Here is a 57,671-nt window from a genome sequence, read left to right as displayed (position 1 = left end):
GTTTGAATGTAGCGAAGTTTTATGTAGCAATGTCGCTGAATTAAAACTTGTTGTAGTAGATCTTTACGCCAAATAAATGACATTTGATGCATGATGATTGGTGCCGCGCGCTGGTTTGAGATATGAACTTAGTGAACCTACGACTCATGCAATTGCGCTGACTCCCGGTGACGCCGACTCATGAATACCAAAGACAATGCAATTACCGTGAGGATAATCCCAAGCATTTGAAACCCCTTGAAGCTAAACGTACCTCCCATTACGATAGCTATCAATAATGAAGAGATAATGGTTCCCAGATATCTGGATGTGTTAAATAATCCGGATGCTACACCGATTATTTCTTTTGGAGAACTTTGGAACAGGGCTGCTTGCATACCTACATTGTTCAAACCGTTGCTAATTCCGAATGCAGCTAAAGCCAAACACACGCTGATAACCGGTGAAGTTGGATTCAATGTCACGAGCCACACTGACCCTAATGTCATCAGAATTGCGGAAGCTAACAATGCGGGTCTGGGTCCTGACTTATCGATCCATTGTCCTGCAATTGGAGAAGTAATTAGCGAGCACAAGCCTAAGCTTAGCATGAGAATGCCTGTTTGGAACTCGCTGACATGACGTACCATTTGCAAGTAGGACGGAAGCCCGAAAAAGAGCGAGTAATATAGTACATTAACGAGTATGAATTCAACATTCACCCAAGTCATTGCAGGGTACTTGGCGAATGTACGTAAAGGAATAAAGGGTGATGTCGCTTTTAACTCATGTCGTACGAATATCCCCAGCGCAACGAGACCTATCAGCCCGACAATGACATTTGCTAATGAGATATGTCCAAATGATTTTGCTGAGAGTAATCCGACGAGCAGGGTAACCAAAGCCACTGTGAAGAGTAGAATCCCTGATGCATCAATCAATTCAAACCATTTACGAAAGGACATGTTGCGTGCTACGTATGTTGGCAGTTCATCCTTAGGAATATTCCTCCAAGCCAATACAAAGCTGGCCACCACAAACGGAATATTGATGATAAATATAGCAGGCCAATTCCACCAATGAATCAAGACCCCGCCAATAAAGGGGCCAATTGCTGCTGCTCCAGATAGGAATATGGACAAAACAGACAGCGCAGTTGCTTGTTTCTCTGTAATATGAATTCGAACAATAGCCATTCCAACCCCAACCATCATGCTTGTTCCGATGGATTGCACAATGCGGAACACGATGAGCCACCCGAAATTTGGTGATAATGGAGCCAATAATGATGCAATGAAGGCTACAACAAGCCCTGTAAGAAATATCTTTCTACGACCAAATAAATCGCTGGCTTTTCCCATGACAGGTTGAGCGATGCTACTTGCAATGTAGAAAGAAAAAATAATCCAGGAAACACCTGTAAAGTCAAGCTGGAACACATTTTGCAGACTTGGAATAGCAACAGAAACCATCGAAGAATTTAATGGGTTCAATAGTATCCCTAGACCAACTGAAATCATTAACCACCAGCTGCGAACGCTCATTTCTGGTCCCCCCATAGCGAATTAATGTCATCGTACTTGAAATCGATTATTTATTCCAACGCATTTGATGTTATAATCTCATTGACTTGGGGGAATGAATGGAGGATCATAATGGAACTTCTTCAACTGCAATATTTTCTGACGGTAGCTCGTTTGGAACATGTGACCGAAGCTGCACGAAGTCTGCACGTTACTCAATCGTCGCTGAGCAAAACGATTCAGCGCCTGGAGGAAGATCTGGGGGTTCCTCTATTCGATCGAACAGGGAGGAAACTGCGATTGAATGAGTTCGGAAGCAGATTCCTTCACCGTGCAGAGAGGGCTTTATTTGAATTGGAGCAGGGGAAGCAGGAGCTTAGTGATTTATCCAGCCCGGATCATGGCACTCTCGAATTGGCGGTGACCACCGCTAGCACATTACCCAATATCCTTCGAGAGTTTCGAAAAAAGCGACCCTATATTCAATTTCATGTGCAAATGCTGACCACGCAGGAAATGGTAACGCTTCTTCATAGAGGCGAGGTCGATTTTTGCTTGTCCTCACCTCCAATAGAGGGAGATGACATCGAATGCCAAATCGTGTTTATCGATCCAATCCTTGTAGCTGTTCCAAAGGGGCATCGGCTGGCAGATCGAAGCAGTGTAACGTTGACAGATCTAAGGGATGAATGGTTTGTCGGTGTAAAGAGAGGCTACGGTACTCGCGATTTAGTGGACTCTGTATGCAAATCGGAAGGATTTGTACCTAAATATGTGTATGAGGGGGATGAACCTGCAAGGCTTAGTACTCTTGTGGAAGCTGAAATTGGCATAGCCTTCATACCAAGCACGGCAAGGAATTCACGGGAACATCTTAAATATCTCCAAGTAGGAAATCACGAGCTGGTACGGGAGATTGCTTTATTATGGCACAGGAGTCGGTATATTTCGCGGGCTGCTCTGGAATTCCGTGAGGTAGTTGTAGAATATTTCGAAGCGATATCCAAACAGACAAATTAATCCCAAATATAAGCGAAATAAAAAACATTAACAGAAGCGGTAGCGTAGGACATGTTAACAAAACGTCCTAAGCGGCCGCTTATTCTTGTATTCAACTGCAAAATTTGTAATTTCGATTTGTACGCTGCCATACACACACGCATAGCTATTGAAGGAGTTTTGGTTTGTACTAACCCATCCTTCTCAGCTGGCGAAACTGCTCCGGCGTGATGCCTGTATGCTCTCGAAACCTCTTGATAAAATAGCTGCTTTGATGAAAGCCGGTTTCCAGTGCAATCTGCTTTACAGTGAGTGCCGTGGATACAAGGAAATGTTTGGCCAGCGTTATTCGGCATTGGAGCAAATATTGAGCTGGAGTACTACCCATGATCTGATGGAAGAGTCGGCTAAAATGAAAGGAGCTATAACCTGACGTCGCAGCCATTGTCTTCAAATCGAGCATGTTTCGACAATGCATACGAATATATTCCGCCGTATGACGAATCCTCTCATGGACGGTGCCGCCGGGAGAGGTGCCGAAAATTTGGTGGGAATGATGGACGACCTCCAGAAGGACTTCGTAAAGCAGGGAAGAGATCCGTACATCATAGTCGTGACGGTAAGTTTGGGCAAGTTGCAACATTTCTTCCATCAGCGGTTTCAAACGTTCTGGCCGGTGGAGCGAGAACAGATATGGTTCGTGCATGCTTCGACCTTGTAATAGCGAATCTACATCCTGCCCGTCAAAATGAATCCATCGGACATCCCAGGGATCCTCGGGTTTAGTTCGGTATTGCTGCGTCGTATGCTTGCCGAAAAGAAAGCCCATGCCAGGGGTAAGCTCGATTTCCTTCCCATCATGCACAATAACGCCTTTGCCTGCAAAAATGATATGTAAATTGTATTCTTTCAGTAATCCTGCATTCCTTCGCTCCCCATGATTGGGGAAGTTCTTGTAACGCCCTAACGATTCGGGAAACAGCATACCTTTATTTAGAATGGGCGAAGGAAGATAACAATCTATTTTAATCATGTATCCATCTCCTTGAGTAAGTTAGCAAAAAAGTAATTCAATTAGCAAAATCGAGTTATTCTAATCCTTTTATTCTTATATTACAATAGATGCGATTATCAGAGAATCACATTTTTGTACTATCATTTCTACTGAAGGAGAATTGGAGCATGCCGAAATCCTTATCTTTAGATCGCTTCCATTTGGGAGCTTGTTATTATCCTGAGCACTGGGACGAATCGTTGTGGTCGGACGATCTCATAAGAATGAAGGAACTGGGCTTCAGTATCATTCGGATTGGAGAATTTGCTTGGTCGATCTTCGAGCCGGAGGAAGGAAAGTTCGAATTCACGCTGTTTGACCGTTTCTTGGAGCAGGCAGACGCGAACGGGATTCAAGTGATCATGGGCACACCAACAGCTACGCCACCGGCATGGGTTACTTATAAGTATCCCGAGGTGCTGAACGTATCCATGGAAGGGGTCACGTTCCAACACGGTCAGCGTCGGCATTATAACTACAGCAGTCCCGTTTATTTGGAGCTTTGCGCACGTATTACAAGAGAGATGGCACAACATTACAAAGATCATCCGGCCATCATTGGGTGGCAAATTGATAATGAACTGAACTGCGAGATAAACGTCTTCTATGCCGAGGCAGATCATCAGGCTTTCCGGCGCTGGCTAGAGGCAAAATACGGTACGTTGGAGCAACTCAACAAGGCCTGGGGTGCTGTATTCTGGAATCAAACTTATGACAGCTGGAAGCAGGTCCATCTAACTCGTCCGACCGTATCCGGGTCAACGAATCCTCATCAGGTTTTGGACGAGAAGCGATTTATATCCGATAACACCATTTCGTTTGCCAAGCTACAAGTGGACATACTTCGGTCAGTAGCGCCTAATCAGTGGGTGACAACCAACGGTGTATTCGGGCATTTGGATAGCCATAGGATGACGGAACAACTACTTGATTTTTTCTCGTACGATTCTTACCCTCAATTCAGTACCATTTATCCGGACCAAGGGGAGAAGCCATTGCTGGATCGCAAGTGGGGGCTTTCTTTAAGTAACGTCAGAGGGATGTCACCAAATTTCTGCGTGATGGAGCAGCAATCCGGTCCAGGAGGATGGGTGAACAGGATGGAAATGCCAACTCCGCGCCCGGGGCAGATGCGATTGTGGACCTACCAAAGCATTGCTCACGGGGCAGACATGATTTTGTATTTCCGCTGGAGAACGGCAACGTTTGGTACGGAAATGTACTGGCATGGAATTAATGATTATCACAATCAGCCGAATCGTCGGGTCGCAGAAGCAGGCCGCGTCGGTAAGGAGCTGCAAAAGGTTGGAGGGCGGATTCTTGGCAAACGTTACGTGGCAGAGGTTGCTCTACTTCGTGACTATGATAACGAGTGGGATGGCGAGTTGGATAAATGGTATGGTCCCTTGACAAAGCAAAGTGAGCTCGGCTGGTACAAGGCACTGCAGTATGGACATATACCTTCGGATATGGTTACAATACGTCCGGGTATGGAATCAGAACAGCTGCGGGAACTGGCCAATTACAAGGTGCTGGTATACACGCATCCGGCGATCCTACGAGACAGTACGGCAGCTATGTTACAGAAATATGTAGAGGATGGGGGCATCCTGATCTTCGGCTGCCGCACCGGTTATAAGAATGAGTTCGGTCACTGCCGCATGCAGCCACTCCCAGGCCCTGCAGCCGCAATGAGCGGCGTTCATGTAGAGGACTTTACGATGATAAATGGGACGGCATCACCTGTATCGGTGCGATTTAAGGATCAAGTTCTTGATTTTTGGGCTCCAGGCTTCAACGATATATTGAATGTTCATGGTGATACGGTAGAAGTACTCGCAGAGTACGCATCAAGCTACTATGAAGGGAAACCGGCCTTGACCGTCAACCGTGTCGGCAAGGGACTGGTCTACTATTGGGGTGCAGCTTTTGACTTAGCGTTAGCGGCTGAGCTCCTAAGACAGCTGCCGGTGACATCTCCGATTGCCGGGTGGTGCAAAGCTCCTTCGACGGTAGAAGTCGCTATTCGTGCGGATGTACAAGAAGAGCTGGTATTTCTACTGAATTACAGCGGAGAAACGGCTCAGGTTAAACTGAGTGTTGAGACGGAGGAACTCCTTTCCGGTAGCAGGCTTACTGGTACCGTACCTTTGGAACCGTTTGGAGTATGGGTATTAAAGAAAGTTTAAAATGAAGAGAGCATCAGCCGCTGATCTTAATCCGATGATCAGTGGCTTTTTATTGCATAAAGCAAGGGAATAACGTGTTGCTTTTGTGTACAGGGTTCGGCCCAATAATCGCTGTCTTTCCTATAGGTTCTTGAACCAGAGAAATCGGACACGATCGGTATTTAATACAAAATTAATAATTTAATACAAGTTTATTGACTCATTCAAGGCATACAAGTAAACTTATTGTAATATAATCACAGTAAATTGAGATGGGTGATGCAATGCTTGAGCTTAGTTTTGATGATCCAGACAAGCTGGTAACGGTTACGCATGCTTTATCCACCCGTTCCCGAGTTGATATTCTCCGCCTCTTGATTTCTAAAAACCTTAATATTGTAGAAATAGCGGAAGCTCTTCAACTTCCGGTGTCTACGGTAGCCAACAATATCAAGGTTCTGGAGGCTGCTAGACTGATTAATACAGAGCTGCTGCCTGCCTCACGCGGCGCGATGAAGATGTGTAGCCGCAATTATGATGACATTCATATTGCACTAAATCTTGAAAAAGCAGTACCCAAAGGGGATGTACAGATCTACGAAGTGGACATGCCGATCGGTCATTATAGCGATTGTGAGGTTTCACCGACGTGCGGTATGGCCAATGCAGACGGGATGATCATACGCGAGGACGAACCGGCGAGTTTTTTCCACCCGAAGCATATCGGAGCCCAGATGATATGGTTCCGCAAGGGCTATGTCGAGTATTTAATGCCGCTCGAAATACCGGCAGGAGCGCGAATAGAATCGCTTGAGCTATCGATGGAAATGTGTTCTGAAGCACCAAACTATGACAACAATTGGCCTTCTGATATTTCCTTGTGGGTTAATGGCGTGGAGATTGGCATGTGGACGTGTCCCGGTGATTTTGGAGACAGGCGCGGCAAGCTGAATCCTACCTGGTGGTATGAGTGGTCTACCCAGTATGGGTTGCTCAAGACCTGGCGAGTAGATAAAGAGAAGACTGCGCTGGATATGGAGAAGGTTTCCTCGGTTACACTGGATCAGCTCAACCTGCAAAACAGCCACAAGTTGCGTTTGCGGATCGGAATTAAGCCAGATGCGGTGCATCAAGGTGGGCTCAACCTGTTCGGAAAGCAATTTGGAGATTATGATCAAAATATCAAAATGACTGTGAATTATGTCATGGATTGAGATATTGGTGAAATGGATAGGCTTTAGTTGCAGGTGCTTCTCTGTAGCTAAAGCCTTATTCAGTTTATTAGTTACATAAAATTAACTTGAAAGCGTTGACATTAAAAATGCATCGCTATATAATCCCCTAAAGATACAATAATAGTGTAACAAATTGATTTTATTGTTTTTATTTCGAAGCGGAAGCAAAGGATGACGATTGGACCTACAGATGATAGCAATACACTGTAAAGTCATCAGGCTAAGGTGACTAAATATATATCAAAGGATAGGTGGAAACTGTATGACTACAAACGCTTATATCAAAAATTATCCAAGGCCGCAATTTGTCCGCAAAGAGTGGCTGGATTTGAATGGGGAGTGGGATTTCGCCTTCGACGACGGCAAAGTGGGTGAAAGCGAGCAATGGTATCATCATTTTCCGAAGGAAACCAAAATCCTCGTACCTTTTACTTATGAAACCAAGGCAAGCGGGATCGGAGTCGAAACCTTCCATCCGGTGGTCTGGTACTGCAGGAGCGTGAAGGTCCCGCAGGAGGCAATAGCGAAAAGGACAATTCTACATTTTCAGGGTGTAGATTATAAAGCGAAATGCTGGGTGAACGGAATTATGGCTGGTGAGCATGAAGGAGGTTATGCTGCGTTTTCTTTCGACATCACACCCTATATCACTTACGACTCGGAGAATAGCATCGTGCTTAAAGTGGAGGATAGTCAGAGCTGCACGCAGCCCCGGGGAAAGCAGCGTTGGGTGGATCAAAACTTTGAATGCTTTTATGTACAGAGCACCGGAATCTGGAAAAGTGTGTGGATTGAATATGTGAATGAGGTAAGAATCAATGAGGTCAAGATAACACCGGATATCGACCGTCATATGATCCGCTTTGACTTTCAGCTCATGGGTATCGAGGGTAAAGATAATTTACGCCTAGAGACACGGATTACGCTGAAAGGACAGCATGTGAATAAGGTCAGCTTATCTGCCGACAGGCCCTGGATAACGGTAGAGGTCCATGTATTTCATGAAGCCGGTGGTCCATGGAAGCAGTGCTTGTGGTCACCGGAATCGCCAAACTTGTTCGATGTAGAGATTATTCTGTATGAGGATGAGAAACAGTGCGACAGGGTGTATTCTTATTTTGGCATGCGGAAAATATCGATTGAAAACGGACAGGTTCTATTGAATAATGGCCCTCTTTACCAGCGGCTGATTCTGGATCAGGGCTACTGGCCGGAAACACATCTGACTCCGCCGTCTGAAGAAGCTCTTATCGAAGATATCGATAAAATAGCCGCGATGGGATATAACGGGGTTCGTAAACATATGAAGTTGGAAGACCCTCGCTTTTTATATTGGTGTGATGTGAAAGGCATGCTCGTCTGGTCGGAAATGGCGTCGACCTTTGAGTTCAATGATCAGGCGGTTAGCCGCTTTACGAAGGAATGGCTGGAAATCGTGCCGCAGCAGTACAATCATCCAAGCATCATAACTTGGGTCCCGTTCAATGAATCGTGGGGCATATCGACCATTGGACATGATGTAAGGCAGCAGCAGTTCACGCAAACCATCTATCATCTGACGAAGACGATTGATCCGTATCGTCCGGTGATTACCAATGACGGATGGGAGCATACAGTCTCGGATATTTTAACCCTTCATGATTATGTGGAGACGGGCGAAGAGTTTTTGGAGCGATATCAGGACAAGGAAAGCATCGTAAACAACAGCATCTCCTTTAACAATTGGAAATATGCCTTTGCAGAAGGGTATGCCTACCGGCGACAGCCAATTATCATAAGCGAATTCGGCGGCATTGCCTTCCAGACGGACAAGGGCTGGGGATACGGAAACCAGGTGGATTCAGTCAAAGCTTTTATCGAACGTTTCCGTGCAATCACCGGAGCAATTAAAGCGACCCCCTATCTCTCGGGCTATTGCTATACACAGGTAACTGATGTACAGCAGGAAGTCAACGGATTGTTGACGGAAGACCGAGAACCGAAGGTTCCGCTTGAAGTGATTCGGGAGATAAATCTGGCTTGAAAAGATAATTAAATTTCTAGAACGGCTGCATGATGTTGTCCAGTCATTGCTGCATTCACCTGTCGTACAAGACTTTTGTTACACACAGCTGACGGAGTTGGAACAGGGAATCAACGTTCTGCTGACGCATGATAGATAACCGAAGATGCCGACCGAACAAATCAGAGCCATTATGGAAGGCCGCCTTTCCTCTTCGGTTGGAGAATAAGAGGAAGTATATGAATACGGCATCTTCAGCATTTAGAGCTAAATAAACAAAGTGTCACCGCTGTTAACCATAAAGTTTAACTTGGGATAGCAGTGTTGGAAAACAGGACAACTTTTCGCACACAGGATTTTTAGTAGAAAACTGGATTTAATTATTTTGGTTTTTTGTTCCCCACTCACATAACCCTTCCAAAACAGGTAATAGCGTTTCTGCTTTATCTGTGAGACTGTACTCGACTTTAGGGGGGACTTGTGGATATTCTTTTCGATTCACCAGACCATCCGCTTCCAATTCTTTTAGTTGTGAACTCAATGTTTTATAAGTAATAGCCCCTATCTGTCTTTTCAGATCATTAAAGCGAACTGTTCGGTTTTCGGCTAGGAGATAAATAATAACCATTTTCCATTTACCACCAATCAATGAAACTGTATAACCAAAAGGTGTATCTTGAATATTTTTAACTTTACCTTTAAATTCAGTCATACTCATGTTTACACTATCCTTTCGGGTAGTACCTATCAAAATAGTGCGTACTACGTTTTTATTTGTGTTCAGTTTATACTAACCTTACTTTTGAAGTAAAGGAGAGAAAAACATGACTAAAAAAACAATACGCCTGTTAATGCCACAATGGCAAGGGGGAAACAATCCTAATTACTCTTTTGGAGCCGAACTGCTTGCTTGGCTAGCTCCGGATAATGAACAACCCCTTATTCATGTTCCAGTTCAAGCTTATAAGGGTACTCCGCTTGAAAACGAAAACGGTATGAATGGGAGAAAACAGCTACTTGAACAGTTAGAGGCTGCTCAGCATATCATTGATGCTCATAAGCCAGATCGCATTGTAATGTTTGGTGGTGACTGCTTAGTGGAACAAGCACCATTTGCCTATTTGAACGAACGATACGGTGGGGAATTAGGTTTAATTTGGATCGATGCTCACAGTGATTTAGTTAGATATGTGGGCTATGATAATGGTCATACATTACCGCTCGGAAATCTTTTGGGAGAAGGAGATGAGGAGTTCGCAAAACATGTGAAAATCCCACTAAAACCTGAAAATGTCTTTATCGCGGGATTAGCGGCTCCTACAGAACAAGAAACAGAAGTCATTTCAGAAGCGTTTCAAAGACTAGATATAGCTCCTGTAGAATCAGACACAGAAATGATTCAAAGACTAGGAATTAAAACTGCAGGAACCAAAGAGTTAACGGATAGTACTGAATCTATAAGAGAATGGATTAAAGAAAGTGGCATTAAGCACCTAGCTATTCACCTTGATTTAGATGTGCTTGACCCAAAAGCATTTCGCTCTTTATTATTCGCCAACCCTGAAGCACCTTATAATTTTTCTCCTGCGGGAACAATGCAAATGCCTCAGCTACTTAATCTGATTAAAGAACTATCTGAAGAAACAGATGTAGTTGGATTAGGTATAACGGAGCATATGCCATGGGATTCTATTAACTTAAAGAATCTGCTTGGAGAGATACCTATTTTAAATAAGTAAGTTCATACACGGATTATAATAGAACAATGATCTGCTTAATCATAAAAATACACTCACGCACTTTATGTTTGCGAGGGTGTATTTTTATGATTAAGTGATGTTGACATTATATATTTGGGATTATGATATTTAATATCTTAGGATAATCGGTTATTATTTTTATATTATCTTTCTTAAAAGGCAATCAATCAAGGAGAAGTGGTCGTATGATTTCAGGAAAGATAGGGCGATTGAATATAAAATATAAATTAAAATGAGGGAGTTGACCTGTAGGGATATGGTCTTTTTATCAGTTTGTCTGTTTGTACTCCGCTTATACTTTTCGGAAGCTACACATTAGGCGAATATCCCCTATAATGGATTCTTAAAACTAAATTACAGGAGCGTCTTAGTATGTCAAAATACGTTGAAATCGGTTACCCAATATATGAAGGAATGCCTGTTTATCCAGGATTGCCAGAAGTGAAGTTAGAGCCTAGAGAACGTTTGGACAAAGGGGATGCCTGGAATGGAAGTGTGTTAAGTATGTATCTTCATGTCGGCACCCATGTCGATGCACCGTGGCATCATTTAAATAACGGTAAGGGAATAGATGCTGTTCCGATTGAAGAATTCATCTATCGAAAACCGCTATTAATTGATTGTCCTCTTGATCCGAACGGCTTTATTACCATTGAAAAGCTTCAGGAATATGAAGAGCTGCATGAAGCGGATATTCTCATCTTTAATACAAGCTATTGGAAACACCGAGATACGGATTTTGAGAAATACGCTAATAATTTCCCAGCCGTCTCTCCCAAAGCAGCGGAATTCATCCGTAAAAATTTGCCGAACTGCAAAGCTGTGGCCATTGATACCATGAGCATTGAAAATCTGGAAGAAGCCCAAAAAAACGGCTATTTTGTTCACCATGCCTTCTTAGACCATGAAAAATATGAAGAGCCGACAATGCTCATTTACGAAGACATAAACCCTGCACCATTAATTGGTAAAAAGCTCTTATCTGCTTTCACAGCACCACTTCGCATTAAAAATCACGATGCATCTATGGTTAACATCATTGTTGAAGTAGAAGAATAAAAGCTAACCAGGAACAATAAGTTGATGGAACACAGGTGCAGACTTCAGCACTGCAAGGAGAGACAACAACATATACGCATAAGAAGTCGCCATTTTGGCGGCTTTTTTGTTTTGCGAACATCTACGCTAAGCCTTCAGATGTAATCAACTTATTTTGATAGACGTTGGTTAGCCGCTATTTATTTGTTTTGCTTTTTATAACATGGCGTGTCAAATGTGCGGGCATACAGTCTTCTATATAGCACCATAATAACAATAATTTGAAAAAAAATATTTACATAAGAATGAAAAGGAAAATATTACTTTAAGCATATTCTTAGCTCTAATATTCTTTATGAAGTTGAATTCTAGTTGTTATAAGAATTATTTTTTTGCTCTTTTAGAACTATTTTAATCTATTCATTTGAGGTCGATATAATTGAGGTGCTTTTATTTGTAAAAGTCAAATTTTATAAGGAACTAGTATCAACTCGCTAGAATGAAAAATAATGTAGCTTTCAATCAGAAGTGTCATAGGGAGAAATATCAACAGTGAAATCAATTAATTGAATACGATGGTAAAAATCGACCAGCCGTTCCTTTAGAGAGGAGGTGGTACATAAAAATATTGGGGATTCTGTTAATTATGAAAACGAGAATTAAAAAATGGAGGTTTTGTTATGCACAAAAAATATGGAATGATTTACTTCTTACATACTCTGTTAATCGCTTCGACTTTCTCACAGACAGCATCTGCACATACGGTGAATCCTAATGGACAAGCCACAACCAAGGAAGTGATGAACTGGCTCGCTAATCTGTCATCGGAAAATCGCGTAGTGTCAGGAGCATTCGGCGGGTACACAAATGCGTCATTTTCTATGACCGAAGCTAATCGAATTGAAAATGCAACAGGACAGTCCCCTGCCGTGTATGGCTGTGATTATTCAAGAGGATGGATGGAGACTTCTAATATTGCCGATTCGATCGATTATAGTTGTAACACCGATTTAATCTCTCATTGGAAGAACGGAGGTATACCTCAGATCAGTATGCATCTGGCTAACCCTGCGTTTAACTCTGGAAATTATAAAACCCCAATCTCAAACAGTCAGTATGAAAGAATCCTAGACTCATCAACTGAAGAGGGCCAGCGATTAGACGCTATGTTAAGTAAAATTGCCGATGGCCTTCAGCAGTTAGAAGATGAGGGTGTTCCTGTTCTTTTCAGACCTCTTCACGAAATGAATGGAGAATGGTTCTGGTGGGGACTTACCGATTATAACCAAGAGGACAGCGAACGTATCACTTTATATAAACAGCTTTATAAAAAAGTCTATCATTATATGACCGAAACAAGAGGCCTGGACAACCTGATATGGGTATACGCACCAGACGCCAACCGAAACTTTAAGACAGACTTTTACCCTGGATCTTCATATGTTGATATTGTTGGATTAGACGCTTATTTCTCAGATCCTTATTCGATTCAAGGATATGACGAGTTAACAGCTCTTGATAAGCCTTTTGCTTTCACAGAAGTCGGTCCGCAGGCAACCAATGGTAGTATGGATTATTCTTTATTTATCAATGCCATTAAAGAAAAATATCCGAAAACCATTTATTTCTTAGCTTGGGATGAGGGATGGAGCCCCGCAGCTAATAAAGGTGCCTACAATCTTTATAATGATGGTTGGACACTGAATAAGGGGGAAATGTGGGAAGGCAGTTCACTTGCATCATTTGCTGAATAATTGATCATTAGTTCGTTAAACAGGACTATGAAGAATGCAAGTTCTTCATAGTCTCTTAAAAAACATGTCCTTTAGGAAGTTACAATAACAGCTAATGTATGAACATAATAATATTTTTTATATCACTTACATAAATATTTCTCGGAAACTAGCGGTTCAGCCGATAAGTATTCTTCTTACACACCTTCCAATCTTTCGGGCGCATCACCGATATTTCTGATTATTTGTGTTGTATTATATGTACTAAATCCTCTTTTCGGAAGGCAAAGGGCCGATTTCTAGTATGTTAAGGAGAAATCGGCTGTTTTTTTAAAATTGTTCCCAGCGCAGCGCTTGAGTTAGCTCCGTTTGCTCAATTAATGCAATCTCCAGTAAACCCAGAATACATGAAGCCATGCTCCCAGCTATTCCTTTGAAACGGTTTGGAACCCCTGAATTATTACAAAAATCCAACGAATTTAGTTTTATGAATGAACAGAGCTGAGAAATGACAACTTAAGAAAGTAGTATACATCACAATTTCCAAAGGAGGATATCTGTTATGGCTCACCAGAAGAAAAGGAAAGAAGCAGCCTGGAAGTCACGAAAGCAAGAACAGCATCCCCATGGTAAAGTCAAATCGCTCAAGGAGCTGTCCAGCGAATAGGAGTGAGGAGTATACTGCTTGGAAGAGAAGGACTGTCGGTGAAATTCACCGGCAGCCTTCTTTTTGCAATAATTTCGTTTACATAAAGAATTCCCTTAATGCTGCAACTGGATTTACTAACGACCATCTAGCTATTGCTTGTATGCTTTTCAGATTGCGACCTCATTAGGATGAAAACACCGATACAGCGTTCTACCATAGAGAGTATCTTCTTAAATTCGTTTTTCTGAAGGTTGCCTGTTCCGGATAAGAATTGAAGCATCTCCTGTCCAGGAGATGCTTCTTCTACGTTATGATTGGGTAGTCTGAGATAAGCTGATTTATCAGGATATGATTGAATTCAGGAGACCCTGCTTCACCTGACCCGACAGTGGCATAAGTGGCAGACGCAATTGCTCGGTGGCAATAATCTCTTGCTGGGTAAGCCACCACTTGATCGCGGCCGGGGCTGGCTCTGCAAATACATGCTGGATCACCGGTTCCAGTAGCATGAAACTGTCTCGCGACCCGTTCATGTCGCCAGCCACAAAACGTTGGTATATATCCACATACTTCTGGATATTGAGATGAGCGGATGCAAGCATACCGCCGGCAGCTCCCTGGCATAGCATGGCATGGAAATAGGCATCCTCTCCGCAGAGGACAGGCTTAGTCTCGTACTGGGTCAATTTTAAAAGCAGATCAAGACCGCCCGTGCTGTCCTTGAGCCCAATTACGCCATCCAGGTCCAGCACTTTGCGTATTGTATCTATTGTCATGCGACTGCCCGTGCGAACAGGAATCTCATATACAAGCACAGGCAGGCCTACACGAGATACAACACGGAAATGCTCCAAGATTCCTTCCTGCGTCGGCCGGTTGTAATACGGAGTGACCACCATGGCTGCATCCGCTCCTAATTCAGCCGCCATTTCCGTCCGATGCACCGTTGAATAAGTATCGTTCGTTCCCGTGCCAATGACGATCGGAACGGTTTTGTTCATGCTCTTCAGAACATCCTGCGTTACCTGTACCATTTGCTTTACTTCATCCCAGGATACGGTTGGCGACTCTCCTGTCGTACCGTTAACGACCAGACCCTGGATGTCATGGCCTGCAAGATAGGTAACATACTTCCGGTACGAATCGATGTCCAACTTATAGTCACGCGTAAAAGGTGTAATCAGCGGTATGAAAATCCCATGAATATGTTGTTCGTTCATCATCATCAGTTATCCCTTCCCGTTGAATTAAATCTAATGTAACATAGGAGACAGCATCAGAGTTATCTATAATAAACGATGATTCTAATCAAAATTTTCGATGGGGTGGCCAGATTGGATTTCATTTATCTTCAGACATTTCGGGAAGTTGCCATTCGTGAAAGCTTTACAAGAGCAGCTGAAGTGCTCGGTTACGCACAATCCAGCGTCACGACCCAGATACAAAAGCTGGAGAAAACGTATCAAGTCAAATTGTTCGAGCGCTACAGCAACAACAAGATTCGTCTTACCTCCGCCGGGGAAGAGCTATTCAAGCTTGCCGGACAAATGCTGGAGCTTTTTGAGCAATCGAAAGAAAAATTGGCAAAGCAGGGTGGGGGCTCCATGACGATCGGTACTATGGATTCCATCGCTTCGTATTTTCTACCGCCGTATATGCAGGCGACTCGCAAAGAATACCCCGATCTGAACATACGATTGCATACGGATCGCGAAGAGATGATTTTGCACCAGGTCAGGGAAGGGGAGGCCGATGTCGGGCTGATCCTCGCGGACGATTCAAGCAATCCGGCCTTGCAGTGGATTACGATTCGAGAAGAACCGCTTGTACTGATTGTCCATCCGAACCATCCGCTTATCGCTAAAGAGAGAATCGGCCTGGATGATCTGGTAGATGCGGAGTGGATTATGCCCGAGCATACGTGCAACTATAGACAACTGCTGGAGAGAGTGCTTCGAGCAAATGGAATCACCTATCGCGTGAGTCTGGAGCTGGGTAATCCGGAAGCGATCAAACGGAGCATCAAAACTGGAGAGGGTATATCCATTCTACCTCTAATGGCTGCGCTGGAGGAGATTGAACGGGAAGAGCTGAAGGTGTTGCCCTTTGAGCATGCTGAGCTCAAGCTGGAAATTCAGCTTGTTCTTCATCCCAAGAAGTGGGTGTCCAATGCATTAAGCTTTTTTATGGAGAGCATGAGAATGTAGATTTTCCTCCACATCAAAATTAATATACAGTACGAGCGCTTCCAAGTGGATACCAGAAGCGCTCACAGTTTAACGTGCCGAAGAGGATGAGAACTTAGAATGAAAAGAGAAAGCAAAGTTTATTCAAATCATCCACGTATTTTTTTGAAAAATAAGCAATTCATATTTGCATTCAAAACTTGACAGCAAGTAATTTTTTCACTAAATTAAATGCATGCGCATGTTTTTTTGATTTGGTAATGTGCTAAACCATTCGGTTACTTAATGTTTAATTGAACAAGATGTCAATGCAGAAGTTCAGTCATTGGTGAATTTCACCATAGACCATTTGGGCCGTGCAGATACATTAATTAATTGTGCAGGCTGCTGCGGAGAATATCAACTATGGCAGCATCCCTCGTGAGGATGTAGCCCGTGCCATTGTGGCAACTTTAGATGAGAAGAACCCATACAAGCGAGCTTTTGATCTGATTACTGGTGACGATTCAGTTGTCGATGCATTGCAAAAAATCTGAAGATGAGGACCAACGAGTAAATGGCGTAACTTACTTTGAAGTTTTGAAATCATGCCCAAAGTTGACAAATGAAACAAACATGTCAGTATATATGCGTGTGCATGCATTTGATTGATGTATTTCATAATATACCTCAGAGAGGAGTCTTTCTCACATGAAAGATTTATTTAGTCCCTATACAATTAAAGGTTTGGAATTGAAAAATCGCGTAGTTATGCCTCCAATGTGCCAATATTCGGTTGACAAAAAGGATGGGGTCGCCACAGATTGGCATTATATACACTACGTTAGCCGAGCGGTAGGCGGAGCTGGTTTTATCATGATTGAAATGACAGATGTAGAGCCGGATGGTCGTATCTCCGATTTTGATCTTGGTTTATGGTCAGATGAGCAGATTCCTGCTCTCAAACGGATTGTAGATGCTTGTCACAGCTACGGTGCCAAAGTGGGAATCCAGATCGCGCATGCCGGACGCAAGGCGGAAGACGCTGAAGTTCCTGTAGCGCCATCTGCCATTGCATTTGATGAAAATTCAAAACAACCTCGCGCGCTTACAACAGAAGAGGTTAAAGGACTAGTTGAGAAATTTCGTGCTGCTGTAGCTCGCGCTGTCAAGGCTGGATTCGACACCATTGAAATTCATGGTGCACATGGCTATTTGATTCATCAATTTCATTCGCCGCTTACGAACAAACGGGAAGATAGATACGGTAAAGACCTTACCCTTTTTGGTCGGGAGATCATTCAGGCAGCGAAGGGTGAAATGCCGGAAGATATGCCGCTCCTGATGCGTATTTCTGCCAAAGAATACGTAGAAGGTGGATATGGTATTAAGGAAAGCATTGCTTTTGCCAAGGAATATCAAAAGGCAGGAGTAGATATGTTTGATATTTCATCTGGCGGTGAGGGACCTATAGCTGCATGGGGTAGACCAGGAACTCACGCAGCGTATCAAGTCCCCTTGGCAAAAGAAATCAAAGAAGCTCTGGATATTTCGGTGATGGCCGTTGGAAGACTAGAAGATCCAATTTTGGCGAATGCAGTTATCGGAAATGAAGAGGCTGATCTGGTTGCTGTGGGTAGAGGGATGTTGAGAAATCCTTATTGGTCACTGGAAGCCGCTTCAAAATTGAAAAAAGAAACTGCAATCCCTACACAGTATACTACAGGGTTCTAAGACCGACTGTATGCATTACGGGTTGATCCTGCTTGAGTCAGCAAAATTCGGGACGGAAGATTGGACGATTTAATTTTGTAGAACTAAAGACACCAGGAGGTTCTTGGATAGTGCCTAACACAAGCGTATTGTTCGAAACTACAAAAATAGGAAATTTAGTGCTGAAAAATCGATTAGGTGTTGCACCTATGACACGCACGAGTGCTTCTCCAGAAGGCTTTGCAACGGATCAAATGGCACAATACTATGCTTCATTTGCACATGGCGGGTTTGGTTTGATTATTGTTGAGGGAACCTATACAGATGAACTGTTTAGTCAGTGTTATTTCAACCAGCCCGGGATGGCCACTGACGAACAGGCAAAATCGTGGGAAAAGGTGGTGGAAGCTGTTCATAAGGCTGGCGGAGCAATTATTGTTCAGTTAGAACACGCGGGTGCTTTATCTCAAGGTAACCGATTCGAATCAAATAAATTGGCTCCATCAGCAGTGCAACCACAAGGAGAGCAACTTGCGTTTTATGGCGGTGAAGGAGCTTTTCCGATGCCTGTGGAAGCAACGAAGAAAGATATTGAAAACGTAATTCAGGGATTTGTGAATGCTGCTGTTCGTGCCAAATCAGCTGGATTTGACGGCGTAGAAATTCACGGTGCAAATGGTTATTTACTGGATGAGTTTCTTACGGACTATACAAACCAGCGAACAGATGAATACGGAGGTTCGCTCAGCAATCGTGTTCGTTTGTTGGTTGAGGTATCAAGTGCAGTTCGGCAAACCTTAGGAGAAAACTTTATAGTTGGGATTCGAATCTCCCAAGGGAAAGTAAATGATTATGAGCATAAGTGGGCTGGTAAAGAAGAAGAGGCAAAGGTGATTTTCCAACAGTTAGGACAGTCGGGGCTTGATTATATCCATGTCACGGAATATGAGGCTTGGCAACCAGCCTTTCCAGACAGTAGTAGACAATCTCTTGCTGAACTTGCCAAGAAGTATGGAAACATTACAGTGATGGCTAATGGACACCTGGAAGACCCATCTAAAGCAAGTCAGATGGTCGAAAATTGTACAGCCGATATTATTACTTTGGGCAAAGGAGCTCTTGCTAATCATAATTGGCCTGTCAAAGTTAAAAATGATGAACCGCTAGCTATATTTGACCAGGAAAAGATTTTAAGACCGAATGCAACGATAAAGGACTTTGAATTGGTCGATTAAGAAAAAAAGACGTTCTTTAGACCTTCTGTAAAGTACTCTATCAAGGTACTCTACAAAAGGTCTAATTGAATGAACTCTGCGATCACGGAGAGCATGGAAGAAGGTCTGCAATTGTGGAGGGAGAAGTGTGTAAGATTGCCGAATATGCTTTGAATCTGTGGGCGGAATCCATGACCAGACGGTTCATCAAAGTACGGCATGTAGAGCCTGACCTGGCAAGTAATAATAAACATGTTCAGAGGAAGATACATAAGTAGAGATTCAATTTAAGATCTTACTAAATTAGCCATATCCCTATGAAATTCCATCTTTGCCCCGAAAGTTACGTTAGCTGGTTGTTGTGACTGATACGTTTCCTGATATGATAAACAACGAGCAGGATTAACGGGAAAGCGATGGCATGGGTAAAATCCCAATCTACCCAGTAGGCTGGGATCTCCTTGACGTAGAAAATAATATTTTTTGCAATCAGATGCGACAGTCCGTAAATCAGAAATGCAACTGGAAAGATCAATGGCCGATAGGATTTTAGCTTTAGTAGCTGAGCTGTCCCCAAAACAAATGCGTAAAAGAAAAGCGCTGTTTTGAAATAGGTGCTAATGATCCACGTGGTGGCCATTAAAGCCTCAATCCGCTGCAAAAGATTAGCAATGTTGATTCTCTGGGCAAGAATATAGGCAGCGTAAAATTCGTGTTCTGAGAAATATACCCCGAGTACTGTTAGGGAGAGAAACAAAATGAGGTTGAGTCCAACAGCCCCGATCAACAAAGAAATGAATATATTGCGGCTCGTATTGCTTTGTTTTTGGACATAGGGATACACCATGAAGAACACGCACATTTCTCCAAAGGGATAAAATACACCGAACATAATGGTGTGCAGCATGTCAGGAAATGATGTATTCAAAATAGGATGGATACGCTCTATCTGGACATCGGGGAACAGGAGAACGATTAGGCAGATCAGAAAAAACGCAAAGAAAGGAAAAAAAATCTGGGCTGCTCTGCCCAGCGTTTCAAGACCCAGCCGCAAGCCATACACCAACAGAAAAATCGCCATGAAGCGAATGACCCCGCCGGGTGTCCCTTCGTAAATCTGTGTGCACATGAAATCTTCGATTTCTCTGATATAGGTGGAGGCTGCAATCAGGAAAAAGAATAAATAACTCAACGCTACAGCTCCACCCACCCATTTTCCTAATACTTGTAATGAAAGCTCAATAATCGTTTTAGTTGGATCAATATTTGATGTAGATATCATCAGCTTTACGCATGCAAGTCCTAGCGGAATACTAATCAAGGCGGCAATCCACGCATCCTCGTGGGCTCCGGTTGCCATTGCTGCAGGATACACAAGTGCCATTTCACCGATTAGCGAGAAAAGTCCAAGTAACATCATTTGAGCCGTACTGATCCGGTCTTTTTCAAGATTCATGAGATTCCTCCAAATCTGCTGCAAACTGCCCCTCAAGTTTTCTTTTGTCATTCCCTTTAGTATGTGATTTTATAACATAATTATTAATTGATAGTAGAAAAGGAATGTTAAGGGGATAATTATCAAGTTCTTCTGTCATACTATTTGTAGTTTGCTCACGGAATGCGGAGGTTGTGACATGAAGGATACCATTACTGGCACATTATCACACCGCTTGGAGGACAATTTGGTGCAGTTGGTTCAACTGCTCGGGACAAGCACCGATTTGATCACTAAAAAGCTGGAATTGGATGAGTCTACGCATATCGCTTTGCTTTATATTGACGGTCTTGTGGATACACAGGTTCTGCATAACTCCATATTATTTTCGCTTCAGGAACGTTGTACTCCTGAGCAGATGAGAGATCTTGATGCTAATCAGAAGATTGAGCTTTTGCGAAAACGTATGCTGATTGCGGGGGATCTATCTGTCACGCATGACCTTGAGCAATTTGTTCATGAGCTGCTATCCGGTAATATCATGGTGCTGGTTGACGGAACATCCAGCGCCCTGCGGATCGGACTGCCTGGATGGGAGGATCGCAATGTAGGCGAACCCAGCTCACAATCCGTTGTACGTGGGCCGATGGAAGGGTTCACGGAAAATTTGCGGACGAATACGGCATTGCTTCGAAGGAAGATTAAAGACAGTCAATTGTGGCTGGAAACTTTCCAGATCGGTAAGGTGACTCAAACTAGCGTATCCATTATGTATCTCACCAATATCGCAAACCCTGAGCTGGTGCAGGAGGTGAAGCGCAGATTGGCCAAAATAGATACGGACAGTATCCTGGAGAGCGGATATATCGAGGAGTTTATTCAAGATACGACTGCTACGCCGTTCCCCACGATTTATAACAGCGACCGGCCGGATACGATCGCAGCGGGAATCTTGGAGGGCAAAGTGGCCATTCTTGTGGATGGAACACCATTTGTGCTGCTGGTGCCTACCTTTTTTGTCGCCTTTTTTCAATCCGCCGAAGATTATTATCAGCGGGCCGATATTGGCACCTTGCTGCGGTTTATCCGTTTTCTTTCCTTTTTCATTACATTGCTTGCCCCTTCTTTTTATGTGGCAGTTACAACTTATCATCAGGAGATGATCCCTACCAATCTGGTTATCAGCCTTGCCGCACAGAGGGAAAACGTTCCATTTCCCGCATTTGTGGAGGCGATACTCATGGAATTAACGTATGAGATTCTGCGGGAAGCGGGAGTGAGGATTCCGAAAAATATAGGGCAGGCGATATCCATTGTTGGAACACTTGTCATAGGTCAGGCGGCGGTTGCAGCGGGTTTTATCTCTTCAGCGATGGTTATCATTGTGTCCATTACGGCTATAGCCAGTTTTGTCATACCAGAGACGGGCATGTCGATCGCTGCAAGAATCATTCGCTTTGTTCTTATCGGACTAGCTGGCTTTATTGGACTATACGGAATACTATTCGGCGTCTTTTTGATCGTGCTGCATTTGGCGAGTCTGCGTTCTTTCGGTATGCCTTATATGAGTCCGATCGGACCATACCGTTCAAATGATCTGAAGGATTCCATCTTCCGCTTTCCCTGGTCGCTTTTAAAGACAAGGCCAGCAGATAGTATGATTCAAAACCTTGATCGCCAAAGCACAGACAAGCGAAAGGAGTCGGCAGATGAGTCCAAAAAACCGTAAAACTGTTTTCCGACTGCTGCTTGTCCTTTTGGTTCCCATGCTGCTCAGCGGGTGCTGGGAAAGACAGGAGTTAAATGAAATGGCCTTTGTGCTGGGAATGGGGCTAGACAAGGCTGAATCTGGCTATAAGGTTACACTGCAGGTGGTTATTCCTTCAGCAATTGCCTCGCAGGCGGCAGGAGGGACGGGAGGAGCAGGGGTGCCGGTGATTGTATCTAGCTTCACGGTACCCACGATTTATGAAGCTCAGCGCAAGTACAATCTCGTGAGTGCAAGAGCCAGCTATTACGGGCATATCCGTATACTGGTGATCGGAGAGGAGCTTGCTCGGGCCGGAATTCGCGAGACACTTGATATGCTAAAGCGGAGCCGCGAGCCACGTAATGATTTCTACGCCATGGTTGCCAAAGACACTACGGCCGAAGATGTCTTGAAGGTCCTTACCCCGCTAGAGAAATTGCCAGCAAGTAAATTATTTAATTCCCTGGACAAATCCTATAAGGCGTCGGCCAAAACAGTCGCTGTTCCTTTGAACCAATTCATTGAAGATTTACTGTACGAAGGGAAGAATCCGGTGTTGACCGGAGTAAAAATGTCTGGCAGTGTCAGCGAGGGCTCTAAGAAGAGCAATGTGGAAGATACCTCGCCCACAGCCAGATTACGCTACAGTAATGTAGCCGTATTTCGAAAGGATAAGATGATCGGGTGGTTAAACGATAACGAGACGATTGGCTACAATTATATCACCAATAACGTTGTCAAAACCTCGGGTCCTGTAAAAGGAGACGATGGACGGCCCATCGTCATTGAAGCACTTCATACAGACACCAAACGTAAAGTCAAGATTATTGACGGTGAACCACATATTTACATCCATGTAAAGGCCTTGTGTAATGTTGAAGAGGTAATGAGCAAAGATAATCTGGAAGCAGAGCGCGTGATTACAGGGCTGGAAAGGAAATCGGAAGAACGAATTATCTTGCGGATGAAAACTGCAGTTAAGCAAATTAATGAGCGCTATAATGTGGATATTATGGGCTTTGGACAGTTGATCTACCGTGCCAACCCCCAAGCTTGGGCTAGGCTAAAACAGAAAAAAGGGGACAATTACCTGAAATCGCTACCTATCCATTACAAAGCCAGCGTGTCGATTAACCGAATTGGCATTACAGACAAATCTTTTATTGAAGATATCAAGGAGTGAGCGCAATGGTGTTACTGCTTTTTCTGGCAACAGCAGCGGTTTGTGCGGTCATCGATGTGCCTTTGCTGACACGAGGAAGCAGGCGCCGTGACCTTCTGGTCTGGGGCTTGTTTTGGATCACTGGCATTGGTGTAGTGGTCTGCTCCTTGTACAAAATCAATGTGCCGAGCCCATTGCTTCTGATCATGATGATCTATAAACCGGTTAACAATCTGTTTACATCCTGGTTTTATTAGTTGTAAGGAAATTCACCTTTTGTACCTCGGAAAGCGCTCCGTTCCTAATAGTTTGATCTTGTTGATATCATGGGTCACAGTTGAGTGGCGGGAGATGGTTGCTTGAACAGCGAAATGCTGCTATCAGAAATGCTTTTAAAAATAGTAGTAGTATCTTTGATTTTAATGGTAGAAGTAAATGTTGGTAATAGCAGCAGCAGTCTAAGACTTTATTTTTCAAGTCCTAGTGAGCTGCTGCTTTACTTTTAGAAGCAGTTTCTTACATATCCCCGATAAGCGAGAAAAGCCCAAGTAATATTATTTGAGCCGTACTGATGCGGTCTTTTTCAAGATTCATGAAATTTCTCCATATCTGCTGAAAACTGCTCCTCAAGTTTTCTTTTGTCATTTACATTGGACTTTTGTGTAGATAAATTGGTAAAAATACAAGCTGGTTAGGGAGGATTGTTTGTATTCCATATTTTCTCTAATTGACTTTGTAACCCGACATTATTATTATCTTATACTATAAGATTAATTATCTCATACTATAAGGTATTAGCGAGAAGGTGTTGTGACCATTGGATTATAAAGCATTAGCGACAGAACTATTCGAGTATATCGTCAAATCGCGGAAACCGGCATTAGAGGAACGAGGGCACTTTTCACGTGGCGAAATGGGGATTCTCATTTGTTTGAATTTCAATAAGGACGGGGTTACCTCTGGCCACTTGAGCGAATACTTGTCCGTCAGTACGGGACGGGTAGCAACGGCACTGAAGAGCCTGGAGAAGAAAGGACTAGTTGTACGGCGTACTGATGTCAACGACAAACGTAAGGTAATTGTATTCATTACGGATTCAGGTAAGCAATTTATGATTGATAGGCATAATGAAGGAATCGCATGGACCGAGAATGTTCTTCGAAAGTTAGACGAAGAAGATGCCAAAGAACTGATCCGACTCATTAAGCTTATTGTCTCTAGAAGCTGAATTTCTATGCAGATGCAGGATGCACCATACTTCACCAAACATCAAAGACTATCAGATAAAAGGAGAGCAACAGAATGCTAAAGATATTCAAATATCTCAAGAAAAATGAATGGATGCTTGTGCTTTGCAGCCTAGCCTTCATCGTTGTGCAAGTATGGCTTGATCTGAAGCTACCTGATTATATGGCGGAAATTACGACCAAGTTGCAAACGGAAGGAACGCCTGTGTCCGAACTGCTGATTCCCGGCAGTTACATGTTGTTTTGTGCCGTCGGCAGTATGATTGCATCTATTATTGTGGGCTATTTCGCGGCAAAGGTGGCTGCAGGGCTGGCTATGCGTCTGCGTGCGATGGTCTTTGACAAGACCTTATCCTTTTCGATGGAAGAGATGAACAACTTTTCGACGGCAAGCCTCATTACCCGCTCCACGAACGATGTTACGCAGATTCAAACGGTGGTTGCGCTGGGGCTTCAGGTGATCATCAAGGCACCGATTCTGGCCGTGTGGGCCATTGTGAAGATTGCGGATAAAAACTGGCAGTGGACCGCCTCCACAGGAGCGGCCGTGGCTGCTCTGATCCTGATGCTAAGTGTCATTGTTGTTTTCGCTCTTCCAAGTTTCCAGAGAATCCAGCGTCTCACCGATAATCTGAACAGGGTAACACGTGAGCATCTGATCGGACTTCGGGTAGTACGCGCTTATAATGCAGATCAGTATCAGCAGGAGAAGTTCGAGCAGGCTAACGTCGAGTTGACGAATACAAACCTGTTTGCGAACCGTTTAATGACGATGATTGGTCCAGGTATGACCTTTATTATGTCAGGTCTGAGTGTCTCTATCTATTGGATCGGCGCTTACCTGATTAACGGGGCGGCCGTACCAGACCGCATCACGCTGTTCTCCAATATGGTCGTATTCTCCTCTTATGCAATGCAGGTGGTTATGGCCTTTATGATGGTAAGTATGATATTCATCCTGATGCCTCGTGCCTCGATCTCTGCCAAACGGATCATGGAGGTTTTGAATACCGAATCCAGCATCGTTAACGGGCATGAGACGACTGGAGAAGAGAGCGTTATGGGGCAAGTGGAATTCCGTAATGTCAGCTTCAAATATCCGGACGCGGAGGAGGCCGTGCTTCGCAACATCAGCTTCACGGCGAAACGAGGCGAGACGGTTGCCTTTATTGGCGCTACAGGCAGCGGCAAAACCAGCGTGATCAATCTGATTCCCCGTTTCTACGATGTGACCGAGGGAGAGGTACTCGTGGACGGTGTGAATGTCAGGAACTATAATCAGCAGGCACTCCATAACAAAATCGGGTATGTTCCTCAGAGAGCTGTACTGTTCAACGGTACGGTGGTATCCAACGTTTCGTACGGTGATAACGGAAGGGCAGGAGCTTCGGAGAAACTTGTCAAAGAAGCCGTTGGTATTGCTCAAGGAACGGAGTTTGTCGAAAAAATGGATGGTCAATATCAGGGTAGAATTTCGCAAGGTGGAGCGAACGTATCCGGTGGTCAAAAGCAGCGGCTGTCCATTGCGCGTGCCATCTACCGTCAGCCGGAAATTTATATTTTCGATGATTCCTTCTCGGCACTAGACTACAGAACAGACCGGATTCTGCGCTCCGCTCTCAAAAAAGAAACCGGCCACGCTACGACACTTATCGTTGGTCAGCGCATAGGTACGATCAAAGACGCTGATCGGATTATCGTGCTGGACCAGGGAGAGATTGTAGGGAGCGGCACGCATGAAGAGCTGATGACGAACTGCAGCACCTATCAGGAGATCGCATATTCGCAGCTTTCGAAGGAGGAACTCATACATGGATAAGAATGAACACACCGTCGATAGCCAGCAAATGAAAATGAATCAGGGAGGTCCCATGGGTAAAGGCCCTGCGGGGGGCAAGGGTGCTGGTGAAAAAGCAAATAATTTTAAAAAGACCATCAGACAGCTTGTATCCTACAGCAAGGCCTATGTGCCTATGATTGTACTAGCTATGGTACTGGCCCTGGTCGGCTCCACCCTCAACGTGATTGGCCCGGATAAGCTCAGTGATATTGCCAACCTGATTCAGGAAGGAATCGTAACCGGGATTGATGTAAGTGCTGTTCAGAAGATTGTTCTTGTATTGGCGCTTTTATATGGATTTGGTCTTATCTTTAACTATTTCCAGGGCTTCATTACAGCAACCGTCTCACAGCGTCTTACAAAGAAGATGCGGACAGAGCTGTCTCGAAAAATCGATCATATGCCTTTGAAGTATTTTGACTCTACGAGTTACGGTAATGTGCTTAGCCGCGTAACCAACGATGTCGATACCATCGGACAAACGTTAAACAACAGTCTCGGCACGCTTGTCAGTGCGCTGGCTACCTTCGTGGGCGCCTTGATTATGATGCTTTATACGAACTGGATCATGACTGTTACCGGAATTGTAGCTACGCTGATCGGCTTTTGCCTGATGAGCGTGATTATGAAGCATTCACAGAAATACTTTGTAGCACAGCAAGCGGAGCTTGGCCAGATCAACGGTCATATTGAAGAAACCTATGCTGGTCATAACGTAGTCAAGGTATATAACGGGGAACAAGCAGCCAAGGAAGTGTTTCATGGCATTAACAGCCGCCTATATACAAATGCATGGAAGTCCCAGTTCATGTCTGGTCTGATGATGCCAGTCATGATGTTCATTGGGAATTTTGGTTATGTCGCGGTCTGTGTTGTGGGAGCTTTGCTGGTCAACCAACAGACTATAAGCATTGGAACTATTGTCGCCTTCATGGTGTATATTCGACTGTTTACACAGCCCTTGTCGCAGCTGGCACAGGCCGCAACCAATCTGCAATCGGCCGCCGCCGCCAGTGAACGTGTATTTGAATTTCTGGGTGAAGAAGAATTGGCAGATGAGCGTCACAAGACCACAAAGCTGGACACCGCCAAAGGGGAAGTCGAATTCAAACATGTCCGTTTTGGCTATAATGCAGATCGTATGATTATCAAGGACTTCTCCATGAAAGCTGAAGCTGGTCAGAAAATTGCCATTGTCGGTCCGACAGGCGCCGGTAAGACCACGCTCGTGAATTTGCTCATGAGGTTTTATGAGCTGAACGATGGAGAAATCTACATTGACGGAACCCCGATTAGCCAATTGACGCGTGAGAATATTCATGAATTATTCTGTATGGTGCTTCAGGATACCTGGCTGTTCGAAGGAACGATTCGTGACAATATCGTCTTTTCCAAAGATCATGTTACCGATGAGCAGGTGGAAGCTGCATGTAAAGCGGTGGGGCTGCACAGCTTCATTAAAACACTGCCGCAGGGCTATGATACAGTGCTGGACGACAAAGCCAATCTCTCTGCCGGTCAAAAGCAATTGATTACCATTGCAAGAGCGATGATTGAAGATTCACCCATGCTCATTCTGGATGAGGCCACAAGCTCGGTTGATACGCGTACGGAATTGCTGATTCAACAAGCGATGGACCAGCTGACTGTGGGGAAAACCTCCTTTGTGATTGCTCACCGACTTTCGACGATCAAGAATGCGGATCTGATTCTGGTCATGAAGGATGGTGACATTATCGAAATGGGTAACCATGAGGAATTGCTGGCTAAAGGCGGCTTCTATGCCGATCTATACAACAGTCAGTTTGAACATGCATCCTAAAAGTAACTGCTTGAAAGCATAATAAATATCCATATAGTTCCATAAGCATTGACATCAGCATGTGGACATTATAAGTTATGAAAGCCAGAATTTCTTAATCATAATTGTGGAGGCAGATCAATGAACCAGCGTTTTCGAATCACCCGTTCCATGCAGGAAAGTCCTGTGGAGCAATCTATTTCCCTGGAGGAGTGCAAAGATTACTTTGCATCCCAGCCAGACTTTTCGTATTCACGAGTGCTTATCATACAAGGTGCTGAGAGCACCATGTCGATCGAGGGAGATTTTTTCATGTGGAAGTATGCTGACGTAGAAATACCTTTTCGCCATTACATGGGGGATGTGTATGTGGCTATTTCCGATGAGGCTGTCGTGCCTAAGATGATTGAAATTGCAACAGATTTGCAAGCAGATGTGGTGGATGGGTGAAGAACTAGTCACTATTTTTATTCTGCTGAAGGTTATTGACTTCGTAGTGTATCTTTACAGCAATGGACAGTGCTGATTTCTGAATGCTGACATCGAGTTACATAGATGTCAGCATTTTTGTTAACCACCAACTGCAGTGGACATAGTAAAGCTACAAAATGATAGACTTCACCCGCTGATCGCCTCTTATTGGCAGATGTGAAGAAAACGGTGGACCTGATGGAAGAACAATCCATTACCACAAAATACATAATCATTGGCTCGGTGCTAAGAGACTTAACAGCTGGATCAACGAAAGGGGAAACGTAAGCTATGTTAGAGATATTTCGTTGTTTCTCATTACGGCTGTCGGGGTGTGAACTGGGTTATATTTAATAAAATTTTTACCAAAGTGACTTTGGAAGCAAAATTTGGTTCGAATGGAGTTATGATGGTAAAGAATATGAAGCTATTGGAAATGGCTTCGATACCACGATATTCCCTGATGAATATAGCAAGTATGGTGAGTTTACAGGTAGTTTTGTTGGCTTGACCTGTGCCGATCGTGTTAAACCATCAACAATATGCTGATTTTGATTTTTTCGAATATATTGTTGATGAAATGAATGAATAAGCATTATTAGTTACCAAATGGTTACTATAGAACATTAAGGTGCCTACTTCACAAAAAATACGAGCGAACTTATTATGAATTTGAAAACCTAAGTTAAATTAATATCGTAACTTTGAAGTCTTTAGTTATCAATTATGATATTGATGTGTGAGGGAGATTTACTGATCAAGCAGGAACCTTTTACTTCAATGCTGATGGGCACGAAACGAAAAGGATAAAAAATTTTGAAAGGAATTTGAGAATGACAATTGAAACTAATAAACAACAGATGCACCGGTTTACAGAGTTCATAAATACGGCTAGCGTAAAGCTAGCAGAAGAACTTATTGCCCCAGATGCGATTTTCTATGTCCCAGCACGGGAAGATGCGATGAAGGGACCGGATGGATATCTTGCAATTATCCAAATGATGCGAACTGGCTTCCCTGATATCCAATGGACACTGAAGGAGATGGTTGCTGAAGGCGATAAGGTGGCTGCGCGATTCATTATGCGAGGTACGCACCAAGGCAGTTTCTTCGGTTTTCCTCCAACAGGGAAAACCATCGAGGTTCAAGCGATGAATTTTTATCGATTCTCTGGTGGACAAATTGTAGAAGAATATGGTCAACCCGATATGCTTGGATTACTTCAACAAATTGGCGCTGTTCCAAGTTCGTAGAGGTTCATTTCAATACGACATCTGATGGTGTTCTTTGTTCGATGGATATGTAGCTAAGTAGGACAAATGTTCGTCTAAAATGGAAGCTACATAGGAAGCTTTCCATTTTAGACGAATAAAAGACATACACTGTTTGTGCTGTGAACATTCGTACTTTGTTATGAAATATAAATAAAATAATGCCTGAACCTTTGAATGAGCTATACGCATCAAGACATCAATTCATTCGAGGCTCTCTCTTAAAATCTCTAATCCTCTTCTTAATTCCTCTAAAGAACTAGTGGATGAAAGCGCTACTCTTAGATAATTTTCTTCTGCATTCCCACCGCTTAGAAATCGATTGGAATGAAATACACGAACCCCTTTTTCCAGAAAAAAACCTTCAGAATAAGCTTCGTGCATAACTTTTGGTAAAGGTAGCCATCGATAAAAACTCAGTGGATGTCCCCCGTGGAGAGTATTTGGGAAGAATTCAGCAAATAACTGGTTGGCTGTCTCTGCCAATTGTTTTTTCTTCGTAACAATCATATTTGCTTTTCCTGACAGAATCAGCTCAGTTACGATCTCTGCGTCCAAAGAGGATGTTTTGACGTTGACGTTGTATATGGCCTTCATCATTGTGTCTTTGAATGCTTCGTTAAACACGATATAGGCCACTCGAAGACCTGAGCAGATGGATTTGGCGGTGCTACAAATATAAACCGTTTGTTCAGGGAGCAGTTGATACATCGGCTGACCATAATGATCTATAATGTCCGCTGACAAAAAGGCATGAATGTCGTCCTCAATTAGGATCAAATGATGTTTTTGAATGACCTGAGCTAATTCTTTTTTTCGCTTTTCCGGAATTACAATGGTCGTGGGATTAGCGCAGGAAGGCATTAAAAACACACCATGTAAATTCGATTGAGAACATTGGTCTTCCAGAGCTTCAGGTAACATACCATACTCATCCCCTGAAATGGGAACTAGTTTGATACGAAACATTTTGGAGACTTCAATAAAATTGGCATACGTATACTGGTCAACCGCAATTCGGTCCCCGGGTTCAAACAGTGCTAAGAGTGTAATAGCTAATGCATTTTGGGCTCCTGAAACGATCGCCATATGTTCAGTATCGGCCTGGATGCCAAAAGCCTTCATCCAATTGAGAGCAGCCAGTTTATGATGCGGGATACCTGCAGGATCATTGTAATTCAATAGCTGTTCCAGATAACTTTTCGCTACCACGTGCTTTAAGGCCTCAGTAACCAGATCATTGGTTTGCTCAAATGAGGCAACAAAACCAAGGTCAATATGTACGTTTGAGGATGGATCTTTTGAAATGGTGACCGACCGAGCCGCGTTGGCTGAAACAAAGGTGCCGTTTCCGGTCACACCATGAATTAATCCTTTAAGCTCGCAAAGCTTGTATGCGCGTGTAATCGTTGTGAAGTTCACATCCAAAAAATCGGCCAGCTCCCGCTGAGGGGGAAGTTTTGTACCCGGAGCCAAAAAGCCATGTCTGATGTCATGTTCCAGCAATAGGGCGAGAGAGCGATAAAGCGGTCGTTGCAATCTATCCCTGTCAGGTTTCCACGACATCGGATAATGTTCAAACGAATTAAATGGCATAGCACACCTCACAATATTGTAATGCATACAATTGTATCATTGATTGTATGTATTTACATTGCTAAACTAACGAAGAAATGTAATCTTGTCAAGGAGATGTAGCAACGATGATACACAGAAGTAAGCTTCAATTGGCCTTCAAATCAGCTTTCCCTTCCACACTTCCCATACTGGCTGGATTCTTGTTTCTAGGGATTGCCTACGGCATTCTTATGAATATATCTGGCTTTGGTGCGGGGTATGCGATCCTTATGGCCCTATTTATTTTTGCCGGATCCATGGAATTTGTTGCAGTGCATTTACTGCTCGGTCCGTTCAATCCACTAGGTGCCTTGCTAATGACCTTAATGGTGAACGCCCGGCATTTATTTTATGGCATATCCATGCTTGAAAAATACAGAGGCACCGGATTGAAAAAGTTCTATTTAATTTTTGGACTATGTGATGAATCGTTTTCAATTAATTACACGGCAAACATTCCCAAAGAAGTGGACAAGGGATGGTATATGTTTTTCGTAACTCTGCTTAATCATAGCTACTGGGTATTTGGCGCTGCCATTGGTGGATTTTTCGGATCTCTGGTGCGTATTAATATGGAGGGGCTTGAGTTTGTGATGACGGCGCTCTTTGTTGTGATCTTTATTGAACAATGGATGAAAGAGAGCACACATCATAGTGCATTGTTGGGGTTGGGAATTTCGATCCTTTGCCTGCTTATTTTTAATAGCGAAAATTTCATCGTTCCATCTATGATAGGTCTTCTTATCGTGCTCTCCTTCATGAGAAAATCACTAGATAGAAAGACAGGTGAGAGACACGATGTCCATGACTTTGTTTGAGAACATCACAACGATAGGGATGGTCGTCTTGGGAACGATAATGACCCGATTTATTCCATTTATTTTGTTCCCTTCGGGACGTCCCACACCTAAATATGTACAGTATCTCGGCAAAGTACTTCCCTCGGCAGCTTTAGGACTGCTGGTCATTTACAGTGTTAAGGATGTCACTTTTTTCTCTGGGTCTCATGGTGTGGCCGAATTGATTTCCATTGTCGTCATTATTATGCTGCATCTCTGGAGAAGAAACATGCTGATATCCATCGCTGGCGGTACACTGCTCTATATGTTCCTGGTCCAATTTATATTCTAAAAGTTGATCATCTCCGTTGTTGCAGGTTAGCTATTGAAACTTTACACAAAATAGTTGGAGTGACCATCAGTTGCACGAACAATACCCAAGAGGACTAATGCTAACCTTAGTCCTCCGTTGTTTTTAAAATATTCAAAGGCTTGTCATTCTCGTCCTCAAAACACTTAATCGGGCTCAGTTTTTTAAGAATCCTTCATGTTACGAGGAATTTCCTCATTGAGCTTATGATATTCCAAACCCCACGTTTCCATAACATTAATGATGGGTCTTAAAGTATTCCCTAAATCACTCAAGCTGTATTCGACTTTAGGTGGTACTTCGGCATACACGGTTCGAATGACGATACCATCCTCTTCCATAGACCGCAAATTTTCTGTTAGTACTTTTTGACTGATTTCTGGAATACTTTTACGAAGTTCACCAAAACGTTTGGTTCCTTTCAAAAGATCTCTCATTATTAGCAACTTCCATTTGTTTCCTATAAGTCCAACCGTTGTCGCCACCGGACAAAGAGGCAACTCTTTTTTTGTAATCATTCGGTCTAATCCTCCAATAGTTACTTTTTGGTTCCTATCTAATAAAAAGGTGCCTACTTTCAAAACGATTATATTGCTTATATTATAAAGCGGTCGAGAAAAAAGCAAATTGAACGAAAGGTGGAGAAACCTTGAATGACAGCTTATGGATGCAATTAACAGCCTACTTTTCAAATAACATGCATGTTTTTTTAGCTACTGGGAAAGAGCATATAATAATAAGTTTACTAGCTTTACTCTGCTCTGCCTCCATTGGAATTGTGTTGGGTTACGTAACCTGTAAGTACAAACGAACAGAGAAATGGATCGTATCCTTGTTCCAAGTTCTAAGAATTATGCCTAGTTTAGCTGTTCTACTCCTTTTAATCCCTATTATGGGGACGGGAACAAAACCAGCTTTAATTGCCCTGGTACTGTTGGGAATTCCTCCTATATTAATGAATATGATAGCCGGTTTAGAGTCTGTTCCCTCTTTTTTACTTGAAGCTGCTCATGGAGTGGGTATGTCAGAACAACAGGTAATGTGGCGAGTCAAATTCCCACTAGCTGCGCCAATGATTCTGACAGGGATTAAAATAGCTGCCATTGAGGTCATTGCGAGTGCTACCCTGGCTGCCAAAATAGGAGCGGGTGGATTAGGGGAAATCATCTTTACTGGTTTAGGACTTAATCGAGTGGATTTACTTTTGATTGGTGGGTTTTCGGTGGGAATTTTAGCAATTACAGTCGGGGTAATGCTTGATATGTCCGAGCGTATTTTGTTTAAATATAGATTTTTGAAAAGGTAGGTAAAAGATATGTCTAGAAACAAGAGAAAACTGTATTTTTCAATTTCAATTTTTCTTGTATTGTCGCTCATTTTAAGTGCATGTGGTGATAAAACAGAAAATGCTGAAGATAAAGCAGCAATGATACGGATCGGTACGAAAGATTTCACTGAGAATTTGATTGTGGGTGAACTTTACGCTTTGGCTTTAGAGGGTGCGGGATATAAGGTAGAGCGAGTACCCAATATTGCGGGCTCCGTTATCCATTCATCTATTGTTAACAACGATATCGATATGTATCCAGAATATACAGGTACCGGTTTATTATCCATATTGAAAGTCGATATGCTCACTGATCCTGACGCGGTTTATAAGAAAGTTAAGGAAGAATATAAAAAGCAATTTAAAATCACTTGGCTAGATTACTCTAAAGCAAATGATGGAGCAGGACTTGTTATTCGTTCGGAAGTTTCTAAAAATCTAGGAATTACTACAATTACTGATCTACAAAAACATGTAAGTAAGCTTCGATTCGCCTCACAAGGAGAAGTTGACCAACGTGCAGACGGAATTCCAGCTCTAGAGAAAGTGTATGGTAAGTTCAATTGGAAGTCATCTAAAGTATATGATAACAGCTTGAAATATGAAGTGCTTAAAAACAATGAAGCGGATGTTGCCCCAGCTTACACAACAGAAGGGCAACTAGTTAATAAAGATCAGTTCACACTGTTGAAAGATGACAAACAAGTATGGCCTCCGTATAACTTGGCTCCTGTTGTTCGTGATAATGTGCTGGATACAAATCCAGAGATAGCTGAGGTTATTAATAAGGTGAGTGCGGCGCTGGATACGGAAACGGTAACCCCCTTGAATGCAAAAGTGGACGTGGATAAAAAAGAATATGAAGATGTGGCAAAAGAATTTTATGACTCAATTAAATGAGTGTGGGGGATAACATGAGTCTTATTGCAATTGAATTCCAAAATGTGTGCAAAACATACGCAAACTCCAATGACTTAGCTGTTGATCATGTCAATCTGTCTATTAGGGAAGGCGAATTTATAACCATACTGGGTTCGTCCGGATCAGGAAAAACCACACTATTGAAAATGGTAAATCGTTTAATTGAACCTACCCAAGGGAAGATAAAACTATTTGGTGATGACATTGCTGAAATTGATCCTGTAGCGCTACGGAGAAGGATTGGCTATGTTATTCAGCAAGTGGGTTTGTTTCCTCATATGACCATTGGACAAAATATTGCTACTGTGCCCCGGCTTTTGAAATGGGAAAAAACGAAGGTGGATGAAATGGTGCACAAATTGTTACTTTTGGTTGGGTTAGATCCAGTAAACTACCTAAATCGTTACCCTTCTCAACTATCGGGAGGTCAGCAACAGAGAATTGGACTAGCCAGGGCCTTAGCAACAAATCCTAATACAATGTTATTGGATGAACCTTTTGGAGCCATAGACGCCATGACTCGTCTAAATTTGCAGGATGAACTTCTGCGGATTCATGGGGGAGTTAAGAAAACCTTCTTATTCGTAACGCATGATATCAATGAAGCATTTAAGCTGGGAACCAGGGTAATAATCATGAATCAAGGTAAAGCCTGTCAGTTTGATACGCCAAGAGAAATTGTTGCTCATCCCGCAGATGAATTTGTCGCATCGCTTATTCAATCTTCAAGAGAGCAAGAACGTTTCTGGGAGGGGTTAAAGTGATCGAATATGCCATTAAGCATCCGGATAAGTTAGGAACTGCATTACTGGAGCATGTGGAGATGCTAATTGTGATCATGCTGATCTCCATTGTCGTCACAGTACTCTTAACAATTTTAGCCCTGACTTCAGAAACGATATCCAGGTTACTCATTTATATTTTTTCGATTCTTTATTCAATTCCCAGCTTGGCCCTTTTCGCAATCATGATCCCCGTGACAGGTTTGGGTAAAACGACAGCGATCACCGTGCTCATAGCATATAACCAATATATCCTACTACGTCAGTTTATTGCAGGTTTGAATCATGTTGAACAGTCTATTATTGAGGCAGCCACGGGGCTTGGTATGAGCCGTATTCAGGTATTGCTTCATGTTCGTGTGCCTTTGGCCATCAAAGCTCTTTTTACAGGATTAAGGCTAGCATCCGTATCTACGGTTGGAATGGCGACTATAGCAGCATTTATAAATGCAGGCGGGTTAGGCTCGATATTAAATGATGGCTTACGAACCATGAATATAGATAAGATTCTGTGGGGAAGTGTATTGTCAGCGTGTCTCGCTATTGGAACGAATGCAGTATTCATTCAGTTTGAAAAACGAATCTACATTGGATCGGGGAGATCACTTTTATGAAGGCTGTTGTACTGGAAGGGGCCTGTAAACCTGAAGTACTAAAGATAAAAGAAGTTCCAATCCCCAAAGTTAAACCAGGTTGGGTACTTGTTAAGATCAAAGCTTTTGGAATAAACCGCTCTGAAATGTTTACAAGACAGGGACATTCCCCATCCGTCAAATTCCCACGGATTATTGGTATTGAATGCATAGGGCAGATCGAAGATCCATCTGACAGCACATTTCAAAAAGGGGAGCGTGTTGCTTCATTAATGGGAGGATTAGGCCGAGAATTTGATGGAAGTTATGCTGAATATGTTTTGATTCCTTCAAAACAGGTTTATTCCATTCCAATTGAAATGAAATGGACTGAGCTCGCTGCAATTCCAGAAATGTATTATACGGCGTATGCGTCCTTATTTGAATGTCTCCAATTAACTGCTGACGAAGTGCTTCTCATTCGCGGTGGGACGAGTTCTGTTGGTCTGGCTGCCCTTCAGCTAGCAAAAAGTACAGGCGCCACAGTCATATCAACCACTCGGAACAGCGGAAAGCTGGCATATCTTCAGCAGGCTGGAGCAGACTTTGCTTTACTCGATGATGAGTATTTTACAAAAGAAGTTTATAAAATCGCTCCAAATGGCGTAGACAAGGTCCTGGAGTTGGTCGGCACCGTCACAATAAAGGAATCATTGCAACTGGTTTCAGAGCAAGGGACCTTATGCATGTCAGGGATACTGGGAAATGAATGGACACTTGATTCCTTTGAACCGTTAATTGATATACCGACAGGTGTTTATTTTACGGCATTTACAAGTGAAGTTATCAAAGAAAACGTACTAATCGACCTGTTCAATCATATTAAAGAACATGGAATTGTTCCGCCGATTGCTAAAGTTTTCAAGCTAGAAGAAATCCAGGAAGCTCATCTTTTAATGGAGAGTAATGATGCGAATGGTAAGATCGTAATTTTGAACGATTAGTTCAGAAGATTAAGATTTCAAGGGTAGTGACACATCGTTGTTGATGTTCTCTAGAACGTGATGCAAGCCTAAATGTGCCAGATCATTAATAAAATTAAATTCAAAAATCTTATATTTGAAAAAATATTCAAGCGATATCAGTGAAAGAGGCCTTACACCATAATTTATAGAGGTGTAAGGCTTTTTCTATAAGGGATTACCAAACTTTAATATAATTTTCACCTTTTTTCAAAAGTGTAATCGGCCCTATTGGAGACTTTTCTACTCTCTGCATATCCAACAAATCAGTATCCAGGATCACTTCACTACCATCGGGGCGCTCAAATTCAGCGTCAACGATACGTACCCGTGCTAATGTTGCTGTTGAATGTACTTCACCGAGAAAAACATCGAAATTTTCCGGTAATTCACAGGAAAGATAAACTTCTTCTCCCTTATCAACTATTCTGAAGTTTGGATGAAAGCTTTTGTCAACTATCTTATCTTTTTCTCTTTCAAACGGTTCTGCTCCGGCCAAATACGCATTGTTATTAATATAAACAGGTTGTTCCACCAAGTTAAATATTTCAGCGTCTCCGGGATTTTTGTGTACGTTTTCAATATACTCTTCTAAAGAAGCCGTGTGGTTTTTATAATGGGACGTTCCGACACCTTCTAATCCATCAGCTCCAATGAAAATATTATTATAAAAACGGTCATCACCGCCGTAAATGAAAGAAAAACCTGCGATTTTGGTGCTGTGGGGGAGGTGATACTGTGTAGATCGTGTCATTTCTTTCCAATGATTCATCTTACCGCAGATTAGGTTGTTTATGTAAGCTCCACCCTGTGACACATTGTCCAGAGAATATTCAGAAGCCATTATATTGTGATCAACGATATATGGCCCATGGCTTACTTCAACAAACAAATCGCGATTATTGCTATAAAATAAATTCTTACTAATCCTTGTTCCCTGTGTCTGCCAATCTGACCATAATCCTAAAGAGCAGTCATGGATACGGTTATGGTGAATCTGGACATCTATGGCTGCATGGAGCTTGATTCCTGCAATTTCGTGACCGTAGAATTCACGTTTCAGAGCAATTTTATATATATGGTTGTGATGAATTTCACTAAAGACACCGCCTAAGTGACCCACAATTCCATTTTGACCGCAATCATAAATCGTATTATTACGGATAATATGGGAGCCGATTTTTTCCTTGCACCAGCCATTACGTTCAGCAGAAAAGACAGATTCAAGCTGGTACTGGTATCCGGGTTTGTCTTTCCGAACGGAGCGATAATTATGCCCGGTGGAGGCTTCTTTACCAATACTGATGGCACTGCATTTTGCATCGTGAATGATATTGTTTTCAATAATCCAACCCTTGCTCCAATTGGCGCCAAGCAGTCCAGGCTGATCCGCTGTCGGAGGTGCCCATGGTGTTGCGGCCTGCGCCATTTCAAAGCCTCTTACTGTAATATAATCAATCCCTGTCTCTTGGGGATAGAAACAAGATCTGCGAACGTTAACCTCAACAAATTCTCTGTTCGGATCAGCGCCTTGGAAATTCGCATATATGGTTGTATTATCAGCATTCACTTCTGCAAACCAGACATATTTTGTCTGTTCCTGATTATGAACAGGAACCATTTTTCTTGTCCAGTGGTCCAATACTTCTGTTGTAACCTTCGGATCGATCAGTTGTTCAAAGCGGCTAACTTCATAAAAAGACATACCGTTTAAATAAACGTCTCCTAAATGCTTGGTTTCCTCAATTGTTACGAGCCAATCTCCGGAGACTTCAAGAGCATATGGGTTATAGTTACCAAAAAACTCATTCGGCAATATAACCTTCCAAATATTCCCTTCTGCATGCTGCCAACTTTGAATATGCTCTGAGCCTTTAATGATTACTTTTTCACCTTTTGCAGCTTGATAAGTAATTCTTCTCTTGGTGCTTAATCCTTTAAATTTTGGTTTTACCCATTCACGATATACCCCTTCATGGACAATAACCGTGTCTCCTGCCACAGCAGCAGAAGCTGCTTTATTGATTGTCAGAAATGGATCTTCCTGACTCCCCTGGCCGTGATCTGAACCAGTTTTTGCTACGTGATACTCCATAGTCTTATATCCTCCTTTAAATTCAATTTATTTTATTATAGGAAATAATATTTGTTAATTCTATCCAAAGTATAGTACACTTTAAGACAATATTAGTGTTCTGGCAAAGGAGAGTTGTATGGTCTTATTTGAAAAACATGGAATGGAGGGGGAAGAATTCTTTCATTTTTTTCCATTGAAGAATTATAGCTTTCCCCTTCATTTTCACCGCGCATATGAAATGATCTATGTTAATGATGGACAGCTATATGTATCCATTGATCAAAAAGAGTATCTTTTGAAGGAAAATGATCTGGTCTTTATCTTTACAAATCAAATGCATGAATTTAAGACCATCGATTACTCTGATATTACAATCATCCTTTTTTCGCCAGAATTGATCGGCGACTTTTTTATGAATTTAAAAGGCTTAATTCCAAATGACAGTGCACTGCATTTGGAGAGAGCTATTGATTTTAGTAAGCTGAATTCAATCTATAGTCAGAAAAGCTTTTTATATGCTGTTTGTGCTGATCTGATAAATCAGAAATCTTTTACCCTAGTTAAGCAATCACCTCAGACAAAGGTGCTCTATAAGATGCTGCTTTATGTAGAGGAAAATTATTCTACTGATTGCACATTAAAAGACATTGCAAAACATCTGCAGTATGACTATCCTTATCTATCAAAGTTGTTTGTCCAACAAATGAACATGACCTTCACGGACTACTTAAATCATTATCGGATTTCACAGGCATGCTATTTGCTGAAAAATTCCCAGCAGGCGATTGGTGAAGTTGCAATCAAGTGTGGTTATAACAATTTAAGAACCTTTCATCGTAACTTCAAGGAAATAACCAGGAGAGCGCCTAGAGAATATAGAGCAATGGACTAAAGAAGAACGGCATGAGCATAAGGTGAATGCGTTGAGCACTTTGTTGACTTTCAGCTTAAACTAGCTGGTGATTATGTTGAAAATATAATCATTAATTCTCAACAATCTTCAGATCATAATTTACGATTCTTCTAATCCAAAGTTTTGCTAGCAATAAATTAGAAAATTCATAAACGCAGCCATCCAATTACCAAGAATTTTTCTACATGACGCACACCGTTTTGAATCGGTTAATGTGAACAGCTGCGGCAATCCCTTGTCATCTAAAAGACGTTATGTACGAGGGTTTGACTGGATATCTGGTGAGTGGTTTCAAAGGGTTCGTTTCCTGTTTGGTCACAGGGCAGAAGCTCACTCGGTTGTGATGCGCTCGGCAACAAAAACGATTCGATTCGTACACAGTATACATCACACAACAAATGTTTCCGATACGTTCGCTGTGGCAGTATTCACTTCATTCTTAAGGGTCAAGTCGTCAAAACTTAAAAATAGCAAGTCTCATGCAACTTAGAGACTTGCTATTTTGTGTTTTCGGTTCATTAAATTTTGTGAAAAAAAATAGTTCCAAAGTTATGAATTTTCTAAAAATTTATACTTTTAAAGGGAAATCAAAACGTTTCTATTAATTAAAAAATAAAAGTTTATAGCTTAAATTAGAGAAAATTTAATCTGAACTGAAATTTCAGGAGAAAAATTAAAGAAAATTCCGCATGTGAATTAGTTCAAAAGATCTATGAAAAGTCACTATCTATTTAAAAAGTGAAGAGTTATTAATTTTGAATCATTTCAGCTTAATACAAATAAATTCCATTATATAGGTAATTAAAGAATATTGCTGAAAAAGTTGAAATTTGTCGGATGATGTCAGAATTGATTTGTTACATTTATGTTAATGATATGTAACATAAAATTTGTTTTGGTACAAGGGTTTTGGACTTTTTTGCAAGCCTATATCATTTTGATTTTATCAATTTATAAAATCGAAAATTTTGTTTTGAATCACGTTAACGGGTCATGATCAGTATTCAATTTAATAAAAAAGTGAAATTCTTGCATTTGAAGATATAAAAATAATAGAATAATATGGGTTATTTATTGATTTCATGAAATCAATAAATTTGGAACTTATGTCCCATGCTAATCGGTTTTAAAGTTTGTATATTTAAAATAGCTAGAAAGTATTGGGAGGAAAAAAGGGATATAAGGATTTATTGTGAGATTTTGGACAGTAAGAGGATATGAGAAATTTATATGTCGACTCGGTCATGTCTTGGTTTTAAAAATCGTGATCCATCTGACTGAGAAGATTCAGTTATTTAGTTTCGCCCGACATGAGGGCTTTGCCTGAATGGCTAACAGAACATGAAAGTTGTTCAACAGAAGCTCCATGGACATCAAGTAGGACAACATGCCCTCACTGCTTCCCGAAATGGCTTCATAAGTACATAAAGCTGTTTTCTTTGTTAGACACTGTATGGGAGCACTGATTGTAATCGAAACAGCATGGCAGTTGTATAGGTAAAACTGCAAGATTCCCTGTCCATAGCATCATATCTGGTAAATCCGTCTCACATTTTCCGTATTCCAAAAAAACAACTCTATTATTTTTAAGGTATGCGAAACGTATCCTTAACAGCCTGGGAATCCCGTTGGCTCGTCCGATGCCCATTATTTTTTCATCCATGTACAAAATCAGGAAGTTATAAGCGCAGTCGTGAGTATTTTTTCGCACCTTTCAGCCTAGAATTACGCTCCTAACCACGCTGCAGTAGCTCATGCATCTCACAGCATCGATACCCCCCAGCCAAGATTCAGACAGCACACATCACGATACACTACGTTGTTAACACTGCGGCAACCATTCTACAACCCACCATCAAGATGTACTCTCAGCATAATTCAAAAATGTTCTCATTCCATGCACATGTTCATACATCCAGAGTCAGAGTTGTTTCACTATGTCCGCCCAACTAAAAAGCTTGCACTACGAAAGTGTGAGCGATGAAAAAGAGAGATGTGCTTGTTTCGATTCAAATTCAGCTCTTCGAAGGCACCCATATCTCATTGGTATATCAGGAGTGGTCGCTTTTGCCGACTGCCATTGGCAATTAAATGCCGGAGAAAAGGTTCGCATGACCAGTTCCTTGACAAGGGCGGTCATTTATGAGGAGTTACTTTTTACCCATATCTATTTCGCGAGGAGAGATACGTATGACTCAGCACAATGTTCAATTGTTTGCATTAAGCCAACCACAGCAACGTATTTGGTACACGGAGCTTGTGTATCCCAATCGCAACACGTCCACGATTATTACCACTGTTAAAATCAAGGGAACGGTTCGAATAGATGCATTGCAGCAGGCAATGAACCGGGTGATTGCACAAAATGATTCTTTTCGTATCAAAATCACGGCTCGGGAAGGCATCCCCTATCAATATGTGGAGCCGTTTGCTGCTCAAAGCATAGAAACGCTTCGGGTTACCCCGGAGGAAGCTGAGCTATGGGTCAGCCATCATAACGCACAGCCGTTCCCCTTGTTGGATTCGCAGCTGTATCGGTTTGTTATTTTGCAGTTGGGGGCAGAAGACACCTGGTTTAGTTTCAAAATGCACCATATTATTTCGGACGGCGTAACCATGGAGCAGGCCATTAATGAAATTACGGGGCATTATATGAATATTGTGCATGATACAGGTTCAGATGCGCCGGCTCCAGCGAATTCATATCTCGATTTTATTCAGGTGGAGCAAAGCTATGAGCAATCGGACCGCTATCAAAAGGACAAGACGTACTGGACAGAGAAATTTGCCGATTTGCCAGAGGTTACAGGTTTAAAATCATACAATCCGCTCACGGTGAGTACGGCTGCACGCCGTGAGAACTATACACTGGAGCACGAATTATATCGTGGTGTCACGGCTTTTTGCGAGGCGAATAACATCAGTATTTTTACATTTTTCCTGGCTGCTCTGTATATTTATTTGCATAAAATGACAGGGGAACAGGATTTAACCGTGGGTACATTGTATGCTAACCGTACGTTGAAAAAGGAAAAAAATACAATGGGCATGTTCGTCAGCACCGTGGCAACACGTCTGCAGGTTGAGCCGGAATCCGAGCTGCTCACCTTCCTGCAGGGTGTTGGCAAGGAGCAGGCGTCCATTTTGCGGCATCAGCGTTATCCGTACAACAAAATCATTCAGGATTTGCGTGAACAGCAAAGCGGCACGGATATTCGCCGCCTATTTGGCGTTACCATTCAGTACCGTACGCTGAGCTTCTTCCGTTTTGATGAAGCCGTTCAGCAGGTGCATACCGATTTCTGCGGAGATACGGTGAGTGACTTCGATATTGCCATGATAGACATGCTGGATGACGATAAACTTGTATTGCAACTGGATTATCGGACCGAGTTGTTCAGCGAGCAGGAGATCGCCCGAATTATTCGCCAATTCCTGAGTGTGGTAGAGCATATGGTGAAAGGGCCACAGAAGCGGATTCAGGAATTGTCACTGATGAGTGATGAGGAGCAGGCACAAATTATGGATGTATTTAATGCGACAGCAGTGCCCTATCCACACGATGTGGGGATTCATGAGCTATTCGAGGAACAGGCAGAACGTACACCGGATCAGACAGCGATTTTGTTTGGAAATCAGAGTCTGACTTATCGGGAGCTGAATGAACGGGCAAATTCATTGGCCCGAATGCTTCAAGCCCAGGGAGTAGGACCTGACAAACTGGTGGGTCTGATGGTGCAGCGCTCCGTGGAAATGATCGTAGGTCTGCTGGCCGTTCTAAAAGCAGGCGGTGCTTATGTGCCGATTGATCCCGAATTTCCGTCTTCTCGTATTGAATACATGCTGGAAGACAGCAAGGCTGCAGTGCTTCTAACCAGTCGCGAGCTGGCTGAGGAGCATCATTGCTCCGCCAATACCATGTTTCTTGAGGATGCCGCATTGTATCAGGCAGAGAGCGATAACCTGGAGACGATTGCCCGCTCAGAGCATTTGGCTTACGTCATCTATACCTCGGGTTCGACTGGGAATCCAAAAGGAGTTATGCTCCAACATCGCTCGGTACTCAACTTTATTACCGGGATGCGCGAAATCATCGACTTTGAAGCGAGTAAAACGATTTTGTCACTCACGACCATTTCATTTGATATTTTCGTCTTGGAAACCATCCTGCCCCTGTTGAGCGGAATGACTGTTGTGCTTGGCGACCGCCAGCATCAGGTGGACCCGCAGGCGCTTGGTGAGTTGATTACTCATCATCATATTGAGATGTTGCAAATGACCCCATCCCGGCTGCAAATGTTGTTGGATCATGAAGCAGGTTCCCGCGCGCTACGAGACGTAAAGGAAATCATGGTCGGGGGTGAAGCATTTCCGTCCAAGCTGCTCGCAGCACTGCAAGAAATAAACGGTCCCCGCATTTATAACATGTACGGACCTACAGAAACGACGGTGTGGTCGGCCGTACAGGAACTGACTCATGCTCAAGACATTAATATCGGACGTCCTATCGCGAATACTCAAATCTATATCATGAATGCGAGTGGAGAATTGCAGCCAGTCGGTGTGCCAGGCGAGCTATGTATTGCAGGGGAAGGCTTGGCTCGTGGGTATTGGAAACGCGAAGAACTGACGGCCGAGAAATTTGTGAATAATCCGTTTGCCGGAGGCAGAGTCGGGTATGAACGGATGTACCGTACAGGCGATTTGGCGAGATGGACGCTGGACGGCAACATTGAATATTTGGGACGGATGGACCATCAGGTGAAAATCCGGGGCTACCGGATCGAAGTGGGCGAGATCGAATCGCAGCTGTTGCAGGTGGAGTCGGTACGAGAAGTGGTCGTCGTGGCCCATACGGACGAAACGGGCCAAAAACAACTAGTTGCGTACTATGTGGCGAGTCAAGAACTGGGAGCCAGCGAACTGAGAAGTGAGCTGGGACGGGAGCTACCAAGCTATATGGTGCCGTCGTATTTCATTCAGTTGGAGCAGATGCCGCTGACACCGAACGGTAAAATCGATCGCAAGTCCTTGCCAGCACCGGAAGGTAGCCTGCAAAGCGGAGCAGATTATGTAGAGCCGCGCACTGCACCGGAACGGGCACTCGTAGCGGTCTGGCAGTCCGTCCTGGGTGTGCCAACCGTTGGAATGTTGGATAATTTCTTTGACCTGGGCGGCGATTCGATCAAGGCGATTCAAATCGTATCTCGTGCGTTCCAGGCAGGCTATAAGCTGGACATGAAGGATCTGCTTCGGTATCCAACCGTCGCAGCACTGGCACCGCATATGCACGAGGCAAGTCGTATGGCAGATCAGGGAGAAGTGAGCGGGGAAACGGCGTTGCTTCCGATCCAGCACGGGTTCTTTGCGCAGGAGCAAGTGGATGCGCATCACTTTAATCAGGCCGTTATGCTGCACCGGGAGCAGGGCTTTGACGAAGCTGCTTTGCGTCAGGCGCTTATCAAGCTGACGGAGCACCACGATGCACTGCGGATGGTGTTCAGGAAGACCGAGCAAGGCTATGAAGCGTGGAACCGCGGAATACAGGAAGGCGAGTTGTACCATCTGGACGTACTGGACTTTAGAGCTTTGACAGATAAAGCCATGCTGAGCGCGACGATTGAGGCGAAAGCAACTGAAATTCAAACCAACATGAACCTGTCCCAAGGACCGCTGGTAAAGTTGGGTCTGTTCCGTTGCCCGGATGGAGATCATTTGCTTGTGGCGATTCACCATTTGGTGGTCGATGGTGTGTCTTGGCGTATTTTGCTGGAAGATTTGGCAACCGGCTATGAGCAGTCTTTACGGGGCGAGTCTGTCCGTTTGCCGAATAAGACGGACTCCTTCCGTCTGTGGGCTGATCAGCTGTCGACATATGCGAACAGTTCGGCTTTGGAGAAGGAACGTACGTACTGGCAACAGCTGGAGCAAGCAGCAGCTACACAAGCAGCTTTGCCCAAGGATTACACTTGCAAATCCGAGGTCAAGCCTCAGCTACGAGATGACCGCACACTGACCGTGGTATGGACGGTCGAAGAAACAGAGAAATTTTTGAAGCAGGCACACCGGGCCTACAATACGGAAGCGAACGACCTGTTGCTGACAGCTCTGGGCACTGCAATTCAGGAGTGGGCAGGCATCCGTCAGGTGCTTGTAAATCTGGAGGGGCACGGACGGGAAGCCATTTTGCCGGATGTGGATATTACGCGGACGGTCGGTTGGTTTACCAGCCAATTCCCGGTTGTACTCGATATGGGCGAGGATCGGAATGTGGGACGACGTGTCAAGAGTGTCAAGGAAGGGCTGCGTCGTTTGCCGCATAAAGGAATTGGATACGGGATTTTGAGATATCTTTCTGCGCCTAGGGAAGGGGAAGCTGCTTTTGTCGCCGAGCCGGAAATCAGCTTTAACTATCTCGGACAATTCGATCAGGATTTGAAACATAATGCATTTGGCATGTCTCCTTATTCCATGGGAGCTTCCGTTAGTGACACGTTAACCAAGCGGTATGCCCTGGATATCAACGGCATGATCATGAACGGTGCACTGGAGCTGACGATCAGCTACAGCAGGAAAACATTTATGAAAAAATCAATCCAAAGACTCGCTAGCCTGCTTCAGGAAAGCTTGCGTCAGGTATTAGCCCATTGCGTGCAAAAAGAGCTGCCGGAACTGACGCCAAGCGATCTGTCCTTCCAGGGACTGTCGGCTGGAGAATTGGAGCACATTGTAGAGCAAACCGCTGCTGCGGGAGAGCTGGAAAACATTTATTCGTTAACACCCATGCAAAAAGGTATCCTGTTCCACGGCTTAATGGAGCCGAAATCCGGGGCGTACTTTGAGCAGGCGACATTTGATCTGCAAGGCAGCTTTCAAGTGGAGGCTTTTGCTGAAAGCTTAAATCAACTGGTGGATCGCCATCAAATATTCAGAACGAATTTTTATAGCGGCTGGAATGAGCAGCCTTTACAGGTAGTGTACCGCCATAAAGCGGCTGGATTCTGTTTTGAAGATGTACGTTCACTGGGACAAGGAGAGCAGGACGCATACATTGCTGATTTTGCTGAGCGTGACAAAGCCGAAGGCTTTAATTTCAGCTCAGGCGAGCTGATGCGGGTGTCTATTTTGCGTACAGGTGAGGAGTCGTACCGTTTTGTGTGGAGCTTCCACCATATTTTGATGGACGGCTGGTGCTTGTTCCTAATTGTAGGAGAGGCATTTAATACGTACTTTGCCATCCTCGAAGACCACAAGCCGGAGCTTGCCCCGGTAACGCCATACAGTGAATATATTGAATGGCTGGATCGGCAGGACAACATGGAGGCTGAGCGGTTCTGGAGTGACTATTTTGCAGGTTTTGAGCAGCAAACAGTGCTGCCGCAGACAAAACAGCTGGACGGTCACGCGAAGGGATATGAAGGGGATAAGCTTTCGTTTACCCTGAGCCGTGAAGTGACCAAGCAGATGAACAAGCTGGTCAAGCAGCAGCAGGTAACGGTCAATACACTGCTGCAAGCGGCGTGGGGCGTTGTGCTGCAACGGTATAACAACAGTCGGGATGTTGTATTTGGCAGTGTCGTATCTGGTAGATCAGCGGATATTCCAGGCATAGATACAATGGTTGGTTTGTTCATTAATACCGTTCCTGTACGGATTCATAGTCCAAAAGATGTAACGTTTGCTGAGCTGATGAAGCAGACCCAGGAGCAGGCGCTGGCTTCCCGTGCCTATGAAACCTATCCGTTGTATGAAATTCAGGCCCTGACTGAGCAAAAGCAGGATCTGGTAAATCATATTATGGTGTTTGAAAACTATCCAGTGGAACAGCGGATGGAGCACATGGGCAGCCGTGACACGAACGGTTTTACGATTGCCAATGCTTCAATGTCAGAGCAAACGAACTATGATTTCAATATTACAGTGGTGCCAGGCGATGAAATGGATATTCATTTGGAATTCAACGCGCTGGTGTTTGAACGTGCAGCTGTCGAGCAATTCCGTGAGCACTGGCTGCGTGTCATAGAAGAAGCAATTCACAAACCGCATGCGCTAGTAGATGAGCTGGAGCTAGTGACTGCTGAGGAAAAAGTGAAGATCATCGACGGCTTTGGTTCCGTTGGTGCATCTGCGTTGAGTGATGAAAAGCAATCAGAAGGGTTGTTCCACGCCTATGTGGAAGAACAAGCGCAGCTTGTGCCGGATCACGTGGCAGTTGTATACGAGGAGCGGCAGCTTACGTACCGCGAGCTGAACGAGCGTGGCAACCAACTTGCTCGTAGATTGCGGAATGAAGGCATTGGGCGCGAATCCATTGTTGGTATTTTGAGCGAGCGTTCGGTCGACATGCTGGTCGGCGTATTGGCGGTATGGAAAGCCGGAGGTGCATATGTACCTTTAGATGCGGATTATCCGTCTGACCGTATCCGCTTTATGCTGGAGGACAGCGGCGCTACGGTGCTACTGACTCAAACAGGTTTGCAGGAGCGTGCCCAAGCATGGCTGGAGGAAAGCCAACAGGCCTTGGCCGGAGGGCAGTCTGAGGGCGAGTTGGAGACAGCAGCTGGCGCTGAGACGATGGAAAGAGACAGCCTTAATGAGGGATTAAGCTTGAAATCAGATTCGGAGTCTGATAGCGAAGTAGCATCCGAATCCGCAGCGAACTTGCGTCTGCACACCGTACTGGCACTGGACGATGAGTCATTGTACACCGGGGATGCCACGGATGTGGAACATATCAATGAGCCGCAGGATCTGGCGTATGTGATCTACACGTCCGGTACAACGGGACGTCCAAAAGGGGTCATGATTGAGCATCACAGTCTGGTAAACACAGCCGCCGCCTACCGCCGGGATTACCGTCTGAACCAGTTCCCGGTACGGTTGCTGCAACTGGCGAGCTTCTCCTTCGACGTGTTCGTCGGCGATATCGCGCGGGCGCTCTATAACGGTGGCACGATGGTCATTTGTCCGAAAGATGATCGCATTGACCCAAGCCGTCTATACGGCTGGATTCACGATTATCAGATTACGGTGTTCGAATCAACCCCGGCCTTGATTGTACCGTTTATGCAGCATGTGCATGAACACGGGCTGGACATGAGCAGTCTGGAATTGCTGATCACCAGCTCGGATAGCTGCAGCGTGACGGATTACCGGGTGCTGCAAGAACGATTTGGTGCGGATATTCGCATTATGAACAGCTACGGCGTCACGGAAGCGGCAATCGACTCCAGCTTCTACGACGAAGAACTGTCGAAGCTGCCGGACAGCGGCAGTGTACCGATTGGTCAGGCGTGGCTGAACGCACGCTTCTACATCGTGGACAGCCAGCTGAATCCGGTGCCGATCGGTGTGCTGGGCGAGCTGTGCATTGGCGGAGCCGGGGTAGCACGGGGATACCTGAATCGTGCGGACCTGACGGCCGAGAAGTTCGTAGCGAACCCGTATGTAGCCGGTGAACGATTGTACCGCACAGGTGACCTCGCGCGGTGGATGCCAGACGGCAATGTGGACTTTATCGGCCGGATGGACTATCAAGTGAAAATCCGTGGATATCGAATCGAGCTGGGCGAGATTGAAACGGCAATCCAGCGGGTGCCGGGTGTGCGTCAAGCGGTAGTCATCGACCGGACGGATGAGCGTGGACACAAGTACTTGTGCGGGTACATCACAGGAGAAACCGAGCTGCGGATCGAGGAGGTACAGACCGAGCTGGAAGCAGGGCTGCCAGCACATATGGTACCTGCACGCTTGATGCGACTGGAGACGATCCCGCTGACTAACAATGGAAAAATCGACCGCAAGGCCTTGCCGGAACCGGAAGGAAGCATCCATACCGGCGCAGCCTATGTGGCACCGCGTACCACGGTGGAACAGGTTTTAGCTTCAGTATGGGCCGGGGTGCTGGGTGCCGAAACGGTAGGCACGCAGGATAACTTCTTTGAACTGGGCGGCGATTCGATCAAAGCATTGCAAGTATCATCCCGATTGCTGCAAGCAGGGTATCGACTGGACATGAAGGATTTGTTTAGCAATCCGACGGTAGCGTCACTCAGTCCTTTGCTTCGTACAGATGGCAAGATTGCCAGCCAGGAAGAGGCAGTAGGTAAGGTAGATCTGACACCCATTCAACGGTGGTTCTTCGAGCAGCAGCCGGTTGATCTGCACCACAGCAACCAGGCGATGATGCTGTATCGAGCTGGGCGCTTTGATGTCGACGCGCTGCGCCGTACGATGGAACGTATTGTCCAGCATCATGACGCATTGCGCACTGTATTCCGTGAGACGGAGCAAGGCTATGCCGCTTGGAACCGCAGTGTGGTGGAAGGCGAGCTATACACGCTGGACATCGTAGATTTTAGCAGAGTTGAAGACGAATCCACCGCTGTAGAAGCCAAGGCGAGTGAAATTCAAGCAAGCATTCACTTGAGCGAGGGTCCACTTGTGAAGCTCGGTCTGTTCCATTGCGCTGAGGGCGATCATTTGCTAATCGTCATTCATCATTTGGTCGTGGACGGTGTATCGTGGCGTATTTTACTGGAGGACCTGGCATCGGGTTATGAGCAGGCCGTTGAAGGTAAAACAGGCACAGCTATTCGACTGCCGCATAAAACAGATTCGTTCCAGGCATGGGCTAAACAGCTGTCAGCCTACGCGAATCGTGCGACGATAGAGCGGGAGCTCGCATACTGGCAGCATATCGAACAAGCAGAAGCCAGTCTTGCGAAGCCTTTGCCGAAGGATTTTGCGAATGACAATGCATTGCTTGGGGACAGTGAGGTTGTGACGGTCCGCTGGACGAAGCAGGAAACCGAGCAGTTGCTCAAACAAGCTCATCGCGCATACAACACGGAAATGAATGACCTGTTGTTGGCTGCGCTCGGAAAAGCCGTTTATGACTGGTCTGGTTCCGAACGGGTGCTGGTCAACCTGGAAGGCCATGGACGGGAAGCCATTGTACCGGATGTGGATATTACGCGGACGGTCGGCTGGTTTACGAGCCAGTTCCCGGTTGTTCTGGATGGAAGTCTGGGACAGGGAGGAAATACCGCTCGTCTGATCAAACGGGTCAAGGAAGGGCTGCGTCATATTCCGCAGAAAGGCATCGGCTATGGTATTTTACGATACCTGTCGGATACGAATGTTCTGGAGAAAGCAGACGTGCAGTTAAAGGCTCAGCCTGAGATCAGTTTTAACTATCTGGGTCAATTCGATCAGGATTATAAAGGCAACGATCTGGAGCCTTCCTCCTATTCCATCGGTGTGCCTGTCAGCACGAATGCGTCTATGGATTTTGCGCTGGATATCAATGGAGTCATCGAGGATGGCCAACTGATTTTCACGATTCGCTACGGTACAACGCAATTCCGGCATGAAACGATTGCACGGCTTGGAGAACTACTGGCATCCGGCTTGCGTGAGGTGATTAGCCATTGCGTTGCGCAGGAAAGAACGGTGTTGACCCCAAGTGATGTTCTGCTAAATAACATCACGCTGGACGAGTTGGAGCAATTGGTGGAAGATACGCGAGATCTGGGTGAACTGGAAAATGTGTATGCCTTGACACCGATGCAAAAGGGCATGCTTTTCTACAGCCTGATGGATGAGGCTTCGGAGGCTTATTTTGAACAGGCCACCTTTGAGTTGCACGGACGGTTTGATGTGGTTACTTTCGGTAAAAGCTTTGATCTGCTCGTACAACGTCATGAGGCATTGCGGACGAATTTTATCAACTCTTGGAACAATGAGCCAATACAGGTCGTTTTCTGCAATCGCAGCGGAGAGTTGTATTATGAAGACCTGCGCGGACTGGAAAAAGAAGAACGTAAAGCTCGTGTTGAAGCTTTTACCCTTGCAGATAAAGCCAAAGGATTCCGTCTGGCGGAGGACGCGCTCATTCGTATCTCTATCCTGCAAACCGGGGATGAAACGTACCACTTTATCTGGAGCTTCCATCACATTTTGATGGATGGCTGGTGCTTGTCCTTTATGACACAGGAGGTATTTGGCAGCTATCTGGCACTTCGTGCGGGTGAGGAGCCAGTACTGGAGCCTGTCACGCCGTTCAGTCGTTTTATTGAATGGCTAGAGCGCCAGGATCGTGAAGCGGCTTTGCAGTACTGGAGCAGCTATCTGGCAGACTATGAGCAGCAAATTACGCTTCCGCAGCAAAAAATACATCCTAAATCCTTACAAGCCGGGGAGTATATCGCCGGAGAACTGGATTGCGAATTCCAGCCGAAGCTGGTGGCTCAGATCGAACGGGTGGCGAAGCAAAATCAGGTCACGATCAATACGCTGATTCAGACAGTATGGGGCGTTTTGTTGCAAAAATATAATAACAGTTCGGATGTCGTGTTCGGCAGCGTTGTGTCTGGTCGTCCAGGGGATATTCCAGGTGTGGAGCACATGATCGGGCTATTCATTAATACGATTCCAGTGCGCGTGCAGTCAGAAGAGGGCGAAGCCTTTAACGAGCTGATGAAACGAACACAGCAGCAAGCGCTGGCTTCCAATGCCTATGATGCCTTCCCGCTGTATGAAATTCAGGCTCTGTCCGAGCATAAACGGGATTTGATCAACCATATTATGGTGTTTGAAAATTATCCGGTGGAGCAGCAAGTAGAGCAGTTGGGAAACGATGGACAGGAACCATTTACGATTTCAAATGTGGTGTCTATAGAGCAAACCAACTATGATCTGAACGTCGTCGTGATGCCGGGAGAAGGCATAAAGATTCGGTTTATGTATAATACGCTCTGCTTTGATCGGAAAGGCATTGAGCGTCTGTATGGACATTTTACCCGTCTCTTGGAGCAAATTTCGCTCAACCCAAATGTTCGGGTTGAAGAGTTGGAATTGGTCACAGCAGCGGAAAAGCAACAGATTACAGCGGCATTTAATGACACTGCTTGTGCATTTCCGTCCAAACAGACGATCCATCAGCTGTTCGAGGATCAGGTGGAGTGTACGCCAGATCAGGTGGCATTGGTGTTTGGAAATCAGAGTCTGAGTTATCGGGAGCTGAATGAACGGGCAAATTCATTGGCCCGAATGCTTCAAGCCCAGGGAGTAGGACCTGACAAACTGGTGGGTCTGATGGTGCAGCGCTCCGTGGAAATGATCGTAGGTCTGCTGGCCGTTCTAAAAGCAGGTGGTGCTTATGTGCCAATCGATCCGGAATTTCCGTCCTCTCGTATTGAATACATGCTGGAAGACAGCGAGGCCGCAGTGCTTCTGACCCGTCGTGAGCTGGCAGAAGAGCACCATTGCCATGCCAATACCCTGTTTCTTGAGGATGCCGCATTGTATCAGGGAGAAAGTAGCAACCTGGAGACGATTGCCCGCCCAGAGCATTTGGCTTACGTCATCTATACCTCGGGTTCGACTGGGAATCCGAAAGGAGTTATGCTCCAGCATCGCTCAGTACTCAATTTTATTAGTGGGATGCGCGAAGCCATTGACTTTGAAGCGAGCCAAACCATTTTGTCACTCACGACCATTTCATTTGATATTTTCGTCTTGGAAACCATCCTGCCCCTGCTGGGTGGAATGTCTGTTGTGCTTGGTGACCGCCAGCATCAGGTGAATCCGCAGGCGCTGGGTGAGTTGATTACTCAACATTCTATTGAGATGTTGCAAATGACCCCATCCCGGCTGCAAATGCTGCTGGGACATGAAGCAGGTTCCCGCACGCTGCAAAGCGTGAAGGTCATTATGGTCGGGGGTGAAGCCCTTCCGTCCAAGCTGCTCACAGCACTGCAAGAAATAAACGGTCCCCGCATTTATAACATGTACGGACCTACAGAAACGACGGTGTGGTCGGCCGTACAGGAACTGACCCATGCTCAAGACATTAATATCGGACGTCCTATCGCGAATACCCAAATCTATATCATGAATGCGAGTGGAGAGTTGCAGCCAGTCGGTGTGCCGGGCGAGTTATGTATTGCAGGGGAAGGATTAGCCCGTGGGTATTGGAAACGTGAAGAACTGACGGCCGAGAAATTTGTAAATAATCCGTTTGCTGGCGGCAAGGCAGGCCATGAGCGGATGTACCATACAGGCGATTTGGCGAGATGGACGCCGGACGGCAACATTGAATATTTGGGGCGGATGGACCATCAGGTGAAAATTCGGGGCTACCGGATCGAACTGGGCGAGATCGAATCGCAGTTGTTGCAGGTGGAGTCGGTACAAGAAGCGGTCATCATGGCCCGTGGGGACGAAACGGGCCAAACACAGCTCGTGGCGTACTACGTCGCGAGTCAAGAACTTGGAGCCGGTGAACTGAGACATGAGCTGGGGCGGGAGCTGCCAAGCTATATGATGCCGTCGTATTTCATTCAGTTGGAGCAGATGCCGCTGACACCAAACGGTAAAATCGACCGCAAGTCCCTGCCGGCACCGGAAGGCAGCCTGCAAAGCGGAGCGGATTATGTAGAGCCGCGCACTGCACCGGAACGGGCACTCGTAGCGGTCTGGCAATCCGTCCTGGGCGTGCCAACCGTCGGAATGTTGGACAATTTCTTTGACCTGGGCGGCGATTCGATCAAGGCGATTCAAATCGTGTCCCGTGCGTTCCAGGCAGGCTACAAGCTGGACATGAAGGATTTGTTCCGCTATCCCATCGTTGCAACCCTGGCACCGCATATGCACGAGGCAAGTCGTATGGTAGATCAGGGAGAAGTGAGCGGAGAAACGGCGTTGCTTCCGATCCAGCACGGGTTCTTTGCACAGGAGCAAGTGGATGCGCATCACTTTAATCAGGCCGTTATGCTGCACCGGGAGCAGGGGTTTGACGAAGCTGCTTTGCGTCAGGCGCTTATCAAGCTGACGGAGCACCACGATGCACTGCGGATGGTGTTCAGCAAGACCGAGCAAGGCTATAAAGCATGGAATCGCGGAATACAGGAAGGCGAGCTGTATCACCTGGATGTGCTGGACTTTAGGGACTTGACGGATGAAGCCATGCTCAGCGCGGCAATTGAAGCGAAATCCACCGAAATTCAAAGCAGTATCCAACTGCATGAAGGGCCGCTGCTTAAAGCGGGTTTGTTCCACTGTGCAGACGGGGATCATCTCCTGATGGCAATTCACCATTTGGTGGTGGACGGGGTATCCTGGCGTATTTTGTTCGAGGATTTGGCTACTGCCTATGAACAGGCTGTTCATCAGGAAGTGCTTCAGCTGCCGGACAAAACGGATTCCTTCCGTTCCTGGGCTGGGCAACTTTCCTCCTATGCGAATAGCCCAGCCATGGAAAGTGAACACGCCTATTGGGAGCAATGGAACGCAGCCGCTTGGGCTGACCAAGGACGTTTGCCTGAGGATCAAGCGCAGGCTGAGCCCTTTACCTTGGCTGACACGGATACAGTGGTCGTCCAGCTTACGGAAGAAGAGACCGAACGGCTGTTGAAGCAAGCGCACCGTGCATATAACACGGAAGTGAACGATCTGCTCCTGACTGCTTTGGGCATGATGCTGTACACATGGACCGGCCATGAACGCAGCCTGATCAATCTGGAGGGACACGGACGTGAGGACATTTTGCCGGATACGGACATTTCTCGTACGGTAGGCTGGTTTACGAGTCAATATCCGGTATTGCTAGACATCGGTCGTGATCACGCTTTGTCGGGACGCATCAAACAGGTCAAAGAGAGCCTGCGTCATATTCCGAATAAAGGATTGGGCTACGGAATCTGGAGATATTTGAGTGAATCCGGCCAAGCGGTTGGTCAGCAAGCAGATGCACAGCACCTTGGTCAACGTCAAGCTTTTGCCGAGCCACAAGTGAGCTTCAATTACCTCGGTCAGTTTGATCAGGACTTGCAAAACAGCGATATGCGTAGGTCTCCTTACTCGATTGGATCGGTCTTTAGTGACCGGACGAAGATGAAATATGCTCTGGATGTGAGCGGAATCGTAACGAACGGTGTCCTGGAACTGGACATTCGGTATAACGGCAAAGCCTTCCGTAAGGACACAGTCCACATGCTGGCTAATCTGTTAAAATCCAACCTGCTTGAAATGATTGAGCACTGTGTCACACGGGAGCGGACCGAATTGACCCCAAGTGATGTATTGCTAAAAGGTCTGACCCTGGAGCAATTAGATACGATTAAGGAGCAGACCAAGACGGTTGGGGAACTGGAAAATGTGTATCCGTTAACGCCCATGCAAAAGGGAATGCTGTTCCATAGTCTGATGAATGCAGAAACAGGCGTGTATTTTGAACAGGCGACCTTTGATCTGGAGGGGCACTTTGAACCGTCCCTATTCGAGGAAAGTCTGAAGCTCCTGGTAAGCCGACATGCGATATTACGGACGAATTTCTACAGCGGCTGGTATGGTCAACCGTTGCAGATCGTCTATCGTCATAAAAATCCGAGCTTCCGTTATGAGGATGTCCGAGGGCGTGAAGACGCTGTAGCTGAATTTGTGGCCCAGGATAAAGTCCGAAACTTTGATTTAGGCAAGGATGCGCTCATGCGCGTAACCGTCTTCCGCACGGGTGATAGCTCCTACCGTTTTGTATGGAGCTTCCATCATATGGTGATGGACGGCTGGTGCCTGTCGCTGGTGACGGACGAAGTGTTTGGTGCCTATGTTGCCCTGCTGGAGCACAAGCAGCCAGAACTCGCACCTGTCAAGCCGTATAGTGACTATATCGAATGGTTGGAAGATCAGGATACACAGGAAGCAACCCGTTATTGGAGCGACTATTTGGCGGACTTTGAGCAGCAAACCTTGTTGCCTGGTGAGAACGCGCAAGCTTCTGTAGTTGCACGGGATGAAGAACCGGACGAAAGCGGTGCGGGTTCCCATTCCGGCTATGTTTCGGAAAAGCTGCCATTTATGTTGGGTAAAGAACGGACCGCGGCATTGAACCAAATGGCCAAGCAACAACATGTCACGATTAATACATTGCTGCAAAGCGTGTGGGGCGTTATTTTACAGCAATACAATAATCATCAGGATGTTGTGTTTGGTGGTGTGGTATCCGGTCGTCCGGCAGACATTCCAGGCGTGGAGAACATGATCGGATTGTTTATCAACACGATTCCGGTACGCATTTGC

At 44.7% G+C, this 57,671-nt stretch carries 39 protein-coding genes; 31 read left to right on the top strand and 8 right to left on the bottom strand.

The window, feature by feature from the left end; genetic code table 11:
• Positions 1 to 137 precede the first annotated feature (137 nt).
• Positions 138 to 1,523 carry an MFS transporter gene (locus tag ACQW03_RS25010; protein WP_441952539.1) on the bottom strand — a complete coding sequence of 462 codons (1,386 nt, stop codon included), beginning with the start codon at positions 1,521 to 1,523 and terminating at the stop codon, positions 138 to 140.
• A 111-nt stretch (positions 1,524 to 1,634) separates the two neighbouring features.
• Here ACQW03_RS25010 and ACQW03_RS25005 point away from each other — a divergent pair, with 111 nt between their 5' ends.
• Entirely contained in the window at positions 1,635 to 2,522 is an 888-nt protein-coding gene (locus ACQW03_RS25005; RefSeq protein WP_441952537.1) for a LysR family transcriptional regulator, read from the top strand.
• A gap of 169 nt (positions 2,523 to 2,691) precedes the next feature.
• On the opposite strand, the gene ACQW03_RS25000 is transcribed toward ACQW03_RS25005, so the two are convergent.
• The gene (locus ACQW03_RS25000) at positions 2,692 to 3,534 is read right to left on the bottom strand and encodes an AraC family transcriptional regulator (protein ID WP_441952535.1); all 843 of its coding nucleotides are present in this window, start codon (positions 3,532 to 3,534) and stop codon (positions 2,692 to 2,694) included.
• Between the two features lie 149 nt (positions 3,535 to 3,683).
• Between ACQW03_RS25000 and ACQW03_RS24995 the strand changes: the two genes are divergently transcribed.
• The 3 genes from ACQW03_RS24995 (at position 3,684) to ACQW03_RS24985 (ending at position 8,981) form a co-directional block, all read left to right on the top strand.
• Positions 3,684 to 5,744: a beta-galactosidase gene (locus tag ACQW03_RS24995; protein WP_441952533.1), complete on the top strand. Its 2,061-nt coding sequence runs from the start codon at positions 3,684 to 3,686 to the stop codon at positions 5,742 to 5,744.
• A gap of 263 nt (positions 5,745 to 6,007) precedes the next feature.
• Positions 6,008 to 6,937: an ArsR/SmtB family transcription factor gene (locus tag ACQW03_RS24990; RefSeq protein WP_076294729.1), complete on the top strand. Its 930-nt coding sequence runs from the start codon at positions 6,008 to 6,010 to the stop codon at positions 6,935 to 6,937.
• A gap of 283 nt (positions 6,938 to 7,220) precedes the next feature.
• A complete protein-coding gene (locus ACQW03_RS24985; RefSeq protein WP_441952530.1) occupies positions 7,221 to 8,981 on the top strand; it encodes a glycoside hydrolase family 2 protein in 1,761 nt (586 codons plus the stop codon).
• A gap of 355 nt (positions 8,982 to 9,336) precedes the next feature.
• Here the strand turns inward: ACQW03_RS24985 and ACQW03_RS24980 are convergent, their stop codons facing one another.
• On the bottom strand, positions 9,337 to 9,678 hold the full coding sequence (locus tag ACQW03_RS24980; protein WP_076294731.1) for a winged helix-turn-helix transcriptional regulator: 342 nt from the start codon (positions 9,676 to 9,678) through the stop codon (positions 9,337 to 9,339).
• Between the two features lie 106 nt (positions 9,679 to 9,784).
• Here ACQW03_RS24980 and ACQW03_RS24975 point away from each other — a divergent pair, with 106 nt between their 5' ends.
• The 4 genes from ACQW03_RS24975 to ACQW03_RS24960 all read left to right on the top strand — a co-directional run bounded on the left by ACQW03_RS24975 (position 9,785) and on the right by ACQW03_RS24960 (position 14,158).
• Positions 9,785 to 10,699 (top strand): arginase family protein, encoded by a 915-nt coding sequence (locus tag ACQW03_RS24975; protein WP_076294732.1) that lies wholly within the window; start codon positions 9,785 to 9,787, stop codon positions 10,697 to 10,699.
• A 393-nt stretch (positions 10,700 to 11,092) separates the two neighbouring features.
• On the top strand, positions 11,093 to 11,779 hold the full coding sequence (locus ACQW03_RS24970; RefSeq protein WP_220031374.1) for a cyclase family protein: 687 nt from the start codon (positions 11,093 to 11,095) through the stop codon (positions 11,777 to 11,779).
• A 677-nt stretch (positions 11,780 to 12,456) separates the two neighbouring features.
• Positions 12,457 to 13,512, top strand: coding sequence for a glycosyl hydrolase (locus ACQW03_RS24965; RefSeq protein WP_441952777.1), 1,056 nt, complete (start codon positions 12,457 to 12,459; stop codon positions 13,510 to 13,512).
• Between the two features lie 541 nt (positions 13,513 to 14,053).
• Positions 14,054 to 14,158, top strand: coding sequence for a DUF6254 family protein (locus ACQW03_RS24960; RefSeq protein ID WP_023988604.1), 105 nt, complete (start codon positions 14,054 to 14,056; stop codon positions 14,156 to 14,158).
• Between the two features lie 323 nt (positions 14,159 to 14,481).
• Here ACQW03_RS24960 and dapA read toward each other — a convergent pair whose 3' ends face one another.
• Positions 14,482 to 15,363, bottom strand: coding sequence for a 4-hydroxy-tetrahydrodipicolinate synthase (gene dapA, locus ACQW03_RS24955; protein ID WP_220031471.1), 882 nt, complete (start codon positions 15,361 to 15,363; stop codon positions 14,482 to 14,484).
• Between the two features lie 111 nt (positions 15,364 to 15,474).
• On the opposite strand from dapA, the gene ACQW03_RS24950 reads away from it, so the two are divergent.
• The 4 genes from ACQW03_RS24950 to ACQW03_RS24935 all read left to right on the top strand — a co-directional run bounded on the left by ACQW03_RS24950 (position 15,475) and on the right by ACQW03_RS24935 (position 19,253).
• Positions 15,475 to 16,347: a LysR family transcriptional regulator gene (locus tag ACQW03_RS24950; protein WP_025723676.1), complete on the top strand. Its 873-nt coding sequence runs from the start codon at positions 15,475 to 15,477 to the stop codon at positions 16,345 to 16,347.
• 356 nt (positions 16,348 to 16,703) lie between these two features.
• Entirely contained in the window at positions 16,704 to 16,862 is a 159-nt protein-coding gene (locus ACQW03_RS24945; protein ID WP_179085970.1) for a hypothetical protein, read from the top strand.
• A 154-nt stretch (positions 16,863 to 17,016) separates the two neighbouring features.
• Positions 17,017 to 18,039: an NADH:flavin oxidoreductase/NADH oxidase gene (locus tag ACQW03_RS24940; protein WP_441952526.1), complete on the top strand. Its 1,023-nt coding sequence runs from the start codon at positions 17,017 to 17,019 to the stop codon at positions 18,037 to 18,039.
• Positions 18,040 to 18,149: 110 nt separating this feature from the next.
• On the top strand, positions 18,150 to 19,253 hold the full coding sequence (locus ACQW03_RS24935; RefSeq protein ID WP_076294736.1) for an NADH:flavin oxidoreductase: 1,104 nt from the start codon (positions 18,150 to 18,152) through the stop codon (positions 19,251 to 19,253).
• Positions 19,254 to 19,575: 322 nt separating this feature from the next.
• Here ACQW03_RS24935 and ACQW03_RS24930 read toward each other — a convergent pair whose 3' ends face one another.
• Positions 19,576 to 20,688 carry a GerAB/ArcD/ProY family transporter gene (locus ACQW03_RS24930; protein ID WP_441952523.1) on the bottom strand — a complete coding sequence of 371 codons (1,113 nt, stop codon included), beginning with the start codon at positions 20,686 to 20,688 and terminating at the stop codon, positions 19,576 to 19,578.
• Between the two features lie 178 nt (positions 20,689 to 20,866).
• Here ACQW03_RS24930 and ACQW03_RS24925 point away from each other — a divergent pair, with 178 nt between their 5' ends.
• The 10 genes from ACQW03_RS24925 to ACQW03_RS24880 all read left to right on the top strand — a co-directional run bounded on the left by ACQW03_RS24925 (position 20,867) and on the right by ACQW03_RS24880 (position 30,191).
• Positions 20,867 to 22,396: a spore germination protein gene (locus ACQW03_RS24925; protein ID WP_441952521.1), complete on the top strand. Its 1,530-nt coding sequence runs from the start codon at positions 20,867 to 20,869 to the stop codon at positions 22,394 to 22,396.
• Entirely contained in the window at positions 22,377 to 23,600 is a 1,224-nt protein-coding gene (locus ACQW03_RS24920) for a Ger(x)C family spore germination protein (RefSeq protein WP_220031380.1), read from the top strand. Before ACQW03_RS24925 ends, ACQW03_RS24920 begins: the two co-directional genes overlap by 20 nt.
• 5 nt (positions 23,601 to 23,605) lie before the next feature.
• Positions 23,606 to 23,836, top strand: a complete 231-nt coding sequence (locus ACQW03_RS24915; protein ID WP_076294740.1) for a hypothetical protein — start codon at positions 23,606 to 23,608, stop codon at positions 23,834 to 23,836.
• Between the two features lie 102 nt (positions 23,837 to 23,938).
• Positions 23,939 to 24,085, top strand: coding sequence for a hypothetical protein (locus tag ACQW03_RS24910; protein ID WP_179085971.1), 147 nt, complete (start codon positions 23,939 to 23,941; stop codon positions 24,083 to 24,085).
• 311 nt (positions 24,086 to 24,396) lie between these two features.
• The gene (locus ACQW03_RS24905) at positions 24,397 to 24,807 is read left to right on the top strand and encodes a MarR family winged helix-turn-helix transcriptional regulator (protein WP_013310356.1); all 411 of its coding nucleotides are present in this window, start codon (positions 24,397 to 24,399) and stop codon (positions 24,805 to 24,807) included.
• 74 nt (positions 24,808 to 24,881) lie between these two features.
• Complete coding sequence (locus tag ACQW03_RS24900; RefSeq protein WP_441952517.1) at positions 24,882 to 26,645, top strand: ABC transporter ATP-binding protein; 1,764 nt, start codon at positions 24,882 to 24,884, stop codon at positions 26,643 to 26,645.
• Positions 26,638 to 28,488 carry an ABC transporter ATP-binding protein gene (locus tag ACQW03_RS24895; RefSeq protein ID WP_441952515.1) on the top strand — a complete coding sequence of 617 codons (1,851 nt, stop codon included), beginning with the start codon at positions 26,638 to 26,640 and terminating at the stop codon, positions 28,486 to 28,488. The genes ACQW03_RS24900 and ACQW03_RS24895 overlap by 8 nt, the downstream gene beginning before the upstream one ends.
• A gap of 120 nt (positions 28,489 to 28,608) precedes the next feature.
• The gene (locus ACQW03_RS24890; protein WP_025723019.1) at positions 28,609 to 28,917 is read left to right on the top strand and encodes a hypothetical protein; all 309 of its coding nucleotides are present in this window, start codon (positions 28,609 to 28,611) and stop codon (positions 28,915 to 28,917) included.
• 408 nt (positions 28,918 to 29,325) lie between these two features.
• Positions 29,326 to 29,487: a hypothetical protein gene (locus ACQW03_RS24885; protein WP_218638843.1), complete on the top strand. Its 162-nt coding sequence runs from the start codon at positions 29,326 to 29,328 to the stop codon at positions 29,485 to 29,487.
• A gap of 284 nt (positions 29,488 to 29,771) precedes the next feature.
• Positions 29,772 to 30,191, top strand: coding sequence for an ester cyclase (locus tag ACQW03_RS24880; RefSeq protein WP_441952512.1), 420 nt, complete (start codon positions 29,772 to 29,774; stop codon positions 30,189 to 30,191).
• A 222-nt stretch (positions 30,192 to 30,413) separates the two neighbouring features.
• On the opposite strand, the gene ACQW03_RS24875 is transcribed toward ACQW03_RS24880, so the two are convergent.
• The gene (locus ACQW03_RS24875) at positions 30,414 to 31,805 is read right to left on the bottom strand and encodes an aminotransferase-like domain-containing protein (protein WP_441952774.1); all 1,392 of its coding nucleotides are present in this window, start codon (positions 31,803 to 31,805) and stop codon (positions 30,414 to 30,416) included.
• A gap of 107 nt (positions 31,806 to 31,912) precedes the next feature.
• On the opposite strand from ACQW03_RS24875, the gene azlC reads away from it, so the two are divergent.
• Positions 31,913 to 32,644: an azaleucine resistance protein AzlC gene (azlC, locus tag ACQW03_RS24870; protein WP_076294746.1), complete on the top strand. Its 732-nt coding sequence runs from the start codon at positions 31,913 to 31,915 to the stop codon at positions 32,642 to 32,644.
• Positions 32,625 to 32,957 carry a branched-chain amino acid transporter permease gene (locus ACQW03_RS24865; RefSeq protein ID WP_023988622.1) on the top strand — a complete coding sequence of 111 codons (333 nt, stop codon included), beginning with the start codon at positions 32,625 to 32,627 and terminating at the stop codon, positions 32,955 to 32,957. Before azlC ends, ACQW03_RS24865 begins: the two co-directional genes overlap by 20 nt.
• Before the next feature lie 182 nt (positions 32,958 to 33,139).
• On the opposite strand, the gene ACQW03_RS24860 is transcribed toward ACQW03_RS24865, so the two are convergent.
• A complete protein-coding gene (locus ACQW03_RS24860) occupies positions 33,140 to 33,493 on the bottom strand; it encodes a winged helix-turn-helix transcriptional regulator (RefSeq protein WP_025723014.1) in 354 nt (117 codons plus the stop codon).
• A gap of 131 nt (positions 33,494 to 33,624) precedes the next feature.
• On the opposite strand from ACQW03_RS24860, the gene ACQW03_RS24855 reads away from it, so the two are divergent.
• Genes ACQW03_RS24855 through ACQW03_RS24835 form a run of 5 tightly spaced genes read left to right on the top strand, consistent with a single transcriptional unit; the run spans position 33,625 to position 37,581 of the window.
• The gene (locus ACQW03_RS24855) at positions 33,625 to 34,281 is read left to right on the top strand and encodes an ABC transporter permease (protein WP_023988624.1); all 657 of its coding nucleotides are present in this window, start codon (positions 33,625 to 33,627) and stop codon (positions 34,279 to 34,281) included.
• A 9-nt stretch (positions 34,282 to 34,290) separates the two neighbouring features.
• Positions 34,291 to 35,202, top strand: coding sequence for a glycine betaine ABC transporter substrate-binding protein (locus tag ACQW03_RS24850; RefSeq protein ID WP_441952509.1), 912 nt, complete (start codon positions 34,291 to 34,293; stop codon positions 35,200 to 35,202).
• 14 nt (positions 35,203 to 35,216) lie between these two features.
• Positions 35,217 to 35,987 carry an ABC transporter ATP-binding protein gene (locus ACQW03_RS24845; RefSeq protein WP_025723011.1) on the top strand — a complete coding sequence of 257 codons (771 nt, stop codon included), beginning with the start codon at positions 35,217 to 35,219 and terminating at the stop codon, positions 35,985 to 35,987.
• Positions 35,984 to 36,619, top strand: a complete 636-nt coding sequence (locus ACQW03_RS24840; protein ID WP_076294751.1) for an ABC transporter permease — start codon at positions 35,984 to 35,986, stop codon at positions 36,617 to 36,619. The genes ACQW03_RS24845 and ACQW03_RS24840 overlap by 4 nt, the downstream gene beginning before the upstream one ends.
• Positions 36,616 to 37,581: a zinc-binding alcohol dehydrogenase family protein gene (locus ACQW03_RS24835; protein WP_441952506.1), complete on the top strand. Its 966-nt coding sequence runs from the start codon at positions 36,616 to 36,618 to the stop codon at positions 37,579 to 37,581. Before ACQW03_RS24840 ends, ACQW03_RS24835 begins: the two co-directional genes overlap by 4 nt.
• 196 nt (positions 37,582 to 37,777) lie before the next feature.
• Here the strand turns inward: ACQW03_RS24835 and ACQW03_RS24830 are convergent, their stop codons facing one another.
• Positions 37,778 to 39,694 (bottom strand): right-handed parallel beta-helix repeat-containing protein, encoded by a 1,917-nt coding sequence (locus ACQW03_RS24830; protein WP_441952504.1) that lies wholly within the window; start codon positions 39,692 to 39,694, stop codon positions 37,778 to 37,780.
• Between the two features lie 118 nt (positions 39,695 to 39,812).
• Here ACQW03_RS24830 and ACQW03_RS24825 point away from each other — a divergent pair, with 118 nt between their 5' ends.
• A complete protein-coding gene (locus ACQW03_RS24825; RefSeq protein ID WP_076294754.1) occupies positions 39,813 to 40,568 on the top strand; it encodes a helix-turn-helix transcriptional regulator in 756 nt (251 codons plus the stop codon).
• 2,211 nt (positions 40,569 to 42,779) lie between these two features.
• The coding region (locus ACQW03_RS24820; RefSeq protein WP_441952501.1) for an amino acid adenylation domain-containing protein at positions 42,780 to 57,671 on the top strand (14,892 nt) is incomplete at its 3' end.

The organism is Paenibacillus sp. DRB1-1 (genome assembly GCF_052119485.1).
Lineage (GTDB): Bacteria > Bacillota > Bacilli > Paenibacillales > Paenibacillaceae > Paenibacillus > Paenibacillus polymyxa_B.
This window is presented reverse-complemented; position numbering and strand designations above follow the sequence as displayed.

What these genes read in the sequence shown, in the direction of transcription:
- ACQW03_RS25010 (WP_441952539.1), bottom strand. Translation starts at nt 1,523, where the DNA reads ATGAGCGTTCGCAGCTGGTGGTTAATGATTTCAGTTGGTCTAGGGATA.
- ACQW03_RS25005 (WP_441952537.1), top strand. Translation starts at nt 1,635, where the DNA reads ATGGAACTTCTTCAACTGCAATATTTTCTGACGGTAGCTCGTTTGGAA.
- ACQW03_RS25000 (WP_441952535.1), bottom strand. Translation starts at nt 3,534, where the DNA reads ATGATTAAAATAGATTGTTATCTTCCTTCGCCCATTCTAAATAAAGGT.
- ACQW03_RS24995 (WP_441952533.1), top strand. Translation starts at nt 3,684, where the DNA reads ATGCCGAAATCCTTATCTTTAGATCGCTTCCATTTGGGAGCTTGTTAT.
- ACQW03_RS24990 (WP_076294729.1), top strand. Translation starts at nt 6,008, where the DNA reads ATGCTTGAGCTTAGTTTTGATGATCCAGACAAGCTGGTAACGGTTACG.
- ACQW03_RS24985 (WP_441952530.1), top strand. Translation starts at nt 7,221, where the DNA reads ATGACTACAAACGCTTATATCAAAAATTATCCAAGGCCGCAATTTGTC.
- ACQW03_RS24980 (WP_076294731.1), bottom strand. Translation starts at nt 9,678, where the DNA reads ATGAGTATGACTGAATTTAAAGGTAAAGTTAAAAATATTCAAGATACA.
- ACQW03_RS24975 (WP_076294732.1), top strand. Translation starts at nt 9,785, where the DNA reads ATGACTAAAAAAACAATACGCCTGTTAATGCCACAATGGCAAGGGGGA.
- ACQW03_RS24970 (WP_220031374.1), top strand. Translation starts at nt 11,093, where the DNA reads ATGTCAAAATACGTTGAAATCGGTTACCCAATATATGAAGGAATGCCT.
- ACQW03_RS24965 (WP_441952777.1), top strand. Translation starts at nt 12,457, where the DNA reads ATGATTTACTTCTTACATACTCTGTTAATCGCTTCGACTTTCTCACAG.
- ACQW03_RS24960 (WP_023988604.1), top strand. Translation starts at nt 14,054, where the DNA reads ATGGCTCACCAGAAGAAAAGGAAAGAAGCAGCCTGGAAGTCACGAAAG.
- dapA (WP_220031471.1), bottom strand. Translation starts at nt 15,363, where the DNA reads ATGATGAACGAACAACATATTCATGGGATTTTCATACCGCTGATTACA.
- ACQW03_RS24940 (WP_441952526.1), top strand. Translation starts at nt 17,017, where the DNA reads ATGAAAGATTTATTTAGTCCCTATACAATTAAAGGTTTGGAATTGAAA.
- ACQW03_RS24930 (WP_441952523.1), bottom strand. Translation starts at nt 20,688, where the DNA reads ATGAATCTTGAAAAAGACCGGATCAGTACGGCTCAAATGATGTTACTT.
- ACQW03_RS24925 (WP_441952521.1), top strand. Translation starts at nt 20,867, where the DNA reads ATGAAGGATACCATTACTGGCACATTATCACACCGCTTGGAGGACAAT.
- ACQW03_RS24920 (WP_220031380.1), top strand. Translation starts at nt 22,377, where the DNA reads ATGAGTCCAAAAAACCGTAAAACTGTTTTCCGACTGCTGCTTGTCCTT.
- ACQW03_RS24915 (WP_076294740.1), top strand. Translation starts at nt 23,606, where the DNA reads ATGGTGTTACTGCTTTTTCTGGCAACAGCAGCGGTTTGTGCGGTCATC.
- ACQW03_RS24900 (WP_441952517.1), top strand. Translation starts at nt 24,882, where the DNA reads ATGCTAAAGATATTCAAATATCTCAAGAAAAATGAATGGATGCTTGTG.
- ACQW03_RS24895 (WP_441952515.1), top strand. Translation starts at nt 26,638, where the DNA reads ATGGATAAGAATGAACACACCGTCGATAGCCAGCAAATGAAAATGAAT.
- ACQW03_RS24890 (WP_025723019.1), top strand. Translation starts at nt 28,609, where the DNA reads ATGAACCAGCGTTTTCGAATCACCCGTTCCATGCAGGAAAGTCCTGTG.
- ACQW03_RS24880 (WP_441952512.1), top strand. Translation starts at nt 29,772, where the DNA reads ATGACAATTGAAACTAATAAACAACAGATGCACCGGTTTACAGAGTTC.
- ACQW03_RS24875 (WP_441952774.1), bottom strand. Translation starts at nt 31,805, where the DNA reads ATGCCATTTAATTCGTTTGAACATTATCCGATGTCGTGGAAACCTGAC.
- azlC (WP_076294746.1), top strand. Translation starts at nt 31,913, where the DNA reads ATGATACACAGAAGTAAGCTTCAATTGGCCTTCAAATCAGCTTTCCCT.
- ACQW03_RS24865 (WP_023988622.1), top strand. Translation starts at nt 32,625, where the DNA reads ATGTCCATGACTTTGTTTGAGAACATCACAACGATAGGGATGGTCGTC.
- ACQW03_RS24860 (WP_025723014.1), bottom strand. Translation starts at nt 33,493, where the DNA reads ATGATTACAAAAAAAGAGTTGCCTCTTTGTCCGGTGGCGACAACGGTT.
- ACQW03_RS24850 (WP_441952509.1), top strand. Translation starts at nt 34,291, where the DNA reads ATGTCTAGAAACAAGAGAAAACTGTATTTTTCAATTTCAATTTTTCTT.
- ACQW03_RS24845 (WP_025723011.1), top strand. Translation starts at nt 35,217, where the DNA reads ATGAGTCTTATTGCAATTGAATTCCAAAATGTGTGCAAAACATACGCA.
- ACQW03_RS24835 (WP_441952506.1), top strand. Translation starts at nt 36,616, where the DNA reads ATGAAGGCTGTTGTACTGGAAGGGGCCTGTAAACCTGAAGTACTAAAG.
- ACQW03_RS24830 (WP_441952504.1), bottom strand. Translation starts at nt 39,694, where the DNA reads ATGGAGTATCACGTAGCAAAAACTGGTTCAGATCACGGCCAGGGGAGT.
- ACQW03_RS24825 (WP_076294754.1), top strand. Translation starts at nt 39,813, where the DNA reads ATGGTCTTATTTGAAAAACATGGAATGGAGGGGGAAGAATTCTTTCAT.